At 71.9% G+C, this 51,067-nt stretch carries 62 protein-coding genes (1 of these 62 running past the window's edge); 54 read left to right on the top strand and 8 right to left on the bottom strand.

Going from position 1 to position 51,067, the window contains the following annotated elements; translation table 11 throughout:
• The 3 genes from LFA75_RS06965 to LFA75_RS06955 all read left to right on the top strand — a co-directional run.
• Positions 1-621: hypothetical protein (locus LFA75_RS06965; protein WP_225232931.1), on the top strand; the 621-nt coding region annotated here is incomplete at its 5' end.
• Positions 622-929: 308 nt separating this feature from the next.
• Entirely contained in the window at positions 930-4,424 is a 3,495-nt protein-coding gene (rpoB, locus tag LFA75_RS06960; RefSeq protein ID WP_225232930.1) for a DNA-directed RNA polymerase subunit beta, read from the top strand.
• Between the two features lie 91 nt (positions 4,425-4,515).
• Positions 4,516-8,424 carry a DNA-directed RNA polymerase subunit beta' gene (locus tag LFA75_RS06955; RefSeq protein ID WP_225232929.1) on the top strand — a complete coding sequence of 1,303 codons (3,909 nt, stop codon included), beginning with the start codon at positions 4,516-4,518 and terminating at the stop codon, positions 8,422-8,424.
• 63 nt (positions 8,425-8,487) lie between these two features.
• On the opposite strand, the gene LFA75_RS06950 is transcribed toward LFA75_RS06955, so the two are convergent.
• The 3 genes from LFA75_RS06950 to LFA75_RS06940 all read right to left on the bottom strand — a co-directional run bounded on the left by LFA75_RS06950 (position 8,488) and on the right by LFA75_RS06940 (position 10,857).
• The gene (locus tag LFA75_RS06950; RefSeq protein ID WP_225232928.1) at positions 8,488-9,528 is read right to left on the bottom strand and encodes an LLM class F420-dependent oxidoreductase; all 1,041 of its coding nucleotides are present in this window, start codon (positions 9,526-9,528) and stop codon (positions 8,488-8,490) included.
• Positions 9,529-9,605: 77 nt separating this feature from the next.
• Positions 9,606-9,830 carry a hypothetical protein gene (locus LFA75_RS06945; RefSeq protein ID WP_225232927.1) on the bottom strand — a complete coding sequence of 75 codons (225 nt, stop codon included), beginning with the start codon at positions 9,828-9,830 and terminating at the stop codon, positions 9,606-9,608.
• Between the two features lie 49 nt (positions 9,831-9,879).
• Positions 9,880-10,857: a S1 family peptidase gene (locus LFA75_RS06940; protein WP_225232926.1), complete on the bottom strand. Its 978-nt coding sequence runs from the start codon at positions 10,855-10,857 to the stop codon at positions 9,880-9,882.
• A 621-nt stretch (positions 10,858-11,478) separates the two neighbouring features.
• On the opposite strand from LFA75_RS06940, the gene rpsL reads away from it, so the two are divergent.
• From rpsL to truA, 36 genes are all read left to right on the top strand, one after another.
• Entirely contained in the window at positions 11,479-11,853 is a 375-nt protein-coding gene (gene rpsL, locus LFA75_RS06935; protein WP_055764615.1) for a 30S ribosomal protein S12, read from the top strand.
• Complete coding sequence (gene rpsG, locus LFA75_RS06930; protein WP_055764617.1) at positions 11,853-12,323, top strand: 30S ribosomal protein S7; 471 nt, start codon at positions 11,853-11,855, stop codon at positions 12,321-12,323. The genes rpsL and rpsG overlap by 1 nt, the downstream gene beginning before the upstream one ends.
• A gap of 106 nt (positions 12,324-12,429) precedes the next feature.
• Entirely contained in the window at positions 12,430-14,517 is a 2,088-nt protein-coding gene (fusA, locus tag LFA75_RS06925) for an elongation factor G (protein ID WP_225232925.1), read from the top strand.
• 106 nt (positions 14,518-14,623) lie between these two features.
• Positions 14,624-15,817 carry an elongation factor Tu gene (gene tuf / locus LFA75_RS06920; protein ID WP_225232924.1) on the top strand — a complete coding sequence of 398 codons (1,194 nt, stop codon included), beginning with the start codon at positions 14,624-14,626 and terminating at the stop codon, positions 15,815-15,817.
• Between the two features lie 129 nt (positions 15,818-15,946).
• Positions 15,947-16,252 carry a 30S ribosomal protein S10 gene (rpsJ, locus tag LFA75_RS06915; protein ID WP_014742859.1) on the top strand — a complete coding sequence of 102 codons (306 nt, stop codon included), beginning with the start codon at positions 15,947-15,949 and terminating at the stop codon, positions 16,250-16,252.
• A 13-nt stretch (positions 16,253-16,265) separates the two neighbouring features.
• Complete coding sequence (gene rplC, locus LFA75_RS06910) at positions 16,266-16,931, top strand: 50S ribosomal protein L3 (protein WP_225232923.1); 666 nt, start codon at positions 16,266-16,268, stop codon at positions 16,929-16,931.
• Positions 16,928-17,704 carry a 50S ribosomal protein L4 gene (rplD, locus tag LFA75_RS06905; protein ID WP_225232922.1) on the top strand — a complete coding sequence of 259 codons (777 nt, stop codon included), beginning with the start codon at positions 16,928-16,930 and terminating at the stop codon, positions 17,702-17,704. The genes rplC and rplD overlap by 4 nt, the downstream gene beginning before the upstream one ends.
• A complete protein-coding gene (gene rplW / locus LFA75_RS06900) occupies positions 17,701-18,003 on the top strand; it encodes a 50S ribosomal protein L23 (RefSeq protein WP_014742856.1) in 303 nt (100 codons plus the stop codon). Before rplD ends, rplW begins: the two co-directional genes overlap by 4 nt.
• A gap of 54 nt (positions 18,004-18,057) precedes the next feature.
• Positions 18,058-18,891 carry a 50S ribosomal protein L2 gene (gene rplB / locus LFA75_RS06895; protein ID WP_225232921.1) on the top strand — a complete coding sequence of 278 codons (834 nt, stop codon included), beginning with the start codon at positions 18,058-18,060 and terminating at the stop codon, positions 18,889-18,891.
• A gap of 17 nt (positions 18,892-18,908) precedes the next feature.
• Positions 18,909-19,190 (top strand): 30S ribosomal protein S19, encoded by a 282-nt coding sequence (gene rpsS / locus LFA75_RS06890; RefSeq protein ID WP_055764633.1) that lies wholly within the window; start codon positions 18,909-18,911, stop codon positions 19,188-19,190.
• A 20-nt stretch (positions 19,191-19,210) separates the two neighbouring features.
• Positions 19,211-19,675 (top strand): 50S ribosomal protein L22, encoded by a 465-nt coding sequence (rplV, locus tag LFA75_RS06885; RefSeq protein WP_455428456.1) that lies wholly within the window; start codon positions 19,211-19,213, stop codon positions 19,673-19,675.
• Positions 19,675-20,607, top strand: a complete 933-nt coding sequence (gene rpsC, locus LFA75_RS06880; RefSeq protein ID WP_225232920.1) for a 30S ribosomal protein S3 — start codon at positions 19,675-19,677, stop codon at positions 20,605-20,607. The genes rplV and rpsC overlap by 1 nt, the downstream gene beginning before the upstream one ends.
• Positions 20,608-20,610: 3 nt before the next feature.
• The gene (gene rplP / locus LFA75_RS06875; protein ID WP_056289191.1) at positions 20,611-21,027 is read left to right on the top strand and encodes a 50S ribosomal protein L16; all 417 of its coding nucleotides are present in this window, start codon (positions 20,611-20,613) and stop codon (positions 21,025-21,027) included.
• On the top strand, positions 21,027-21,260 hold the full coding sequence (gene rpmC, locus LFA75_RS06870) for a 50S ribosomal protein L29 (RefSeq protein ID WP_055765175.1): 234 nt from the start codon (positions 21,027-21,029) through the stop codon (positions 21,258-21,260). Before rplP ends, rpmC begins: the two co-directional genes overlap by 1 nt.
• Positions 21,257-21,565 carry a 30S ribosomal protein S17 gene (rpsQ, locus tag LFA75_RS06865; RefSeq protein WP_225232919.1) on the top strand — a complete coding sequence of 103 codons (309 nt, stop codon included), beginning with the start codon at positions 21,257-21,259 and terminating at the stop codon, positions 21,563-21,565. The genes rpmC and rpsQ overlap by 4 nt, the downstream gene beginning before the upstream one ends.
• Before the next feature lie 202 nt (positions 21,566-21,767).
• Positions 21,768-22,136 (top strand): 50S ribosomal protein L14, encoded by a 369-nt coding sequence (gene rplN, locus LFA75_RS06860; RefSeq protein ID WP_091061406.1) that lies wholly within the window; start codon positions 21,768-21,770, stop codon positions 22,134-22,136.
• 2 nt (positions 22,137-22,138) lie between these two features.
• Entirely contained in the window at positions 22,139-22,474 is a 336-nt protein-coding gene (gene rplX, locus LFA75_RS06855; protein WP_455428455.1) for a 50S ribosomal protein L24, read from the top strand.
• Positions 22,475-22,476: 2 nt separating this feature from the next.
• Positions 22,477-23,061 (top strand): 50S ribosomal protein L5, encoded by a 585-nt coding sequence (gene rplE, locus LFA75_RS06850; protein WP_091238799.1) that lies wholly within the window; start codon positions 22,477-22,479, stop codon positions 23,059-23,061.
• 19 nt (positions 23,062-23,080) lie between these two features.
• Positions 23,081-23,266, top strand: a complete 186-nt coding sequence (locus LFA75_RS06845) for a type Z 30S ribosomal protein S14 (protein WP_014742845.1) — start codon at positions 23,081-23,083, stop codon at positions 23,264-23,266.
• Positions 23,267-23,362: 96 nt separating this feature from the next.
• Positions 23,363-23,773 carry a 30S ribosomal protein S8 gene (rpsH, locus tag LFA75_RS06840; protein WP_056289182.1) on the top strand — a complete coding sequence of 137 codons (411 nt, stop codon included), beginning with the start codon at positions 23,363-23,365 and terminating at the stop codon, positions 23,771-23,773.
• Between the two features lie 13 nt (positions 23,774-23,786).
• Positions 23,787-24,326 (top strand): 50S ribosomal protein L6, encoded by a 540-nt coding sequence (gene rplF / locus LFA75_RS06835; RefSeq protein ID WP_225232918.1) that lies wholly within the window; start codon positions 23,787-23,789, stop codon positions 24,324-24,326.
• Positions 24,326-24,742 carry a 50S ribosomal protein L18 gene (gene rplR, locus LFA75_RS06830; RefSeq protein WP_225232917.1) on the top strand — a complete coding sequence of 139 codons (417 nt, stop codon included), beginning with the start codon at positions 24,326-24,328 and terminating at the stop codon, positions 24,740-24,742. The genes rplF and rplR overlap by 1 nt, the downstream gene beginning before the upstream one ends.
• A gap of 46 nt (positions 24,743-24,788) precedes the next feature.
• A complete protein-coding gene (gene rpsE, locus LFA75_RS06825) occupies positions 24,789-25,439 on the top strand; it encodes a 30S ribosomal protein S5 (protein WP_091238791.1) in 651 nt (216 codons plus the stop codon).
• Between the two features lie 2 nt (positions 25,440-25,441).
• Positions 25,442-25,624 (top strand): 50S ribosomal protein L30, encoded by a 183-nt coding sequence (rpmD, locus tag LFA75_RS06820; protein ID WP_225232916.1) that lies wholly within the window; start codon positions 25,442-25,444, stop codon positions 25,622-25,624.
• 13 nt (positions 25,625-25,637) lie between these two features.
• Positions 25,638-26,081 carry a 50S ribosomal protein L15 gene (gene rplO / locus LFA75_RS06815; protein WP_225232915.1) on the top strand — a complete coding sequence of 148 codons (444 nt, stop codon included), beginning with the start codon at positions 25,638-25,640 and terminating at the stop codon, positions 26,079-26,081.
• Between the two features lie 158 nt (positions 26,082-26,239).
• Positions 26,240-27,550: a preprotein translocase subunit SecY gene (gene secY, locus LFA75_RS06810; RefSeq protein WP_225232914.1), complete on the top strand. Its 1,311-nt coding sequence runs from the start codon at positions 26,240-26,242 to the stop codon at positions 27,548-27,550.
• Complete coding sequence (locus LFA75_RS06805; RefSeq protein ID WP_225232913.1) at positions 27,550-28,173, top strand: adenylate kinase; 624 nt, start codon at positions 27,550-27,552, stop codon at positions 28,171-28,173. Before secY ends, LFA75_RS06805 begins: the two co-directional genes overlap by 1 nt.
• Positions 28,174-28,186: 13 nt before the next feature.
• Positions 28,187-29,044, top strand: a complete 858-nt coding sequence (gene map / locus LFA75_RS06800) for a type I methionyl aminopeptidase (protein ID WP_225232912.1) — start codon at positions 28,187-28,189, stop codon at positions 29,042-29,044.
• A gap of 212 nt (positions 29,045-29,256) precedes the next feature.
• Positions 29,257-29,478, top strand: coding sequence for a translation initiation factor IF-1 (gene infA, locus LFA75_RS06795; protein WP_012950459.1), 222 nt, complete (start codon positions 29,257-29,259; stop codon positions 29,476-29,478).
• Positions 29,479-29,542: 64 nt separating this feature from the next.
• Positions 29,543-29,656: a 50S ribosomal protein L36 gene (gene rpmJ / locus LFA75_RS06790; RefSeq protein ID WP_012950458.1), complete on the top strand. Its 114-nt coding sequence runs from the start codon at positions 29,543-29,545 to the stop codon at positions 29,654-29,656.
• A gap of 13 nt (positions 29,657-29,669) precedes the next feature.
• On the top strand, positions 29,670-30,044 hold the full coding sequence (gene rpsM, locus LFA75_RS06785; RefSeq protein WP_091061434.1) for a 30S ribosomal protein S13: 375 nt from the start codon (positions 29,670-29,672) through the stop codon (positions 30,042-30,044).
• A gap of 110 nt (positions 30,045-30,154) precedes the next feature.
• Complete coding sequence (gene rpsK, locus LFA75_RS06780) at positions 30,155-30,559, top strand: 30S ribosomal protein S11 (protein ID WP_055764664.1); 405 nt, start codon at positions 30,155-30,157, stop codon at positions 30,557-30,559.
• Positions 30,560-30,604: 45 nt separating this feature from the next.
• Positions 30,605-31,231: a 30S ribosomal protein S4 gene (rpsD, locus tag LFA75_RS06775; protein WP_225232911.1), complete on the top strand. Its 627-nt coding sequence runs from the start codon at positions 30,605-30,607 to the stop codon at positions 31,229-31,231.
• A 95-nt stretch (positions 31,232-31,326) separates the two neighbouring features.
• Entirely contained in the window at positions 31,327-32,391 is a 1,065-nt protein-coding gene (locus LFA75_RS06770; RefSeq protein ID WP_225232910.1) for a DNA-directed RNA polymerase subunit alpha, read from the top strand.
• 141 nt (positions 32,392-32,532) lie between these two features.
• On the top strand, positions 32,533-33,258 hold the full coding sequence (gene rplQ / locus LFA75_RS24270; RefSeq protein ID WP_455428454.1) for a 50S ribosomal protein L17: 726 nt from the start codon (positions 32,533-32,535) through the stop codon (positions 33,256-33,258).
• Between the two features lie 7 nt (positions 33,259-33,265).
• Positions 33,266-34,120, top strand: a complete 855-nt coding sequence (gene truA, locus LFA75_RS06760) for a tRNA pseudouridine(38-40) synthase TruA (protein WP_225236018.1) — start codon at positions 33,266-33,268, stop codon at positions 34,118-34,120.
• A 1-nt stretch (position 34,121) separates the two neighbouring features.
• Here the strand turns inward: truA and LFA75_RS06755 are convergent, their stop codons facing one another.
• Both LFA75_RS06755 and mobA read right to left on the bottom strand, forming a co-directional pair.
• Entirely contained in the window at positions 34,122-34,787 is a 666-nt protein-coding gene (locus LFA75_RS06755) for an SDR family oxidoreductase (protein ID WP_225232909.1), read from the bottom strand.
• Positions 34,788-34,821: 34 nt separating this feature from the next.
• Entirely contained in the window at positions 34,822-35,409 is a 588-nt protein-coding gene (mobA, locus tag LFA75_RS06750) for a molybdenum cofactor guanylyltransferase (protein ID WP_225232908.1), read from the bottom strand.
• 41 nt (positions 35,410-35,450) lie between these two features.
• Between mobA and fdhD the strand changes: the two genes are divergently transcribed.
• The gene (gene fdhD, locus LFA75_RS06745; RefSeq protein ID WP_225232907.1) at positions 35,451-36,284 is read left to right on the top strand and encodes a formate dehydrogenase accessory sulfurtransferase FdhD; all 834 of its coding nucleotides are present in this window, start codon (positions 35,451-35,453) and stop codon (positions 36,282-36,284) included.
• Here the strand turns inward: fdhD and LFA75_RS06740 are convergent.
• From LFA75_RS06740 to moeA, 3 genes are read right to left on the bottom strand one after another with little or no spacing between them, the layout of a single operon-like run.
• Positions 36,278-36,766 (bottom strand): MogA/MoaB family molybdenum cofactor biosynthesis protein, encoded by a 489-nt coding sequence (locus LFA75_RS06740; protein ID WP_225232906.1) that lies wholly within the window; start codon positions 36,764-36,766, stop codon positions 36,278-36,280. The two genes, fdhD and LFA75_RS06740, sit on opposite strands and share 7 nt — an antisense overlap.
• On the bottom strand, positions 36,763-37,227 hold the full coding sequence (gene moaC / locus LFA75_RS06735) for a cyclic pyranopterin monophosphate synthase MoaC (RefSeq protein ID WP_165617438.1): 465 nt from the start codon (positions 37,225-37,227) through the stop codon (positions 36,763-36,765). The genes LFA75_RS06740 and moaC overlap by 4 nt, the downstream gene beginning before the upstream one ends.
• On the bottom strand, positions 37,224-38,456 hold the full coding sequence (gene moeA / locus LFA75_RS06730; protein WP_225232905.1) for a molybdopterin molybdotransferase MoeA: 1,233 nt from the start codon (positions 38,454-38,456) through the stop codon (positions 37,224-37,226). The genes moaC and moeA overlap by 4 nt, the downstream gene beginning before the upstream one ends.
• Before the next feature lie 120 nt (positions 38,457-38,576).
• Between moeA and LFA75_RS06725 the strand changes: the two genes are divergently transcribed.
• The 14 genes from LFA75_RS06725 to tsaD form a co-directional block, all read left to right on the top strand.
• The gene (locus tag LFA75_RS06725; protein ID WP_225232904.1) at positions 38,577-39,062 is read left to right on the top strand and encodes a beta-class carbonic anhydrase; all 486 of its coding nucleotides are present in this window, start codon (positions 38,577-38,579) and stop codon (positions 39,060-39,062) included.
• A 17-nt stretch (positions 39,063-39,079) separates the two neighbouring features.
• Positions 39,080-40,324: a DUF7373 family lipoprotein gene (locus LFA75_RS06720; protein WP_225232903.1), complete on the top strand. Its 1,245-nt coding sequence runs from the start codon at positions 39,080-39,082 to the stop codon at positions 40,322-40,324.
• A gap of 136 nt (positions 40,325-40,460) precedes the next feature.
• On the top strand, positions 40,461-40,904 hold the full coding sequence (gene rplM / locus LFA75_RS06715; RefSeq protein WP_225232902.1) for a 50S ribosomal protein L13: 444 nt from the start codon (positions 40,461-40,463) through the stop codon (positions 40,902-40,904).
• Positions 40,901-41,329, top strand: a complete 429-nt coding sequence (rpsI, locus tag LFA75_RS06710; RefSeq protein ID WP_455428453.1) for a 30S ribosomal protein S9 — start codon at positions 40,901-40,903, stop codon at positions 41,327-41,329. Before rplM ends, rpsI begins: the two co-directional genes overlap by 4 nt.
• Before the next feature lie 11 nt (positions 41,330-41,340).
• Positions 41,341-42,705, top strand: coding sequence for a phosphoglucosamine mutase (glmM, locus tag LFA75_RS06705; RefSeq protein ID WP_225232901.1), 1,365 nt, complete (start codon positions 41,341-41,343; stop codon positions 42,703-42,705).
• A 52-nt stretch (positions 42,706-42,757) separates the two neighbouring features.
• Positions 42,758-44,620 (top strand): glutamine--fructose-6-phosphate transaminase (isomerizing), encoded by a 1,863-nt coding sequence (glmS, locus tag LFA75_RS06700; RefSeq protein WP_225232900.1) that lies wholly within the window; start codon positions 42,758-42,760, stop codon positions 44,618-44,620.
• A gap of 2 nt (positions 44,621-44,622) precedes the next feature.
• Entirely contained in the window at positions 44,623-45,003 is a 381-nt protein-coding gene (locus tag LFA75_RS06695) for a holo-ACP synthase (protein ID WP_225232899.1), read from the top strand.
• Positions 45,000-46,430: an NAD(P)H-hydrate dehydratase gene (locus tag LFA75_RS06690; RefSeq protein ID WP_225232898.1), complete on the top strand. Its 1,431-nt coding sequence runs from the start codon at positions 45,000-45,002 to the stop codon at positions 46,428-46,430. Before LFA75_RS06695 ends, LFA75_RS06690 begins: the two co-directional genes overlap by 4 nt.
• 46 nt (positions 46,431-46,476) lie before the next feature.
• Positions 46,477-47,616: an alanine racemase gene (gene alr / locus LFA75_RS06685; protein ID WP_225232897.1), complete on the top strand. Its 1,140-nt coding sequence runs from the start codon at positions 46,477-46,479 to the stop codon at positions 47,614-47,616.
• The gene (locus tag LFA75_RS06680) at positions 47,613-48,800 is read left to right on the top strand and encodes an alpha/beta fold hydrolase (protein ID WP_225232896.1); all 1,188 of its coding nucleotides are present in this window, start codon (positions 47,613-47,615) and stop codon (positions 48,798-48,800) included. The genes alr and LFA75_RS06680 overlap by 4 nt, the downstream gene beginning before the upstream one ends.
• Positions 48,797-49,771: a tRNA (adenosine(37)-N6)-threonylcarbamoyltransferase complex ATPase subunit type 1 TsaE gene (tsaE, locus tag LFA75_RS06675; protein ID WP_225232895.1), complete on the top strand. Its 975-nt coding sequence runs from the start codon at positions 48,797-48,799 to the stop codon at positions 49,769-49,771. Before LFA75_RS06680 ends, tsaE begins: the two co-directional genes overlap by 4 nt.
• Positions 49,772-49,796: 25 nt before the next feature.
• Positions 49,797-50,399, top strand: coding sequence for a tRNA (adenosine(37)-N6)-threonylcarbamoyltransferase complex dimerization subunit type 1 TsaB (gene tsaB, locus LFA75_RS06670; RefSeq protein ID WP_225232894.1), 603 nt, complete (start codon positions 49,797-49,799; stop codon positions 50,397-50,399).
• Positions 50,396-50,833, top strand: coding sequence for a ribosomal protein S18-alanine N-acetyltransferase (gene rimI / locus LFA75_RS06665; protein ID WP_225232893.1), 438 nt, complete (start codon positions 50,396-50,398; stop codon positions 50,831-50,833). The genes tsaB and rimI overlap by 4 nt, the downstream gene beginning before the upstream one ends.
• On the top strand, positions 50,826-51,067 hold the beginning of the coding sequence (gene tsaD / locus LFA75_RS06660; protein ID WP_225232892.1) for a tRNA (adenosine(37)-N6)-threonylcarbamoyltransferase complex transferase subunit TsaD. The gene runs 805 nt beyond the window's last position; 242 of the gene's 1,047 nt are visible here — the first part of the coding sequence; the start codon lies at positions 50,826-50,828; its stop codon lies beyond the right edge, outside the window. Before rimI ends, tsaD begins: the two co-directional genes overlap by 8 nt.

Raw genomic sequence — 51,067 nt, 5'->3', positions numbered from 1 at the left:
ATCCTCTGTGGGCTCGGGGGCTGGAAGATGTATAGAAGGGACAGGGCCAGGACCGAGGACTCTCGGAAGCCCGGCCGCGCCGCCCCCCGCCGCGGTCGCACCCTCGCCCTGGTCCTCGCCCTGCTGTGCGTGCTCACCGCCGCGGGTGGGGGCTGGCTGCTGTACCAGCGCCAGCACCCGACGTCGGTGGACCCGGCGATCTTCGCCGCGGCCCGCAGCGGGGTCGAGGACGTCTACGCCTACGACTACCAGGACTCCGACGGCAGCGTGCAGCGCAAGCTCGACGCCCTCACCGGCGACCTGCGCGACCAGTACGAGTCCGACCTGTCCTCGGGCGGGATCATCGACACCTACGAGCAGGTGTCGGCGACCACGAGCTACGACGTCCTCGAGGTCGGCCTGCAGCAGGTGAACGAGTCCCAGGACCAGGCGACCCTGGTGGTCTTCGGCCAGTACGTCGTGCAGTCGGTGAACTCCGGCACCCAGGCCGCGCCGGCCGGGTCGGAGTGCACGGTCACCGACGACGGCGCCCAGTCCTGCACGCAGACCGTCCGGGTGACGATGCTGCAGGTCGACGGCGACTGGAAGATCAGCGAGCTCACCCTGCTGACCTCGAGCTGAAGCGCGCGCCGGGTCGTCGTCGGCGTGGCCGGTTCCGCCGGGCGCGCGCCGCTGGCATCATCCCCGGGGACCACCCACCCCCGGGGATGACATCGGCCCGGATGAGGGGTAGGGTCTCCTGTTGCGCTGCCCTCTGACTGCCAACCCGCCGAGCCGGGTCACCAGAGGTGCTCCGGAACACGACGGGGACACCTCGCGCTGACCAGGTCGAACGGGTGCTCCGTGGCCGTCGGGTGCCAGCGCCGACACCGCCGACGACGACCCGCACCGACCGCCCGCACGTCGTGAGGTCCTTGGAAGGACGCATCTTGGCAGGCTCCAGCCCCACCAGCACGGACACCACCAGCACCGATCAGATCATCCCGGACGACCCCCAGAACAGCGCGCACACCGCCGGCACCGCCGCGCAGAAGATCCCGGGCGCGCCGCTGCGCGTCTCCTTCGCGAAGATCCACGAGCCCCTCGAGGTCCCCGACCTCCTGGCGCTGCAGACGGCCTCCTTCGACTGGCTGGTCGGCAGCCCGGAGTGGAAGGCGACGCTTACCCCCGAGGAGCAGGAGACCGCCGTCGGCGGTCTGGCCGACATCCTCGAGGAGATCTCCCCGATCGAGGACTTCAGCGGTTCGATGTCGCTGTCCTTCTCCAACCCGCGCTTCGAGGACGTCAAGGCGTCCCTCGAGGAGTGCAAGGACAAGGACATGACGTACGCGGCCCCGCTGTTCGTCACCGCGGAGTTCATGAACAACACCACCGGCGAGATCAAGAGCCAGACGGTGTTCATGGGCGACTTCCCGATCATGACGAACAAGGGCACCTTCGTCATCAACGGGACCGAGCGCGTCGTGGTCTCCCAGCTGGTCCGCTCCCCGGGCGTCTACTTCGACAAGACCCTGGACAAGACCAGCGACAAGGACGTCTTCTCCGCCAAGGTCATCCCCAGCCGGGGTGCGTGGCTGGAGTTCGACGTCGACAAGCGCGACACCGTCGGCGTCCGCATCGACCGCAAGCGCCGCCAGCCGGTCTCCGTGCTGCTCAAGGCGCTGGGCTGGACCGAGGACCGCATCCGCGAGCACTTCCAGTGGTCGCCCACGATGCTGGCCACCCTCGAGAAGGACCACATCGCCGGCCAGGACGAGGCGCTGCTGGACATCTACCGCAAGCTGCGTCCGGGCGAGCCGCCGACGCGCGAGTCGGCCCAGGCGCTGCTGGAGAACCTGTTCTTCAACCCCAAGCGCTACGACCTGGCCCGCGTCGGTCGGTACAAGGTCAACAAGAAGCTCGGCGTGGGCGTGCCCCAGCCGACGCAGACGCTGACCGAGGACGACATCGTCGCCACCATCGAGTACGTGGTGAAGCTGCACGCCGGCGAGCCCGACCACGGCGTCGACGACATCGACCACTTCGGCAACCGGCGCCTGCGCACGGTGGGTGAGCTGATCCAGAACCAGATCCGGGTCGGCCTGTCCCGCATGGAGCGCGTGGTCCGCGAGCGGATGACGACCCAGGACGTCGAGGCGATCACGCCGCAGACCCTGATCAACATCCGGCCGGTCGTCGCCTCCATCAAGGAGTTCTTCGGCACCAGCCAGCTGTCGCAGTTCATGGACCAGACCAACCCGCTCGCGGGCCTGACCCACAAGCGCCGCCTGTCGGCGCTGGGCCCGGGTGGTCTGTCCCGTGAGCGCGCCGGCATGGAGGTGCGCGACGTGCACCCCAGCCACTACGGCCGCATGTGCCCGATCGAGACCCCGGAGGGCCCGAACATCGGCCTGATCGGGTCGCTGTCCTCCTTCGGGCGGGTCAACGCGTTCGGCTTCATCGAGACCCCGTACCGCAAGGTCGAGGGCGGTCTGGTCACCACCAAGATCGACTACCTCACCGCGGACGAGGAGGACCGGTTCGTCGTCGCCCAGGCCAACTCGCTGCTCGACGGCGACCGGCTCACCGAGGAGCGCGTCCTGGTGCGCACCAAGGGCGGCGAGGTCGACTACGTCGCCCCCGAGAACGTCGACTACATGGACGTGTCGCCGCGGCAGATGACCTCGGTCGCCACCGCGATGATCCCGTTCCTGGAGCACGACGACGCCAACCGCGCGCTCATGGGCGCCAACATGCAGCGCCAGGCCGTCCCGCTGCTGCGCAGCGAGGCGCCGCTGGTCGGCACCGGCATGGAGCTGCGTGCCGCCGTCGACGCCGGTGACGTCGTCACCGCGGAGAAGGCCGGTGTGGTCGAGGACTCCACCGCCGACTACGTGACCGTCATGGCCGACGACGGGACCCGGCAGACCTACCGGCTGCTGAAGTTCCGCCGCTCGAACCAGGGGACGTCGATCAACCAGTCCCCGGTCGTCGAGGAGGGCCAGCGGGTCGAGGTCGGCCAGGTCATCGCCGACGGTCCGTGCACCGACCAGGGCGAGATGGCGCTGGGCAAGAACCTGCTCGTCGCCTTCATGCCGTGGGAGGGCCACAACTACGAGGACGCGATCATCCTGTCGCAGCGCCTCGTGCAGGACGACGTCCTGTCCTCGATCCACATCGAGGAGTTCGAGGTCGACGCCCGCGACACCAAGCTGGGCGCCGAGGAGATCACCCGGGACATCCCCAACGTCTCCGAGGAGGTCCTCGCCGACCTCGACGAGCGCGGGATCATCCGGATCGGTGCCGAGGTCGTCCCCGGCGACATCCTCGTCGGCAAGGTCACGCCCAAGGGCGAGACCGAGCTGACCCCCGAGGAGCGCCTGCTGCGGGCCATCTTCGGCGAGAAGGCCCGCGAGGTGCGCGACACCAGCCTCAAGGTCAAGCACGGTGAGTCCGGGAAGGTCATCGGCGTCCGCGTGTTCTCCCGCGAGGACGGCGACGAGCTCCCCGCCGGCGTGAACGAGCTCATCCGGGTCTACGTCGCCCAGATGCGCAAGATCTCCGACGGCGACAAGCTCGCCGGCCGGCACGGGAACAAGGGCGTCATCTCCAAGATCCTCCCGCAGGAGGACATGCCCTTCCTCGAGGACGGCACCCCGGTCGACATCGTGCTCAACCCGCTGGGCGTGCCCGGCCGGATGAACGTCGGCCAGGTCCTGGAGACCCACCTCGGGTGGGTCGCCAAGACGGGCTGGCAGGTCGAGGGCGACCCGGAGTGGGCCAAGAAGCTCCCCGCCGGCGCCCGCGGTGCCGCTCCCGGCACCCGGACCGCGACCCCGGTGTTCGACGGCGCCCGCGAGGAGGAGATCGTCGGCCTGCTGGGCTCGACGACGCTCACCCGCGACGGCGAGCGCCTGGTCAAGGAGACCGGCAAGGCCCGGCTGTTCGACGGTCGTTCCGGGGAGCCCTTCCCCGAGCCGATCTCGGTGGGCTACGTCTACATCCTGAAGCTGCTGCACCTGGTCGACGACAAGATCCACGCCCGCTCGACCGGTCCGTACTCGATGATCACCCAGCAGCCGCTGGGTGGTAAGGCGCAGTTCGGTGGTCAGCGGTTCGGCGAGATGGAGTGCTGGGCCATGCAGGCCTACGGCGCTGCCTACGCGCTGCAGGAGCTGCTGACGATCAAGTCCGACGACATCCTCGGCCGCGTGAAGGTCTACGAGGCCATCGTCAAGGGCGAGAACATCCCCGAGCCGGGCATCCCCGAGTCGTTCAAGGTGCTGCTCAAGGAGCTGCAGTCGCTGTGCCTCAACGTCGAGGTGCTCTCCGGCGACGGGCAGGCCATCGAGCTGCGCGACACCGACGACGAGGTCTTCCGGGCCGCGGAGGAGCTGGGCATCGACCTCAGCCGCCGCGAGCCGTCGTCCGTCGAGGACGTCTGATCGACCGCCGGCCGGCCCGTGACCAGCGGGCCGGCCGGCCACCCCTCGTGACTCAAGAAACGAAGAACTAGCCCCGGAAAGGGGTAATCAGTTGCTCGACGTCAACTTCTTCGACGAACTGCGCATCGGCCTCGCCAGCGGTGACGACATCCGCCAGTGGTCCCACGGCGAGGTGAAGAAGCCCGAGACCATCAACTACCGGACCCTGCGTCCGGAGAAGGATGGCCTCTTCTGCGAGAAGATCTTCGGTCCCACCCGGGACTGGGAGTGCTACTGCGGCAAGTACAAGCGGGTCCGGTTCAAGGGCATCATCTGCGAGCGCTGCGGCGTCGAGGTGACCCGGGCCAAGGTCCGTCGTGAGCGCATGGGGCACATCGAGCTCGCCGCCCCGGTGACCCACATCTGGTTCTTCAAGGGTGTGCCGTCCCGGCTGGGCTACCTGCTCGACCTGGCGCCCAAGGACCTCGAGAAGATCATCTACTTCGCGGCCTACCTGATCACCAACGTCGACGACGAGGCGCGCCACCGCGATCTCCCGACGATCGAGGCCGAGATCAGCGCCGAGAAGCACAACCTGGAGAGCCGCCGGGACGCCGACGTGGAGGGTCGCCAGCAGAAGCTGGAGGCCGACCTCGCCGAGCTCGAGGCCGAGGGCGCCAAGTCCGACGTGCGCCGCAAGGTGCGCGAGGGCGGCGAGCGCGAGATGCGCCAGATGCGCGACCGCTCGCAGCGGGAGATCGACCGTCTCGACGAGGTCATGGACACCTTCCGCAAGCTCGACGTCAAGCAGCTCATCGCCGACGAGGGCCTCTACCGCGAGCTGCGCGACCGCTTCGGGGAGTACTTCGAGGGCGGCATGGGTGCCGCGGCGCTGCAGAAGCTGCTCGCCGAGTTCGACCTCGACGCCGAGTCCGTCTCGCTGCGCGACACCATCCGCAACGGCAAGGGCCAGCGCAAGCTGCGCGCGCTCAAGCGGCTCAAGGTCGTCGCGGCGTTCCAGCAGACCCGCAACTCGCCCATGGGCATGGTCCTGGACGCCGTCCCGGTGATCCCGCCGGACCTGCGCCCGATGGTCCAGCTCGACGGTGGCCGGTTCGCCACGTCGGACATGAACGACCTGTACCGCCGCGTGATCAACCGGAACAACCGGCTCAAGCGCCTGCTCGACCTGGGCGCCCCGGAGATCATCGTCAACAACGAGAAGCGGATGCTCCAGGAGTCCGTGGACGCGCTGTTCGACAACGGTCGCCGTGGCCGTCCGGTCACCGGCCCGGGCAACCGGCCCCTGAAGTCCCTGAGCGACCTGCTCAAGGGCAAGCAGGGCCGGTTCCGCCAGAACCTGCTGGGCAAGCGCGTCGACTACTCCGGCCGTTCGGTCATCGTCGTCGGCCCGCAGCTCAAGCTGCACCAGTGCGGTCTGCCCAAGCAGATGGCCCTGGAGCTGTTCAAGCCCTTCGTGATGAAGCGGCTCGTGGACCTCAACCACGCCCAGAACATCAAGTCCGCCAAGCGGATGGTCGAGCGTGCGCGCCCGGTCGTGTGGGACGTGCTGGAGGAGGTCATCACCGAGCACCCGGTGCTGCTCAACCGGGCACCCACGCTGCACCGCCTGGGCATCCAGGCCTTCGAGCCCCAGCTGGTCGAGGGCAAGGCCATCCAGATCCACCCGCTCGTGTGCACCGCGTTCAACGCGGACTTCGACGGTGACCAGATGGCGGTGCACCTGCCGCTGTCGGCCGAGGCGCAGGCCGAGGCCCGGATCCTGATGCTGAGCTCGAACAACATCCTGAGCCCGGCCGACGGTCGTCCGATCACCGCGCCGACCCAGGACATGGTGCTGGGCATCTACCACCTCACGACGCTCAAGGCCGCGGCCGACGAGCGCGGTGCCGACGAGCTGCCCAAGGCTTACGGGTCCGCCTCGGAGGCCGTCATGGCCTACGACCGGGGTGCCATCGGCATCCAGGAGCGCGTGCTCATCCGCCTCGACGAGGTCTTCGGCGTCGACAACGGCCCGAAGAACGACGCGTGGGAGGCCCCCGAGGGCTGGGAGCCGGGCGGGCCGGCGATCGTCAGCACGTCGCTGGGTCGGGTCCTGTTCAACGAGGCCCTGCCCGAGGACTACCGCTTCGTCAACTACCAGGTGCCGAAGAAGGAGCTCGGGGCGATCGTCAACGACCTCGCCGAGCGCTACGCCAAGGTGCAGGTGGCCGCGACCCTGGACGCCCTGAAGGCGGCCGGGTTCCACTGGGCCACCCGCGCGGGCATCACGATCGCCATCGACGACGTCGTGACCCCGCCGGCCAAGGCCGCGATCCTGGAGCGCCACGAGGACGAGGCCCGCAAGATCGAGAAGCAGTACGAGCGCGGCGTCATCACCGACTCCGAGCGTCGTGCCGAGCTCATCGAGATCTGGACCCGCGCGCGGGCCGAGGTCAGCCAGGCGATGGTGGACAACTTCCCCACCACGAACCCGGTGTGGGTCATGGTCAACTCGGGCGCCCGAGGCAACATGATGCAGATCAGCCAGATCGCCGGCATGCGTGGTCTGGTCGCCAACCCCAAGGGCGAGATCATCCCGCGGCCGATCAAGGCGAACTTCCGCGAGGGTCTGTCCGTGCTGGAGTACTTCATCTCCACGCACGGCGCCCGCAAGGGCCTGGCCGACACCGCGCTGCGCACCGCCGACTCCGGGTACCTCACCCGTCGTCTGGTGGACGTGTCGCAGGACGTCATCATCCGCGAGGAGGACTGCGGCACCGAGCGCGGTGTCCTGATGCCGATCGGCACCGTCCTCGACGGCAAGGTCACCCGCGACGCGCACGTCGAGACCGGCGTGTACGCCCGGGCCCTGGCCGCCGACGTCGAGGCCTCGGACGGGACGGTGCTGGCCACGGCCGGTGCCGACCTGGGCGACGTCCTCATCGCCGAGCTGGTCGACGCCGGCATCAGCGAGGTCAAGGTGCGCTGCGTGCTCACCTGCGAGTCCCTGCTGGGCACCTGCGCCACCTGCTACGGCCGGTCGCTGGCGACCGGCAAGCTCGTGGACGTCGGCGAGGCGGTCGGCATCATCGCCGCCCAGTCGATCGGCGAGCCCGGCACGCAGCTGACGATGCGCACCTTCCACACCGGTGGTGTGGCCGGTGACGACATCACCCACGGCCTGCCGCGCATCGTGGAGCTCTTCGAGGCGCGCGTCCCCAAGGGCAAGGCCCCCATCGCCGAGGTGGCGGGCACCGTGTCGATCGACGACGGCGAGCAGTTCCGCAAGCTCACCATCGCCCCCGACGACGGGTCCGAGGACGTCGTGTACGAGAAGCTGTCGCGCCGGTCGCGGCTGCGCGTCGAGGACGGCGGCCACGTCGACGTCGGCGAGCAGCTCACCGAGGGTGCTGTCGACCCGCACGAGGTGCTGCGGATCATGGGCCCGCGCGAGGTGCAGCTGCACCTCGTCCGCGAGGTCCAGGAGGTCTACCGCAGCCAGGGCGTGTCGATCCACGACAAGCACATCGAGGTGATCATCCGCCAGATGCTGAAGCGGGTGACCATCATCGACTCGGGCGCGACCGACTTCCTGCCCGGTGCGCTGATCGAGCGGACCATCTTCGAGACGGAGAACCGTCGGGTGGTGTCCGAGGGCGGCGAGCCGGCCTCGGCCCGTCCGGTCCTCATGGGGATCACGAAGGCGTCCCTGGCGACGGAGTCGTGGCTGTCCGCGGCCTCGTTCCAGGAGACGACCAAGGTGCTCACCGACGCCGCGATCCAGGGCAAGAGCGACAGCCTGCGCGGTCTGAAGGAGAACGTGATCATCGGCAAGCTGATCCCGGCCGGCACCGGGATCAGCCGCTACCGCAACATCACGGTCGAGCCCACCGAGGAGGCCCGCGCCGCGGTCTACACGATGGCCGGCTACGACGACGGGCAGTACTACAGCCCCGACGTGTTCGGTTCGGGCAGCGGCGAGGCCGTCCGCCTGGAGGAGTACGACTGGCGGAGCTGATCCGCCGACGCAGAGGCCCCGCAGACCTGATGGTCTGCGGGGCCTCTCGCGTTCGCGGGGTGCCTAGCGGGCGATGCGGGCCAACGTCTCGATGGTGCGACGTCGGCCGGCCGGGGTGTCGTCGAGCGGCTGGGCGGTGAGCACGGTGACCCCGGCCTCCGCGAAGGCGGCCACCCGCTCGGCCACCCACGACTCCGGCCCGATCAGCGACGTCTGCCGGACGAGCTCGTCGGGCACCGCGGCGGCCGCCTCCTCCTTGCGGCCGGCGAGGTAGAGGTCCTGGATGGTGGCGGCCTCCTCGGCGAAGCCGTACCGGACGGCGAGGTCGTTGTAGAAGTTCTTCCCCTTCGCGCCCATCCCGCCCACGTACAGGGCGACGCCGTGCTTGACGAACTCCAGCAGTCCCTCGACGTCGTCGCCGATGGCGACCGGGACACCGGCCACGACGCCGAGCTCGCCGAGGGCGGGGTCGCGCTGCGCCTTGCCGGCGTCCAGCGAGGCGCCCCACACGTCATGTGCCTTCTCCGGGTGGAAGAAGATGGGTTCCCAGTACTCGGCCACCTCCGCGGCCAGCTGGACGTTCTTGGGGCCGATGGCGGCCAGCAGCACCGGGATGCGCTCCCGGACCGGGGTGTTGATGAGCTTGAGCGGCTTGCCCAGACCGGTGCCCTGGTCGGCGGGCAGCGGGATCGTGTACTTCGGCCCGGCGTGCTCGAGCCGCTCCCGGCGCCACACCGACCGGCAGATCTCCACCACCTCGCGGGTGCGGGCCAGCGGGGCGTCGTAGGGCACGCCGTGCCAGCCCTCCACGACCTGGGGACCGGACGCGCCCAGGCCGAGGGTGAACCGCCCGTCGGAGACCAAGTCCAGGCCGGCGGCCGTCATGGCGGTGAGCGCCGGGGTGCGGCTGTAGATCGGCAGGATGCCGCTCATCAGCTCGACCCGGTCGGTGACCGCGGCGAGGTAGCCGAGCTGGCTCACCGCGTCGAACGTGTAGACCTCCGCGACCATCGCCACGTCGAGGCCGACCTGCTCGAGGTCGACGATCTCCTGGGCGGTCTGCCGGAAGTCACCGGAGTAGCTGGTCTGGATGCCGATGCGCACGCGGGTCCTCCTCGTCGGCGGGGCGTCCTCGTCGACGCCGTCCGTACCGGCAGCGTGGCACGGAGGTGCCGCTCGGGTCAGGTGGCCGGCAGCGCGCGGACCGTGCCTATCACCCGGGTGACCACGGCGACGCCGTCGACGGTGCCGGGCACCCGGGCACCGGCGGCCGCCTCGGCCAGGTCGACCCGCAGCACGTAGTCGGCGTCCTGCCTGGCCAGCCCGACCCCGGCGATCCCGGGTGCACCGGCGAGCCGGGCGGTCAGCACCGCCTTGGCGGCGCGGGCGGTGGGTCGGTCGGTCATCCACCCATGGTGGACCCGCTCCCGTCCCCGGTCCAGGCCCACCGACCCGTCAGGCCCCGGACACCCAGGTCAACCCGAGCACCCGCAGCACCGTGGCGAGCGGGTTGGCGAACGTGACGCCGCCCCCGTTGCTGCCGCCCTGGGTGGACCCGGCGAACAGCAGGCCCAGCGGCGCACGGTCGCTGCTGCGCCAGATCACCGAGCCCGAGTCGCCCCCGTCGCTGAAGGACCCGTCGACGCCCTCGATCTCGAGCTGGTCGTCGAAGGTGTGCACCACGTCGGCGTCGTACTGCACGCCGACGCCGTCCACCTCGACGGCGGTGATCCGGCCCCGGGTGTGGCCGGTGGTGCGCCCGACCTTCTCCACCGCCTCGTCCGGGTCGACGTCCTCGGCGGCGAGCACGTCGGCCAGGAGGGCCCCGCCCGGGTAGCCGGCCGGGTCGGCGTCCACGCCCTCGTCGAGGGCGGCCACCGCGGCGTCGACCAGGTTGCCGGTGGCCACGAAGCGCTCGAAGGCGGTCAGCGTGCCGACCCGGTCGGCGTCGGTGCCGCCGTCCGCGGGGCCGGGCTGCAGCACCGGGTCGCCCTCGGCGGCCGCGTCGCTCGCGGCCAGCACGTGGTTGTTGGACAGCACCAGCAGCCCGGCGGTGCCCGACCGCCGGACGAAACCGCCCAGCGTCCCGGCGGTGACGGTCGGGTGGGCGACCGACAGGCCGGGCACCAGCGGGCGGGTGCGCCGCTGGAGCTCCTCGGGGGTGGGGGAGCGCTGCGGGCGGACCGGCCCGATGACCCGGACGTCGACCTCGGCGCGGGCGGCGTCGTCCAGGCCGTCGAGGACCAGCCGGACGTCGGCCTCGGCGAGCAGCCGGACCGCCAGGTGCACCTGGTCCGGGCCGACCGGTGCGAGGCCCAGGGCGACCCCGCTCCAGGACCCCGGTGCGTCGCTGGCCACCACCGTCCCGGGCGGCGCCTCCGACAGCCGGCGGGACAGCGCGGCCTTGAGCTCGCGGGCGGTGTCGACGCGCACGGTGGCCTCCGGGGTGGGTGATCTGCCTGTGACGGTTCGGCTCCCGACCGTAGGCGCGGGGTCCGACAACGAGGAAGCTCCGGGTGTCGGCGGCTGACAGGACGGCGGCCGGCGGGTAGCGTCGCCTGCGGTTCGATCCCGGCCGGCCGGAGCCCGGGGGTGCACACCCCCTCGCGACGGCCGGGCCCGCACGCCTCGTCCACCCCGGCCCCGGTCGGCGGACCCGGCAGCGGCGCCCGCACTGGCGTGACGGACCCGGCTTTGACCGGGTTCCACCGCCCGGGTATCGTGGTCAGCCGTGCCCAGGTTCACCTGGGCCTGCTCCCGCTCGCGGCGCACCTGGGTGCCCGGTCGATCCTCGGATCGCCTGGATGCCAGGGGGTCCCGCCCCGGCTCCGGTCGGGGCCAGGGGATCGTGCACCAGGCGCGAGGGGCGAAGGAGTCCGACTCACCAGCAGCCCGGATCCCGGCAAAGGCGACACGCCCGAGCGCGGGGGCCGGACGACGGGTGCGGGTAGGGCCAGGAGCAGGACCGGAGCACCGCTCCGGACCACCCCAGCACGACGAGCAACGCACTCATCCAGAGCACGACCCAGCGCAGGCAGGAGTTCAAGGCCACCCATGCCCACGATCCAGCAGCTGGTCCGCAAGGGCCGCGAGGACAAGGTCGAGAAGACCAAGACCCCGGCGTTGAAGGGTTCCCCCCAGCGTCGCGGCGTGTGCACGCGCGTCTACACGACGACGCCGAAGAAGCCGAACTCGGCGCTGCGCAAGGTCGCTCGCGTCCGGCTCACCAGCGGCGTCGAGGTGACCGCGTACATCCCCGGTGTCGGCCACAACCTGCAGGAGCACTCGATGGTGCTCGTGCGCGGTGGCCGCGTGAAGGACCTCCCGGGCGTCCGTTACAAGATCATCCGTGGCTCCCTGGACACCCAGGCGGTCCGCGGTCGCAAGCAGGCTCGCAGCCGCTACGGCGCGAAGAAGGAGAAGAGCTAATGCCGCGCAAGGGCCCCGCGCCGAAGCGTCCGCTCGTCGTCGACCCGGTGTACCAGTCGCAGCTGGTCACCCAGCTCGTCAACAAGGTGCTCGTCGACGGCAAGCGCTCCATCGCCGAGGCGATCGTCTACGGCGCCCTCGAGGGCGTCCGGGCCAAGAACGACACCGACCCCGTCGTGACCCTCAAGCGCGCGCTGGACAACGTCAAGCCCGCCCTCGAGGTCCGCAGCCGGCGCGTAGGTGGCGCCACCTACCAGGTCCCGATCGAGGTGCGCGCCTCGCGCAGCACCACCCTCGGCCTGCGCTGGCTCATCCAGTACTCCCGGTCGCGTCGCGAGAAGACGATGACCGAGCGCCTGATGAACGAGCTCCTCGACGCCAGCAACGGCCTCGGTGCCGCGGTCAAGCGCCGCGAGGACACGCACAAGATGGCCGAGTCGAACAAGGCCTTCGCGCACTACCGCTGGTGATCACCGGCGGCTGGTGAGACCCACCAGCGCCACCAGCCGCCACCCCGCGGCGAACCCCGGGTGACCCCCGGGCCCCGCGACCAGGACAGAGCAGGAAGGGCAGGCAATGGCCAACCTCACCAAGACCCGGAACATCGGGATCATGGCGCACATCGACGCCGGCAAGACCACCACCACCGAGCGGATCCTCTTCTACACGGGGATCAACTACAAGATCGGTGAGGTCCACGACGGCGCGGCCACCATGGACTGGATGGAGCAGGAGCAGGAGCGCGGCATCACCATCACGTCGGCCGCGACGAAGTGCACCTGGAACGGGTTCGACATCAACATCATCGACACCCCCGGGCACGTCGACTTCACGGTCGAGGTGGAGCGCTCGCTGCGCGTCCTCGACGGTGCCGTCGCGGTCTACGACGGTGTCGCCGGCGTGGAGCCGCAGACCGAGCAGGTCTGGCGGCAGGCCGAGAAGTACGGCGTCCCGCGCATGTGCTTCGTCAACAAGCTCGACCGCACCGGTGCGAACTTCTTCCGCTGCGTCGACATGATGATCGAGCGCCTGGCGGCCAACCCGCTGGTGCTGCAGATCCCGATCGGCGCTGAGGCCGACTTCGTCGGCGTCGTGGACCTGGTCCAGATGAAGGCGCTGACCTGGCGCGGCGAGACCAAGCTGGGCGAGGACTACGCGATCGAGGAGATCCCCGCCGACCTGGCCGAGCAGGCCGCGGAGTACCGCGAGAAGCTGCTCGAGAACATCGCGGACTTCGACGACTCGCTCATGGAGGACTACCTCGGCGGCGAGGAGATCGCCGTGGACCGGCTCAAGGCCGCGATCCGCAAGGCGACCATCGCCGGCGAGGTCAACCCGGTCGTCACCGGTTCGGCGTTCAAGAACAAGGGCGTCCAGCCCATGCTCGACGCCGTCACCGACTACCTGCCCAGCCCGCTGGACGTCGAGGCGATCGTCGGCACGGCACTGGACGGCGAGACCGAGGTCCTGCGGCACGCCGACGAGAACGAGCCGTTCTCCGCGCTGGCGTTCAAGATCCAGACCGACCAGCACCTGGGCAAGCTGACCTACATCCGCGTCTACTCCGGCCGGCTCGACGCCGGGTCCCCGGTGCTCAACAGCACCAAGGACCGCAAGGAGCGGGTCGGCAAGATCTACCAGATGCACGCGAACAAGCGTGAGGAGCGTGCCGGTGTCGGCGCCGGCGAGATCGTCGCCGTCAACGGCATGAAGGGCACCACGACCGGGGACACCCTCTGCGACCCGCAGAAGCCGGTGATCCTGGAGTCGATGACCTTCCCCGCTCCGGTCATCTCGGTGGCCATCGAGCCGAAGACCAAGAGCGACCAGGAGAAGCTGGGCACCGCGATCCAGAAGCTCGCCGAGGAGGACCCGACGTTCCAGGTCCGCCTGGACGAGGAGACCGGCCAGACCGTCATCTCGGGCATGGGCGAGCTCCACCTGGAGATCCTGGTCGACCGGATGCGGCGTGAGTTCAACGTCGAGGCCAACGTCGGCAAGCCGCAGGTGGCCTACCGCGAGACGATCCGCGCGACCGTCGAGCGCTACGACTACACCCACAAGAAGCAGACCGGTGGTTCGGGCCAGTTCGCGAAGGTGCAGATCGCCCTCGCGCCGCTGGTGATGACCGCGGACTCGGCGACCTACGAGTTCGAGAACAAGGTCAGCGGTGGGCGCATCCCCCGGGAGTACATCCCCTCGGTGGACGCGGGCATGCAGGACGCCATGCAGTACGGCATCCTCGCCGGCTACCCCATGGTCGGGGTCAAGGCCACCCTGCTCGACGGCGCGTACCACGAGGTCGACTCCTCGGAGATGGCCTTCAAGATCGCCGGCTCGATCGCCTTCAAGGAGGCCGCCCGCAAGGCCAGCCCGGCCCTGCTGGAGCCCCTGATGGCCGTCGAGGTCGTCACCCCCGAGGACAACATGGGTGACGTGATCGGTGACCTGAACTCCCGTCGTGGCACCATCCAGGCGATGGACGAGCGCTCCGGTGCTCGCGTCGTCAAGGCACTGGTGCCGCTGTCGGAGATGTTCGGCTACGTGGGTGACCTGCGCAGCCGCACCCAGGGACGGGCGAGCTACACCATGGTGTTCGACACCTACGCCGAGGTCCCGTCGAACGTCGCCAAGGAGATCATCGCCAAGGCGACTGGAGAGTGACCGGGCCGGGCCGCTGATCCTCGGCGGCCCGATCCGGCGGGCGCCCGCCCGCACCCCACAGACTCAGCAGCAGCACTGCGACAGACACTTACGGAGAGGAACCCCAGTGGCCAAGGCCAAGTTCGAGCGGACCAAGCCGCACGTCAACATCGGCACCATCGGGCACATCGACCACGGGAAGACGACGCTCACCGCGGCGATCACCAAGGTCCTGCACGACAAGTACCCGAACCTCAACGAGGCGTCCGCGTTCGACCAGATCGACAAGGCGCCCGAGGAGAAGGCGCGTGGGATCACGATCTCCATCGCCCACGTCGAGTACCAGACCGAGAAGCGCCACTACGCGCACGTCGACTGCCCCGGGCACGCCGACTACATCAAGAACATGATCACCGGTGCCGCGCAGATGGACGGTGCGATCCTGGTCGTGGCCGCCACCGACGGCCCGATGCCGCAGACAAAGGAGCACGTGCTCCTGGCCCGCCAGGTCGGCGTCCCCTACATCGTCGTGGCCCTGAACAAGTCCGACATGGTGGACGACGAGGAGATCCTGGAGCTCGTCGAGCTCGAGGTCCGCGAGCTGCTCTCGGAGTACGAGTTCCCGGGTGACGACCTGCCGGTCGTCCGCGTCTCGGCGCTGAAGGCGCTCGAGGGCGACGCCGAGTGGGCCGACAAGCTCATGGAGCTCATGGACGCCGTCGACACCGCGATCCCCGAGCCCGAGCGCGAGATCGACAAGCCGTTCCTCATGCCCGTCGAGGACGTCTTCACGATCACCGGCCGCGGCACCGTGGTGACCGGGCGCGTCGAGCGCGGCATCGTCAAGGTGTCGGAGACCATCGAGATCGTCGGCATCCGCCCGACCTCGACCCAGACGACCGTCACCGGCGTCGAGATGTTCCGCAAGCTGCTCGACCAGGGCCAGGCCGGCGACAACGTGGGCCTGCTGCTGCGCGGCATCAAGCGCGAGGACGTCGAGCGCGGCCAGGTCGTGGTCAAGCCCGGCTCGATCACCCCGCACACCAACTTCGAGGGCTCGGTCTACATCCTCTCGAAGGACGAGGGCGGCCGTCACACGCCGTTCTTCAACAACTACCGTCCCCAGTTCTACTTCCGGACGACGGACGTCACCGGCGTGGTCACGCTGCCCTCGGGCACCGAGATGGTCATGCCCGGCGACAACACCGAGATGTCGGTCGAGCTGATCCAGCCGATCGCCATGGAGGAGGGCCTGCGCTTCGCCATCCGCGAGGGCGGTCGCACCGTCGGCGCCGGCCGGGTCGTCAAGATCAACAAGTAGTCCCCCGGTGGGTGGCGGCCGTGACCGGCCGCCACCCACCACCCGGGTAGTCCCGGGCGCACGATCCCGGGTCACCCGACCCAGCTACGACTTCCAGCAACACCCGATCGGCAGGAGCGAGACAAGGCGATGGCGGGACAGAAGATCCGCATCCGGCTGAAGGCCTACGACCACGAGGCCATCGATGCCTCGGCGCGGCGCATCGTGGACACGGTGACGAAGACCGGAGCGCGCGTCGTCGGCCCGGTGCCGCTGCCGACCGAGAAGAACGTGTACTGCGTCATCCGCTCCCCGCACAAGTACAAGGACTCGCGGGAGCACTTCGAGATGCGTACGCACAAGCGACTCATCGACATCCTCGACCCGACGCCGAAGACGGTCGACGCGCTGATGCGCATCGACCTCCCGGCCTCGGTCGACGTCAACATCCAGTAGGGGCACCGAGACAATGGCGAGCACATTCCGTGGTCTCCTCGGCGAGAAGCTGGGGATGACCCAGGTCTTCGACGAGAACAACCGCATCGTGCCGATCACCGTGGTCAAGGCCGGCCCGTGCGTGGTCACCCAGGTGCGCACCCCCGAGGTGGACGGCTACTCGGCCGTCCAGATCGGGTTCGGCGCGATCGACCCCCGCAAGGTGAACAAGCCCGAGGGCGGGCACTTCGCCAAGGCGGGCGTCACGCCGCGACGGCACCTGGTCGAGCTGCGCACGAAGGACGCCGGCGACTACACGATCGGCCAGGAGCTGACCGCTGACGTGCTCGCCGACGTGGCGACCGTCGACGTGATCGGCAAGAGCAAGGGCAAGGGCACCGCCGGTGTCATGAAGCGCCACGGGTTCAAGGGCCTGGGCGCGGGACACGGCGTGCAGCGCAAGCACCGCTCGCCCGGCTCGATCGGTGGCTGCGCCACCCCGGGTCGCGTGTTCAAGGGCATGCGCATGGCCGGCCGGATGGGCGCGGTCACCACGACCACGCTGTCCCTGAAGATCCACAAGGTCGACACGGAGAAGGGCCTGGTGCTCATCAAGGGCGCCATCCCGGGTCCGAAGGGTGGGTTGGTCCTCGTCCGCTCCGCGGTCAAGGGCGGCCCCGTGGGGAGTGACACCAAGTGACCAGCTCGCAGACGACCGAGCGCGCCGACCGCAGCGTCGACGTGGTCGACGCCACCGGCAAGAAGACGGGCACCGCCACCCTCCCGGGTGCGCTGTTCGACGCCAACGCCAACGTGTCGCTCATGCACCAGGTGGTGGTGGCCCAGCTGGCCGCCGCCCGCCAGGGCACGCACGCCACGAAGACGCGGGCCCAGGTCAGCGGCACCGGCGCCAAGCCGTACCGCCAGAAGGGCACCGGTCGCGCCCGTCAGGGCTCGCTGCGCGCGCCGCAGTTCGAGGGCGGTGGCATCTCGCACGGCCCGCAGCCGCGCAGCTACGACCAGCGGACCCCCAAGAAGATGAAGGCCGCCGCCCTGCGCGGTGCCCTCTCCGACCGGGCCCGCGAGGACCGCGTGCACGTGGTCAGCGCCTTCGTCGCCGGCGATGCGCCCTCGACCAAGTCCGCGCTCGCCGCGCTGGACGCGATCAGCACCGCCAAGCGCGTGCTGGTCGTGCTCGACCGCGACGACGTCCTCAACTGGGTGAGCCTGCGCAACGTGCCGCGGGTGCACCTGATCGAGGCCGGCCAGCTCAACACCTACGACGTGCTGTGTGCCGACGAGGTGGTCTTCACCGAGGCCGCGCTCGCCGAGTACGTGGCCGGTCCGGCGAAGGGTGGACGGGGCAGCGCGAGCAGCTCCGAGCTCCCCGACCTGGAGACCCACGAGATCGACAGCGAGGTGCCGTCGGTCGCCCCGGCCACGGCTCCCGCAGACACCGAGGAGAAGGCATGAGCGTCCGCGACCCCCGGGACGTCCTGCTGTCCCCGGTGATCTCCGAGAAGAGCTACGGGCTCCTGGACGAGAACAAGTACACGTTCATCGTCCGCCCGGACGCGAACAAGACCCAGATCAAGATCGCTGTTCAGCAGGTCTTCAACGTGAAGGTCCTCGCCGTCAACACGATCAACCGTCAGGGCAAGCGGAAGCGCTCCAAGGGCGCCGTGATGGGCAAGCGCAAGGACACCAAGCGCGCCATCGTCTCCGTTGCCCCTGGCGACCGCATCGAGCTGTTCGGCGGCCCCGGCGCCTGAGGGCGCCGAGGACCAGCGACTGCCACGAGACCAGACAGGGATTGAGTAGGAACCATGGCCATCCGTAAGTACAAGCCGACGACGCCGGGCCGCCGCGGCTCGTCCGTCGCCGACTTCGCCGAGGTCACCCGCGACCACCCCGAGAAGTCGCTGGTCCGCCCGCTGCACGGCCGGGGCGGTCGCAACGTCCACGGTCGCGTCACCGCGCGCCACCAGGGTGGTGGGCACAAGCGTGCCTACCGCCTCATCGACTTCCGCCGGGCCGACAAGGACGGTGTGCCGGCCAAGGTCGCGCACATCGAGTACGACCCCAACCGCACCTCGCGCATCGCGCTGCTGCACTTCGCGGACGGCGAGAAGCGCTACATCATCGCCCCGGCGAAGCTCAAGCAGGGCGACACGGTCGAGTGCGGCCCCAACGCCGACATCAAGCCCGGCAACAACCTGCCGCTGCGCAACATCCCGGTCGGCACCGTGGTCCACGCCATCGAGCTGCGGCCCGGTGGCGGGGCCAAGATCGCCCGCTCGGCCGGCACGAGCGTCCAGCTCGTGGCCCGCGAGGGCCGGTTCGCCCAGCTGCGGATGCCCTCGGGCGAGATCCGCAACGTCGACGTGCGCTGCCGCGCGTCGATCGGCGAGGTCGGCAACGCCGAGCAGTCGAACATCAACTGGGGCAAGGCCGGCCGCATGCGGTGGAAGGGCAAGCGCCCGACCGTCCGCGGTGTCGCGATGAACCCGGTCGACCACCCGCACGGTGGTGGTGAGGGGAAGACCTCCGGTGGTCGCCACCCGGTCAACCCGAAGGGCAAGCCGGAGGGCCGCACGCGCAAGCGCAAGGCCTCCGACGCCATGATCGTGCGCCGTCGTCGCACCAACAAGAAGCGCTGAGCGGGTAGGGGAAGACAATGCCAAGGAGCCTGAAGAAGGGCCCGTTCGTCGACGACCACCTGCTGGCCAAGGTGGACGCCCAGAACGAGAAGGGCACGAAGAACGTCATCCGCACCTGGTCGCGGCGTTCGACGATCATCCCGGACATGCTCGGCCACACCATGGCCGTGCACGACGGTCGCAAGCACGTCCCGGTCTTCGTGACCGAGGCCATGGTCGGGCACAAGCTCGGCGAGTTCGCGCCCACGCGCACCTTCCGTGGGCACGTCAAGGACGACCGTCGGTCGCGGCGCGGCTGAGCGGACGAGGAGATTCTGAGATGACTTCCCAGCTGGGGACCGACGCACCGGTCGCCCGGGCCACGGCCCGGTTCGTCCGCGTCACCCCGATGAAGGCACGGCGGGTGGTGGACATGGTCCGCTACCTGCCCACCGACGAGGCGTTGGCGCTGCTGCGCTTCGCCCCGCAGACGGCCAGCGAGCCGGTGGCCAAGGTCCTGGCCTCCGCGGTGGCCAACGCCGAGCACAACCTGCAGCTCGACCCGGCTGCGCTGGTCGTCAGCGCCGCCTACGTCGACGAGGGCCCGACGCTCAAGCGGATCCGTCCGCGCGCCCAGGGGCGTGCGTTCCGGATCAACAAGCGCACGGCGCACATCACCGTCGAGGTCAGCGAGGTCGCCTCGAGCGCCGAGCTCGCCGCACGGTCCCGCAAGGCACGCCGCGACACGGGCCAGCACGGTCCTGCCGCGCAGCAGAAGACCAACTCGAAGGGAGGGACCCGCTAGTGGGTCAGAAGGTCAACCCGCACGGGTTCCGCCTGGGGATCACCACCGACTACAAGTCCCGGTGGTACGCCGACAAGCTGTACGCGGCCTACGTCAAGGAAGACGTGGCGATCCGCAAGCTGATGGGCAAGGGCATGGAGCGCGCCGGCATCTCGAAGGTGGAGATCGAGCGCACCCGTGACCGTGTCCGCGTCGACATCCACACCGCGCGCCCCGGCATCGTCATCGGTCGCCGCGGCGCCGAGGCCGACCGCATCCGCGGCGAGCTGGAGAAGCTCACCGGCAAGCAGGTGCAGCTGAACATCCTCGAGGTCAAGAACCCCGAGTCCGATGCGCAGCTGGTCGCCCAGGGCGTCGCCGAGCAGCTCTCCAGCCGGGTCAGCTTCCGTCGTGCGATGCGCAAGGCCATGCAGTCGGCCCAGCGCAGCCCGCAGGTCAAGGGCATCCGGGTGCAGTGCTCCGGTCGCCTGGGCGGTACCGAGATGAGCCGGTCGGAGTTCTACCGCGAGGGTCGTGTGCCCCTGCACACCCTCCGGGCGAACATCGACTACGGCATCTACGAGGCCCGCACCACCTTCGGCCGCATCGGCGTGAAGGTCTGGATCTACAAGGGCGACGCGAGCGGCTCCCGGGCCGAGCGCGAGGCCCTCCAGGCCCTCGCCCAGCGCCAGGAGCGTCGTGAGCGCGCCCAGCGCCCGCGTCGGTCCGGCTCCACCGGCACCACCGCCGGCGGCACCGAGGCCGGTCGCGCTGCGGCCGAGCCGCAGGACGCCACCGGCGCCGAGGCCCCGGCCGAGGACACCACCGCCACCACGGTCGAGCCCACCGTCGAGGCTGCTCCGGCGCAGAGCGTCGGCGAGGCCGCCGGCGCCGAGGGCACCGCGACCGCCGAGGCTGCGGGTGCCGAGGCAACCGCTACCCAGGAGGGCTGACAGATGCTGATCCCGCGTCGCGTCAAGCACCGCAAGCAGCACCGTCCCGACCGCACCGGTCGGGCCAAGGGCGGCACCGCGATCAACTTCGGCGAGTACGCGATCCAGGCCCTCGAGCCCGCGTACGTGACGAACCGTCAGATCGAGTCCGCCCGTATCGCCATGACCCGCCACATCAAGCGCGGCGGCAAGGTGTGGATCTCGATCTACCCGGACCGCCCGCTGACGAAGAAGCCGGCCGAGACCCGCATGGGTTCCGGCAAGGGCTCGCCCGAGTGGTGGGTCGCCAACGTGAAGCCCGGCCGCATCATGTTCGAGCTGTCCGGCGTCGACGAGCCCATCGCCCGCGAGGCGATGCGTCGTGCCATCCACAAGCTCCCCATGAAGTGCCGCTTCATCACCCGTGAAGGAGAGGTGTGATGGCTGCCGGCCTCACCGCCCCGGAGCTCCGTGAGCTCTCGGTGGACGAGCTCGCCACGCGTCTGCGTGAGTCGAGGGAAGAACTGTTCAACCTGCGGTTCCAGGTGGCCACCGGCCAGCTGGACAACAACCGGCGTCTGCAGACCGTCCGCCGCGACATCGCCCGGATCTACACGATCATGCGCGAGCGCGAGCTGGGTCTGTCGGTCGCCCCGAGCGAGGGTGTGGCATGAGCGAGACCACCGACGAGACCAACGAGGCGATCGCCTCCGGTCCCGGCCTGGCCGGTCGCGGCTTCCGCAAGGTCCGTGAGGGCCTCGTCGTCTCCGACAAGATGGAGAAGACCATCGTCGTCGAGGTCGAGGACCGCGTGAAGCACGGCCTGTACGGCAAGATCCTGCGCCGCACGCGCAAGCTGAAGGCGCACGACGAGGACGGGACCGCCGGCATCGGCGACCGCGTCCAGATCATGGAGACCCGGCCCACCTCGGCCACCAAGCGCTGGCGCCTGGTGACCGTGATCGAGAAGGCCAAGTAGGCCCGAGTCCGCTGCGACGACGCCCCCGCTGGTGGCGGGGGAGTCGTTGCGCGTACGCTGGTCAACTGGCACGCCCACGGGCGTGCCGACATCCGGGACCCGACGGCCGGCGGCGAGAGCCGCCGGCTGTCGCACGTGCGTCCCGACCGCCGCTTCACCGTTCCGGCCCGGCGGTCACCCCAGACACCACAGGAGCTATGCAGTGATCCAGCAGGAGTCGCGACTCCGCGTCGCCGACAACACGGGTGCCAAGGAGATCTTGTGCATCCGCGTTCTCGGCGGCTCCGGTCGTCGCTACGCGGGCATCGGCGACGTCATCGTCGGCACCGTCAAGGACGCCATCCCCGGTGCGGGCGTCAAGAAGGGCGATGTGGTCAAGGCCGTCATCGTCCGGACCGTCAAGGAGCGTCGTCGTCCCGACGGCTCCTACATCCGCTTCGACGAGAACGCCGCGGTCATCATCCGCGACAGCGGTGACCCGCGCGGCACCCGCATCTTCGGGCCCGTCGGCCGCGAGCTGCGCGACAAGCGCTTCATGCGGATCATCTCGCTCGCCCCGGAGGTGTTGTGATCATGGCTGAGAAGACCCCCTCGCTGAAGGTGAAGAAGGGCGACCAGGTCCTGGTCCTGTCCGGCAAGGACAAGGGCGCCAAGGGCCGCGTCATCGCCGCTTTCCCGAAGACCGGCAAGGTGCTCGTCGAGGGCATCGGCCGCGTCAAGAAGCACACCCGCGTGAGCACCAGCCAGCGCGGCTCCCAGTCGGGCGGGATCGTGACCCAGGAGGCCGCCATCCACGTGAGCAACGTGATGGTCGTCGACTCCGAGGGCAACCCGACCCGCATCGGCTACCGCAAGGACGAGGACGGACGCAACATCCGGGTCTCGAAGCGAACCGGCAAGGACCTCTGATCATGAGCGCACCCACCCGAGAGCTGCCCCGGCTGCTCGCCCACTACCGCTCGGACATCGCGCCGGCCCTGATGAGCGAGTTCGGCTACGCCAACGTCATGCAGATCCCCGGTCTGACCAAGATCGTGGTGAACATGGGTGTCGGCGAGGCGACCCGCGACGCCAAGCTGATGGACGGCGCGGTCCGCGACCTCACCGCCATCACCGGCCAGAAGCCCGCCGTCGTCCGCGCCCGCAAGTCCATCGCGCAGTTCAAGCTGCGCGAGGGCATGCCGATCGGCGCCAAGGTCACCCTGCGCGGTGACCGCATGTGGGAGTTCCTGGACCGGCTGCTCAGTCTGGCCCTGCCCCGCATCCGTGACTTCCGCGGTCTGAACTCCAAGCAGTTCGACGGGCACGGCAACTACACGTTCGGCCTCAACGAGCAGTCCATGTTCCGCGAGATCGACGTCGACAAGATCGACCGCCCGCGTGGCATGGACATCACGCTGGTCACCACCGCCACCAACGACGAGGAGGGTCGCGAGCTGCTGAGCCTGCTCGGCTTCCCCTTCGCCGGCCAGACCGTCGTCCAGACGACTCGCTGAGCCGGGAACAGGAGACACCATGGCCAAGAAGGCGCTCGTCAACAAGGCGGCTCGCACGCCGAAGTTCAAGGTCCGCGGCTACACGCGCTGCCAGCGCTGCGGCCGTCCGCACGCGGTCTTCCGCAAGTTCGGGCTGTGCCGCATCTGCGTCCGGGAGATGGCCCACGCGGGCGAGCTCCCCGGCGTGACCAAGTCCTCCTGGTGACCTCCTCCCTGTAGGTCACCACCCACGCACCACCGATCGCCGAGAGGCCCCCGCACCGTGCGGCGGGAACCGCGGCGAGAGAGGCACGACCGACACATGACGATGACCGACCCGATCGCGGACATGCTCACGCGCATCCGCAACGCGAACTCGGCGTACCACGACGCAGCGGCCATGCCCTCGTCGAAGCTCAAGACCAAGGTCGCGGAGATCCTCCAGCAGGAGGGCTACATCGCCGGCTGGAAGGTCAACGACGTCGAGAAGGACGGCCAGACCCGCAAGGAGCTGGTCGTCGACCTCAAGTACGGCCCCAACCGCGAGCGGAGCATCGCCGGCGTCCGGCGCGTGTCCAAGCCCGGCCTGCGGGTCTACGCCAAGTCCACGGCGCTGCCGAAGGTCCTGGGCGGTCTCGGGGTGGCGATCATCTCCACCTCGACCGGTCTGCTGACCGACAAGCAGGCGAACAAGAAGGGCGTGGGTGGGGAAGTCCTCGCCTACGTCTGGTAAGGGAGCGCACCCCATGTCTCGAATCGGACGACTCCCGGTCACCGTCCCCGGCGGTGTCGACGTCGCGATCGACGGTCGCACCGTCAACGTGAAGGGCCCCAAGGGCTCCCTCGCGCACACCGTCGCCTCCCCGATCTTCGTGGAGAAGGACGACTCCGGCGCGCTGCTCGTGCAGCGACCGGACGACGAGCGCGAGAGCCGTGCGCTGCACGGCCTCTCCCGCACCCTGATCGCCAACATGATCACCGGCGTGACCGAGGGCTACGTGAAGACCCTCGAGATCGTCGGCGTCGGCTACCGCGTGCAGGCCCGTGGCTCCGACCTCGAGTTCGCGCTCGGGTTCAGCCACCCGGTGCTGATCAAGGCCCCCGAGGGGATCACCTTCACCGTCGAGGCCCCGACCCGTTTCAAGGTCGCCGGCATCGACAAGCAGCAGGTCGGCGAGGTCGCCGCCAAGATCCGCAAGTTGCGCAAGCCCGACCCGTACAAGGGCAAGGGTGTGCGTTACCAGGGCGAGGTCATCAAGCGCAAGGTCGGGAAGACGGGCAAGTGATGGCACAGACCAAGACCAACGACAAGGTGTCCCGGGCGCACAAGCCCGTGGGCACCGACGCCAGCACCGCGCGGCGCATCTCGCGTGCGCGGCGCCACAACCGGCTCCGCAAGCGGGTCGCCGGCACCCCCGAGCGCCCCCGCATGGTCGTCAAGCGCAGTTCGCGCCACGTCCACGTGCAGGTCGTCGACGACACCCAGGGCATCACCCTGGTCAGCGCCTCCACGATGGACGCCGCCCTGCGCGGCACCGCCGGGGACAAGTCGGCGCTGGCTCGCCAGGTCGGCGCGCTGGTGGCCGACCGGGCCAAGGCGGCCGGCATCTCCGCGGTCGTCTTCGACCGCGGCGGCAACCGCTACCACGGGCGGCTGGCGGCTCTCGCCGACGGCGCCCGCGAGGGCGGGCTGAACTTCTGATGAGCACCCAGCTGCTCGACAACGTGATGATCGAGGGGAACGTCTGATGCCAGGACCACAGCGACGCGGCGGTGGCGCCGGCGGTGCCGGTGGCACCGGCGGTGGCCAGGGCGGTCAGGGCGGCAACGACCGCCGCGACCGTCGGGACGGCGGGGGCCGCGGCCCCGGCGGTCCGGCCGAGAAGAGCCAGTTCCTCGAGCGGGTCGTGGCCATCAACCGCGTGTCCAAGGTCGTCAAGGGTGGTCGGCGCTTCAGCTTCACCGCCCTGGTGATCGTGGGCGACGGTGACGGCACCGTGGGTGTCGGCTACGGCAAGGCCAAGGAGGTGCCCGCGGCGATCGCCAAGGGCGTCGAGGAGGCCAAGAAGCACTTCTACCGGGTGCCCCGCATCGCCAGCACCATCCCGCACCCCGTGCAGGGTGAGGCGGCTGCCGGTGTCGTGCTGCTCAAGCCGGCCAGCCCGGGTACCGGCGTCATCGCCGGTGGTCCGGTGCGCGCCGTCCTCGAGTGCGCCGGCATCCACGACGTGCTGTCCAAGAGCCTGGGGTCCTCGAACCCGATCAACATCGTGCACGCCACGATGCAGGCCCTCAAGGACCTCGTCCGTCCCGAGGAGATCGCGGCCCGCCGCGGTCTGCCCCTCGAGGACGTCGCCCCCGCGGCCATGCTGCGGGCCCGTGCAGGCCAGGGGGTCTGACAGTGAGCCAGTTCAAGGTCACCCAGGTGAAGTCCGCGATCGGCGCCAAGCCGAACCAGCGCCAGACGCTGCGTTCGCTGGGCCTCAAGCGGATCAACCACACGGTCGTGAAGGAGGACCGTCCCGAGATCCGCGGGATGGTCGCCACGGTGCCGCACCTGGTCACCGTCGAAGAGATCAGCTGAGCAGGGGAATTCGATGACTCTCAAGGTCCACCACCTGCGTCCGGCCCCGGGCGCCCACACCAAGAAGACCCGCGTGGGTCGTGGTGAGGGCTCCAAGGGCAAGACCGCCGGTCGCGGGACGAAGGGCTCGGGCGCACGCGTCCAGGTCTCGGCCCGCTTCGAGGGTGGTCAGACGCCGCTGTTCATGCGTCTGCCCAAGCTCTCCGGCTTCACCCCGCGCAACAAGGTCGTCTTCCAGGTCGTGAACCTGGACAAGATCGCCTCGTTGTTCCCGGACGGCGGGTCCATCAACCCGGACTCGCTGGCCGACGCCGGCGCTGTGCGCCGCGGCCAGCCCGTCAAGGTGCTGGGCACCGGCGAGCTCGGCGGCGTCCAGGTCCAGGTCCACGCGCACGCGTTCTCGTCCTCCGCGGCCGAGAAGATCGCCGCGGCCGGGGGCAGCACCACCCAGATCTGAGGTCGATCCCCCCTGCGTGCACCGCCCGGTGAGTCCGGGCGGTGCGGGCAGGGGGGTCTTCTGCTGTCCCGGCCGCTCTGCAGGGCCCCGCCGCGAGCCCGCGAGCGGTGGGGGGCAGAGTGGTCCCTACACTCGCACGACCGACTCGGGGAGGGCACGTGCTGCAGGCGTTCGCCGCGGCGTTCCGGACGCCAGACCTCCGGCGCAAGCTGTTGTTCTCCCTGGCGATCATCGCCGTGTACCGGCTGGGCGCCAGCGTCCCCGGTCCGGGGGTGTCCATCGAGGCCATCAACAGCTGTCTCGACCAGGCCCAGGCCTCCGACCAGCGGGACGTCTACTCGCTGGTCAACCTGTTCTCCGGCGGTGCACTGCTGCGCCTGTCGATCTTCGCGCTCGGGATCATGCCGTACATCACGGCGAGCATCATCGTGCAGCTGCTGGTCGTGGTCATCCCGCGGTTCGAGCAGCTGAAGAAGGAAGGGCAGTCGGGTCAGGCCAAGCTGACCCAGTACACCCGCTACCTGACGATCGCCCTCGCCGTCCTGCAGAGCACCGGGATCATCGCGCTGGCCCGCAGCGGCCAGCTGTTCCCGAACTGCCAGCAGGAGCTCATCCCCTCGGACTCGATCTGGACCACCGTCGTCCTGGTCGTCGCGCTGACCGCCGGCACGGCCATGATCATGTGGCTAGGCGAGCTGCTGACCGAGAAGGGCATCGGCAACGGCATGTCCGTGCTGATCTTCACCTCGATCGCCGCGCGCATCCCCGCCGAGGGCGGCTCGATCCTGCAGTCCCGCGGCGGCCTGGTCTTCGCCCTGGTCTGCGTGCTGGCCCTGGTGGTCATCGCCTCGGTGGTCTACGTCGAGCAGGCCCAACGCCGGATCCCCGTGCAGTACGCCAAGCGGATGGTCGGCCGGCGGATGTCCGGCGGCACGTCGCCCTCCCTGCCGCTGAAGGTGAACCAGGCCGGTGTCATCCCGGTCATCTTCGCCTCGTCGCTGCTGTCCCTGCCGCAGCTGATCAGCCAGCTGCAGGGTGACTCGGCCGGGTCGGTGCGTCAGTTCTTCGAGACGTACGTGATCAACCAGTCCAGCCCGGTGCACATCGCCATCTACTTCGGCCTGATCGTCTTCTTCACGTACTTCTACGTGTCGATCACGTTCAACCCCGAGGAGCGCGCCGACGACATGAAGCGCTACGGCGGCTTCATCCCCGGCATCCGCCCGGGCCGGCCGACGGCGGAGTACCTGCAGTACGTGCTGTCCCGGATCACCCTGCCGGGCTCGATCTACCTGGGGCTGGTGGCAGTGCTGCCCAACCTGTTCCTCTCCATCACGCAGGAGGGGCAGAACCAGAACTTCCCGTTCGGCGGGACCGCAGTGCTGATCATGGTGGGAGTGGGCTTGGAGACGGTGAAGCAGATCGAGACGCAGCTCAACCAGCGCAACTACGAAGGGTTCCTGAAGTAGTGCGCGTCGTCCTCCTGGGGCCGCCCGGCGCGGGCAAGGGCACCCAGGCGCAGATCATCGCCGGCCGGCTGAACGTCCCGGCCATCTCCACCGGCGACATCTTCCGGGCCAACGTCACCGGCCAGACCGAGCTGGGCCAGCAGGCCAAGGCCTACATGGACGCCGGCGACCTGGTCCCCGACGAGCTCACCGTGGCCATGGTCAGCGAGCGGCTGGCCGAGCCCGACGCGAAGGCCGGGTTCCTGCTCGACGGCTTCCCGCGCACGATCGCGCAGGCCGAGCAGCTGCGGGACTCCCTCACCGACCTCGGCCACCGGCTGGACTGCGTGCTGGAGCTCGTGGTCGACGAGGACGAGCTCGTCCGCCGGCTCAGCGGCCGGGTCGTCGTGGTCGACGGCAAGCCGGTGCAGCGCGACGACGACAAGCCCGAGACGGTGCGCCACCGCCTCGAGGTCTACCGCCGGCAGACCGCTCCGCTGTCGGGGTGGTATGCCCAGGAGGGCCTGCTGGCGACCATCGACGCCATCGGCGAGATCGACGAGGTGACCGGTCGTGCCCTGGGCGCGCTGGGTGCCGCGGACGCCGACGACGACGGGACGGCCGGGCAGCCCGCAGCGCGATGAGCGGGTGCCCGGGGTGACCGCGAACCTGCTGTCGCGGGTGCCGCTGCTGGCCAAGTGGAGTGGACGCATGATCCAGATCAAGACGATGCACGAGGTCGAGCTCATGCGGGCCGCGGGGCTGGTGGTCGCCGGCGCACTGGCCGCAGTCCGCGCGGAGGTGCGCGCCGGGGTGACCACCGGGGAGCTCGACGCGGTGGCCGAGGACCACATCCGGTCCGCCGGGGCCATCCCGTCGTTCCTGGGCTACCACGGCTTCACCGGCAGCATCTGCGCGTCGGTCAACCAGGAGGTCGTGCACGGGATCCCGGTCGCCGGTCGCACGCTGGCCGAGGGCGACAACATCTCGATCGACTGCGGGGCGATCCTGCAGGGCTGGCACGGCGACAGCGCGATCACCCTGACGGTGGGGGAGCCCTCGGCGCAGGACGCCGCGCTGATCGCGGCCACCGAGCGGTCGATGTGGGCGGGGCTGGCCAAGGCGCTCGTCGGTGGCCGGCTCACCGACATCAGCAGTGCCGTCGAGGACTCGATCCTGGCCGAGCCGCACCGCTACGGCATCGTCGACCACTACGGCGGGCACGGGATCGGCACGGAGATGCACCAGGACCCGCACGTGCTGAACTACGGCCGCGCCGGCCGCGGGCCCAAGCTGGTGCCGGGCCTGGCCCTGGCGATCGAGCCGATGGTCACCGTCGGTGACCCGGACACCCTCGAGCTCGAGGACGGCTGGACGGTGGTGACGAAGGACGGCTCGCGGGCCGCCCACTTCGAGCACACCGTGGCGATCACCCCGGAGGGCCCGTGGGTCCTCACCGCGGAGGACGGCGGCGTCGCCGGGCTGGCGCCGTTCGGGGTGACCGCGCGCACCTGACCCGGGGTTGGAGCCCGTGGGGCTGCCGGGGTACAGTGGCCGCTGGCGTTCGCGCCGTCCGTCGTTGTGCTGTGGCCGCATGCCGCCGGGCGCCCTCTGCGAGACCGCCCGCACCAGACACCCAGCACCAGACCATCCGCGCCGAGACCGGCGTGGGTGGACGCGAGTCGGCATGCGTGCCGGAGACACCAGACCGGGAGGTCGTGCAGGGAATGGCGAAGAAGGACGGGGCCATCGAGGTCGAGGGTCGAGTCGTCGAGCCGCTCCCCAATGCGATGTTTCGGGTGGAACTCCAGAACGGGCACCGCGTGCTCGCGCACATCAGCGGCAAGATGCGCCAGCACTACATCCGCATCCTGCCCGAGGACCGCGTGGTCGTGGAGCTCTCGCCCTACGACCTCACGCGCGGTCGCATCGTCTACCGCTACAAGTGACCTCCGCGGTCCGCCCCACCGGCGGACCCGCGACCCACGAACTACCAGAAATGAGGGCGGCCCGGTGAAGGTCCAGCCGTCGGTCAAGAAGATCTGCGACAAGTGCAAGGTGATCCGCCGGCACGGCCGGGTCATGGTCATCTGCGACAACGCCCGGCACAAGCAGCGCCAGGGCTGAGGGAGTACAGAACATGGCACGACTGGCCGGCGTCGATCTGCCCCGCGAGAAGCGGATGGAGATCGCGCTCACCTACATCTACGGGATCGGCCCGACCTCGGCGAAGGCCACCTTGGCCGCGACCGGTGTCAGCCCGGACCTCCGCGCCAAGGACCTCTCCGACGAGGACCTGCTGAAGCTGCGCGACTACATCGACGAGCACTTCCGCGTCGAGGGTGACCTCCGTCGCGAGGTCGCCGCCGACATCCGCCGCAAGGTGGAGATCGGCTGCTACCAGGGTCTGCGGCACCGCCGCGGCCTGCCCGTCCGCGGACAGCGCACCAAGACCAACGCGCGCTCCAGCAAGGGCCCGCGCAAGACGATCGCCGGCAAGAAGAAGGCCCGCTGACCCAGCGGTAGCCCTCACCGGCTCACCTACCCGGCCGTCGTGCCCCCGCAGAGGGGGCGGCCGGGTGCACCACCTCCGCTCCACCCAGGCCACGAACAGAGAAGAGAGTCATGCCTCCCAGGGCACGCGCGGCAGGCGCCAAGAAGGTGCGCCGCAAGGAGAAGAAGAACGTCGCCCACGGCGCGGCGCACATCAAGAGCACCTTCAACAACACGATCGTGTCGATCACGGACCCCACGGGGAACGTCATCAGCTGGGCCTCGGCCGGCCACGTCGGGTTCAAGGGCTCGCGCAAGTCGACGCCGTTCGCGGCGCAGATGGCTGCCGAGAACGCCGCGCGCAAGGCGCAGGAGCACGGCATGCGGAAGGTCGACGTCTTCGTGAAGGGTCCCGGCTCCGGCCGCGAGACCGCCATCCGCTCCCTCCAGGCCACGGGCCTCGAGGTCGGGCAGATCTCCGACGTCACCCCCCAGCCGCACAACGGCTGCCGCCCCAAGAAGCGCCGCCGGGTCTGACCCGCGCCTTCGCCTGACTCTTCAGAAAACCCAGGGAGACCCACCGTGGCCCGTTACACCGGAGCCGACTGCCGCCTGTGCCGGCGCGAGAAGATGAAGCTGTTCCTCAAGGGCAGCAAGTGCGAGTCCGCCAAGTGCCCGATCGAGATCCGTCCCTACCCCCCGGGTGAGCACGGTCGCGGTCGCACCAAGGACAGCGAGTACCTCCTGCAGCTGCGCGAGAAGCAGAAGGCCCGTCGCATCTACGGCGTGCTGGAGAAGCAGTTCCGCGGCTACTACCAGGAAGCCAACAAGAAGTCCGGCAAGACCGGTGAGGTCCTGCTGCAGATCCTCGAGTCCCGCCTGGACAACGTGGTCTACCGCGCCGGCTTCGCCAAGTCGCGCGACATGGCCCGCCAGCTGGTCCGCCACGGCCACATCAAGGTGAACGGCCGCAAGGTCGACATCCCCTCGTACCGCGTGGTGGCCAACGACATCGTCGAGGTGGCCACCAAGTCCACCGAGATGGTGCCCTTCCAGGTCGCCCAGGCCGAGGCCGGCTCGCGTCCGGTGCCGGCGTGGCTCGAGGTCATCAGCAGCCAGCTGAAGGTCCTCGTGCACTCCATCCCGGCCCGGCAGGTCATCGACACCCCGGTCCAGGAACAGCTGATCGTCGAGCTGTACTCGAAGTAAGGCACGACGGTGGGGCGGGCGGACAGATGCCCGCCCCACCTGCACGACCACCCACCGGCGTCATATAGCGGTCGCCGGAGGCACTGAGGAGAACCATGCTCATCGCACAGCGCCCCACCCTGACCGAGGAGACCATCGACGCCTCCCGCTCGCGGTTCGTCATCGAGCCGCTGGAGCCGGGCTTCGGCTACACCCTCGGCAACTCCCTGCGCCGCACCCTGCTGTCCTCGATCCCCGGCGCTGCCGTCACCAGCATCCGCATCGAGGGCACCCTGCACGAGTTCACCACCGTGCCGGGCGTCAAGGAGGACGTCACCGAGCTGATCCTGAACCTCAAGGGTCTGGTCGTCAGCTCCGACTCCGACGAGCCGGTCACCATGTACCTGCGCAAGCAGGGCCCCGGTGAGGTCACCGCCGCCGACATCGCGCCCCCGGCCGGTGTCGAGGTGCACAACCCGGACCTGCACATCGCCACCCTGAACGCCAAGGGCCGGCTGGAGATCGAGCTGGTCGTCGAGCGCGGCCGCGGCTACGTGCCGGCCACCCAGAACAAGCAGCCGGGCCAGGAGATCGGGCGGATCCCCGTCGACTCGATCTACTCCCCGGTGCGCAAGGTGACCTACGCCGTCGAGGCCACCCGTGTCGAGCAGCGCACCGACTTCGACCGCCTGGTGGTCGACGTCGAGACCAAGCCCTCCATCGAGCCCCGCGACGCCATCGCGTCGGCCGGCTCGACCCTGGTGGAGCTGTTCGGCCTGCTGCGCGAGCTGAACGTCGACGCCGAGGGCATCGAGGTCGGGCCCAGCCCGGCCGAGGCCGCCGACATCGCGAACTTCTCGATGCCGATCGAGGACATGGACCTCACGGTCCGTTCCTACAACTGCCTCAAGCGCGAGGGCGTGCACACCGTCGGTGAGCTCGTCACCCGCTCCGAGGCCGACCTGCTGGACATCCGCAACTTCGGTGCGAAGTCCATCGACGAGGTCAAGCTGAAGCTGGCCGCCATGGGCCTCGCGCTCAAGGACAGCCCGCCCGGGTTCGTCCCCACCTCGGTGGAGAGCTACGACGAGACCTACGACGACAGCTACCCGGGCGAGGCGCAGTACGCCGACGGCCAGGAGTACACCGAGGGCGATTTCCGGGAGACCGAGCAGCTCTGATCGACGGACCCCGGAGGGGGCGGCCATCCGTGGTCGTCCCCTCCGGGTTCCCGCCGGGACCGGACCACCGGGACCGGAGCACCACCCATCAGAAGACGCGCGGCCGGCAGTGTTCTCCGGCGGCCTGAGAAGGGAACGTTCATGCCCACCCCCACCAAGGGCCCCCGCCTCGGCGGATCCCCGTCGCACGAGCGGCTCATGCTGGCCAACCTGGCCACCTCGCTGTTCGAGCACGGCCGGATCACCACCACGGAGACCAAGGCCAAGCGGCTGCGCCCGCTCGCCGAGAAGCTCATCACGATGGCCAAGCGCGGCGACCTGCACGCCCGTCGCCAGGTGATGACCACCATCCGCGACAAGAACGTGGTCCACCACCTCTTCGCCGAGATCGGGCCGCGCTTCGCGGAGCGTCCCGGTGGCTACACCCGGATCACCAAGGTCGGTCCCCGCAAGGGCGACAACGCCCCGATGGCCGTCATCGAGCTCGTCGAGGCCCTGACCGTCGGCCAGCAGGCCGTCGGCGAGGCCGAGCGCGCCCGCGGCACCCGGTTCGCCTCCGGTGCCGGCTCCGCCGCGGCCGCCGGCGAGGTCTCCGCGTCCTCGCAGGAGATCGCCGACGAGGCCAGCGACCAGGCCGACGCCGAGGCCACCACCACCGACGTCTTCAGCCCGGACGACGAGGCGCAGGACGAGACCACCACGGACCCGGAGCCGACGGCCGAGAACGGTGTCGTCGTCGCCGACGACGACCTCTCGCCCGAGGTCGCCGACGCCGCGGCCGCCGAGCTGAACGCCGCGGAGACCGCCGACGGCGCGACCGCCGGCGACGCGGCCCCCGGCGGGGAGTCCGAGCCCGACCCGAAGTGATGCACCGCTGAACGACAGCACGGCCGACGAGCCCGCCACCGACCCCGGTGGCGGGCTCGTCCGCATCCGGCTGGACGTCTCCTACGACGGGACGTCGCTGCACGGCTGGGCGCGGCAGCCCGACCAGCGCACCGTGCAGGGCGAGCTGGAGCTGGCCCTGGCCATGGTGCTCCGGCACGACGTCGGGCTGACCGTCGCCGGCCGGACCGACGCCGGGGTGCACGCCACCGGCCAGGTCGCGCACACCGACCTGCCGGCGGGGCTGTGGGCCCAGCACGAGCCGAAGCTGCTGCGCCGCCTGCGCGGCGTTCTGGCCGGGGACATCGCGGTGACCGGGGTCCAGGTGGTCCCGGCGGAGTTCGACGCCCGGTTCGCCGCGCTGGGGCGGCACTACCGCTACCGGCTGACCGATGCGGTGGCCGGGCCGCCGCCCCTGCGCCGGGCCGACACCGTCGGCTGGCCGCGCTCGCTGGACGTGCCGGCCATGCGGGTGGCGGCTGCGATGCTGCTGGGCCAGCACGACTTCGCCGCGTTCTGCCGCCGCCGGGAGGGCGCGACCACGATCCGGGTGCTCACCGCGCTGGACGTCACGCGGGACGGCGACCTGGTCACCGTGGCGGCCTCGGCCGACGCCTTCTGCCACTCGATGGTGCGCAGCCTCGTCGGTGGCCTGCTGGCCGTGGGGGAGGGGAGGCGCGGACCGGACTGGCCGGCGTCCCTGCTGTCGCGGACCACCCGCGCCGACGACGTCCCGGTGGCGCCGCCCGGCGGCCTCACCCTGGTGCAGGTGGACTACCCGCCCGCCGACCAGCTCGCCGCGCGGACCCGGGTGACCCGGGCCCGCCGCGACGAGGAGGGCTGACTCAGAGGACGGCGGCGACGGCCTCGGTCACCGGGGTGTCCCCGCCGCGCAGCTCCACGACCGCGCCGGTCTTGGGCTCGTCGAGCAAGGCGACCAGGACGGCGGCGACGTCGTCCCGGGTGACCTCGCCGCGCTGCACGGTGCGGGCCAGCTCGACCCGGCCGGTGCCGGGGTCGTCGGTGAGGGTGACCGGCCGGACGACGGTGACGTCCAGGCCCGGGCGGGGGAGGACGGCCTCCTCGGCGGCGAGCTTGGCCCGCAGGTAGGCCACGAAGGTCTCGTCCACGCCCTCGGGGGTGGCCCCGTCGGCGACGGACTCCACGCCGACGGAGGAGACCAGCAGGTAGGGCCGGACACCGGCGGCCTCGGCGGCGTCGGCCAGCAGCACCGCGGCGCCCCGGTCGACGGAGTCCTTGCGGGCGATGCCGCTGCTGGGGCCACCACCGGCGGCGAACACGACGCCGTCGGCGCCCCGGACCACCGCCGCCACGTCGTCCACCCCGGCGTGCTCGAGGTCCAGGACGACGGGCTCGGCGCCGTCGGCGGTCAGGTCGGCGGTGTGGTCGGGGTTGCGGACGATGCCGACGACGGTGTCCCCGCGCCCGGCGAGCAGGCGGGTGAGGCGGCGGGCGATCTGGCCGTGGGCTCCGGCGATGACGATGCGCATGCTCCCCGGCCTACCCACCGTGGGGTCCGTGCAGTCAGGAGGAGGGCGGGGTCACCCGGCGGGCCCGGTCGAGCTCGGCCGGGGTGTCGCAGTCCGTCCACGGCGCGGGTTCACCGGGGACGGGCTCGGGCCGGTGGCGGCGCACCGCCAGCGGCGCCAGCACCGCCCGCACCGACGTCGGGCCGGCGACGTCGGCCACCGCCGCGCGGAGCACCGCCGTCCGCCAGACACCCAGGAGCAGCTGGTCCCGGCCGGCGGGGTCGACCACGAGCACGCCGTCGCCGGTCAGCCGCTCGCGCAGGCCCCGCACCACGGCCGGGGTCAGGAACGGCAGGTCGGCGGCGAGGACCGCGACGACGTCGGTGGTCACCGCGGCCAGCCCGGCCCGCATCGCCGGGACCGGGCCACCGCCGGGCGGCTGCTCCCGGACCACGACGACCCCGTCGGGCACCGGCTGCGGCGGGCCCACGACCACCCGCTCGGCGGCGTCGGCGACCGCGGCGAGCACCGCGGCGAGCATGGTGCGCCCGCCGACCTCGAGCTGCGGCTTGGGTCTGCCGCCGAGGCGGGCGGCCCGCCCCCCGGCCAGGACGACGGCGGCGTAGGGCGGCAGCGCGGTCACGCCCCGGACGCTAGGCGCCGGCGGTGGGTACCGTCGGGCAGGTGGGACGAGTCACCAGCCGGACGCCGGTGCTGCGCATCCGCGGCGCGCAGCACACCACCCGTCCCGACACGGTCGCCAGCGAGGAGCCGCTGGAGATCCGGCTGGACGGCACACCGCTGGCGGTGACCATGCGGACGCCGGGGGACGACTTCGACCTGGTGCACGGCTTCCTGGCCACCGAGGGCGTCATCCGCTCCCTGGACGACGTCTCCTCGCTGCGCTACTGCGACTCCGTCGACGACAGCGGCCGCAACACCTACAACGTGGTCGACGTCGACCTCGCGCCAGGCGTCGAGGCCCCGGACACCGCGCTGGACCGGAACTTCTACACGACCAGCTCGTGCGGCGTCTGCGGCAAGGCCAGCATCGACGCCATCCGCACCAAGACGGTCTTCGACGTCCCTGCCGACGAGACCCGGCTGCCCCTGGAGACCCTGCTGGCGCTGCCGGACCGGCTGCGCGCGGCCCAGGCCGTCTTCGACCGGCCCGGTGGCCTGCACGCGGCGGGGCTGTTCACCGCCGAGGGCGAGCTGGTGGCGCTGCGCGAGGACGTCGGCCGGCACAACGCGGTGGACAAGGTGGTGGGCGACGCGGTGCGGGCCGGCCGGCTGCCGCTGGCCGGGCACGTGCTGATGGTCAGCGGCCGCTCCAGCTTCGAGCTGACCCAGAAGGCCGCGATGGCCGGGGTGCCGGTGCTGGCCGCGGTGTCGGCACCGAGCTCCCTGGCGGTGGAGCTGGCGGAGTCCACCGGCATCACCCTGATCGGGTTCCTGCGCGGCGACGGGTGCAACGTCTACAGCCACACCCGCCGGCTGGTGCTGCCGGCTCAGTGATCGCCGCCGCGCAGCTGGCTCACCACGTGCGGCAGCAGCGGCCCGAGCACGGCCAGCCCGTCCCGGACCCCGCCGGTGGACCCGGGCAGGTTGACCACCAGCGTGCGGCCTGCGGTCCCGGCCAGCCCGCGGGACAGCACCGCGGTCGGGACGGCGGGCTGGCCGTACCGGCGCACGGCGTCGGCGATGCCCGGTGCGTCGCGCTCGAGCACCAGCCGGGTGGCCTCCGGGGTGACGTCGGTGGGGGTCAGCCCGGTGCCGCCGGTGGTGAGGACGACGTCCGCACCCGAGGCCACGGCCTCCCGCAGCACGGCGGCGAGGGCCTCGACGTCGTCCGGGCGGACGTGCGGGCCCTCGACCTCGAACCCCAGCTCGCGGAGCCCGGCGGCCAGCGCCTGGCCGGAGCGGTCCTCGTAGACCCCGGCGGACGCCCGGTTGGAGGCGGTGACGACGACGGCGCGGGCGCCGGCGGGGAGCGTCATCGGGTCCAGTCGCCCTTCTTGCCGCCGGACTTGGCCAGCAGCCGGACGTCGGTGATGACCGCGCGCGGGTCGACGGCCTTGACCATGTCGATGACCGTCAGCCCGGTGACGGCGACCGAGGTGAGCGCCTCCATCTCGATCCCGGTGCGGTCGGCGGTCCGGGCCGTCACGGTGATCTCCACGGCCTCGTCGGTGACCTCCAGGTCGACGGTCACCCCGTGCAGCGCGACCGGGTGGCACAGCGGGATGAGGTCGGGCGTCCGCTTGGCCCCGGCGATGCCGGCGATCCGGGCGACGGCGATCGCGTCGCCCTTGGGCACGCCCTCGCCGCGCAGCAGGGCCACGACCTCCGGGCTGACCAGGACCCGGCCGGCGGCGGTGGCCACCCGGGCGGTGACGGCCTTGGCGGTGACGTCGACCATCCGGGCTGCGCCGGACTCGTCGAGGTGGGTGAAGCTCACCGGAGTGCTCCTTCGACCAGCAGGATCTGGACCTCGCTGCCGGCCGGCAGCGAGGTGACGTCCTCGGGGACGACGACGAGGCAGTCGGCCCGCGCCAGGTGGGCGACCAGGTGCGAACCGGGCCCGCCGACCAGGGACACCTGCGCGCCGTCGAAGGACCCGCGCAGGTACTGCCGCCGGCCGGCCGGGGAGGTCAGCGGCCCGGCGAGCGGGGCGGTGGTGCTCAGCCGCTCCGGCTGCCGGATGCCCAGCGCCCGGCGCAGCGCGGGGCGGACGAACACCTCGAAGGACACCGAGGAGCTCACCGGGTTCCCGGGCAGGGTCACCACCGGCACGCCGTCGACGGTGCCGCTGCCCTGCGGGCCGCCGGGCTGCACGGCGACCTTCACGAAGTCCACGGTGCCGAGCGCACCCAGGGCGTCCTTGACCACCTCGTAGGCGCCCATGCTCACCCCACCGCTGGTGAGCAGCAGGTCGGCGTCGGCCAGCTCGGCCCGGACGGTGGCGAGGAACTGGTCGACGTCGTCGGGGACGAAGTGCAGCGTGCGGGCCTCGCCGCCGGCGGCGTCCCCGGCGGCGGCCAGCAGCAGCGAGTTCGACTCGTAGATCTGCCCGGGGGCCAGCGGGGTGCCGGGGGCGACCAGCTCGCTGCCGGTCGACAGCACCAGGACCCGGGGCCGGCGCGCGACGAGGACCGAGGCGCGCCCGACCGACGCCGCCAGCCCCAGCTGGGACGGGCCCAGCACCGTGCCGGCGGGCAGCGCGACCACCCCGGCGGCGAGGTCCTCCCCGGCGTGCCGCAGGTAGGCCCCGGCCGCGGGGGAGGAGGTGATGACCACCGTGCCGGTGCCGCCGTCGGTCTCCTCGACCGGGACGACGACGTCGGCCCCCTCGGGCACGGGCGCCCCGGTCATGATCCGGTGGACGGTGCCCGGGGCCAGCGGCGGGACGTCGGTCCGCCCGGCCGGGGGGTCCTCGGCCACCGGGAGCCGGACCGGCGCGGACGCCGAGGCGGCGCCCACGTCGGCCCACCGGGCGGCGTAGCCGTCCATCGCGGAGTTGGGGAACACCGGGAGGGGGACCGCCGCGGCGAGGTCCTCGGCCAGCACCCGCCCGGCGGCCGCGGTCAGCGGCACCTCCTCGGTCCCGGGGGAGGCCGACGCCAGCAGGCGGGCGACCACGGCCCGGTGCTCGTCGACCGTGCGGCGGTGGTCGGTGGGGGTGCTCACCGCCCCATCCTGGCCGATGCCCGGTGACCGGGAGCACGCGCGGACCGTCCCGACCGGGGATAGGTTGCTGCTCGCCCGGTGCCGCACCCGCGCGGCCCGCCCGGAGGACTGGGGGTCCAGGTGACCGAGATCGACCGCATGCTCACCGCCAACGCCGAGTGGGCCCAGCGGTTCCCGGGCTCCCGCCCGGTGGCCCCGGCCCGCCAGGTCGCCGTCGTGGCCTGCATGGACTCGCGCATGCCGCTGTTCCCGCTGCTGGGTCTGGACGTCGGGGACGCGCACGTCATCCGCAACGCCGGCGGGGTGGTCACCGAGGACACGCTGCGGTCGCTGACCATCTCCCAGCACCTGCTGGGCACCCGCGAGGTCGTGCTGGTCCACCACACGGACTGCGGCATGCAGAAGACCGACGACCAGGGCCTGGCCGACCTCGTGGAGCGGACCACCGGGCACCGCCCGCCGTGGACCGGTCGCACCTTCACCGACGTGGACTCCGACGTCCGGGAGTCCATGGAGATCCTGCGCGGCACGCCCTACCTGCTCTCGCACGTGGTGCGCGGCACGGTCTACGACGTGGAGACCGGTCGGCTGCGCGAGGTGGTCTGACCCCTAGGCTCACCGACGTGCCGACCGCCCGCCGCCACCGCCGTCCGGCTGCGACGGCCCTGCTCGCCGCGTTGCTGCTCGCCGGCTGCACCAGCACCGTGGAGGGCACCGCCAGCCCGGCCGCGACCAGCGGCAGCAGCGCACCGACGAGCACGTCGGCCTCGTCCAGCGCGCCTGCGCCCACCGGCCAGGTGACCCCGGCGCCGGAGGTGGGTCCGGGTACGGGCGCCGAGGCCCGCCGGATCGCCGCGGTCACCTCGCTGCCGGTGACCGTGTCCCCCGAGCGCACCGACAGCTGCTTCCCGAGCGGGCCGTTCGGCACCGGGAACAGCATTGACGGCATCTACTTCGGCGACGGGCGGGCCGGGCAGGAGCTCGACCGGTGGGGCCTGGTCGCCGGCTGGGGCAACTGCTCGCAGGACACCGCCGACAACGCGACGCTGGTGCTGCTGACCGAGGTGTCCGACCCCGAGTCGGCCGTCGCGGCGGCCGACGCCCTCAACGAGATCTCGCTGGACTTCGGCGGTGCCGAGTACGAGTCCGTCGACCTGCCCGAGCTCGGGGTCAGCGGCGCCATCGCCACCGGCGGGTCGGACTCCGCCGGCGCGCCCACCGACACCGTCCAGGCCTGGGTCGCGACCGGCCGGATGCTCGCCTACAGCTACCTGGACGGCCCGGCCGGGTCCGCGCGGGACCTGCTGGTCCGCCAGCTGCAGGACCAGATCTCCCTGGTGGCCGGGTTCCAGCCCACCCCGCAGGACCAGGTGCCCGACCTGCCGGTCGACCCGCTGGGGCTGGCCGGGTTCGCCCTGACCACCCCGGGCGACCAGACCAGGTTCACCGGCTCCTACGACCTCGAGGGCTACCTGCGGCTGGCCATCGACCCGACCGTGGAGCGCCAGCTGCTGTCGGCCAACGGCTTCGCCGGCGCTTACTACCGCACCAGCTACGACGAGGCGGCGTCGCTGGACTACGCCGTGTCGTTGTACACCTTCCCGACCTCGGCCCAGACCAACGCCGTGTACACCGGGTTCGCCCAGCTCGAGGCGACCGCGTTCGGCGGCACGCCGTTCGCGCTGCCGGCCATCCCCGAGGCGCCGTGCTTCTCGTTCCAGAGCAGCTCCGAGAGCTTCTACCAGCGCTGCTACGTCGGCTACGGCAGCTACCTGGCCAGCATCGACGTCCAGGGCCTGGCCGCGGCCGACGACTACACGCAGATGAACGCCCTGCTGCCGCAGCAGCGGGACCTCATCGACGGCTGACCGGACCACCCGTCCCGGCTGGTATCGTCCATCGCTGGCGCGCACTGCCGGCTGGTGCTCGCGCGCCGTCGATCCGTCTCCCGTGCTCGGTGAGGCGAACCCACCAGCCAACCCGACGACGAGGAAGTGGGCCCCCGTGCGCACGTACACCCCCAAGCCCGGTGACATCACCCGGGCCTGGCACGTCATCGACGCCACCGACGTGGTGCTCGGTCGACTGGCCAGCCAGACCGCGCAGCTCCTGCGCGGCAAGCACAAGCCGCAGTTCGCCCCGCACGTGGACGCCGGCGACTTCGTCGTCGTCATCAACGCGGGCAAGGTGGCCCTGACCGGCTCCAAGCGCGACGCCAAGGTCGCCTACCGCCACTCCGGCTACCCGGGCGGTCTGCGCGCGATCAACGTCGGCGACGAGATCAAGACCCGTCCCGACCGCGTGGTCGAGCGCGCCGTCAAGGGGATGCTGCCGCACAACTCGCTGGGCCGGCAGATGCTCTCCAAGCTCAAGGTGTACGCCGGGCCCGAGCACCCGCACGCCGCCCAGCTTCCCCAGACCTACGAGATCAAGCAGGTGTCCCAGTGAGCACCCCCCTGACGGCGCAGAACGTCACCGACGCCGACGGCCGCCCGATCCAGACCGTGGGCCGCCGCAAGGAGGCCATCGTCCGGGTGCGCCTGCTCCCCGGCACCGGCCAGTTCAAGCTCAACGGCCGCACCATGGAGGAGTACTTCCCCAACAAGGTGCACCAGCAGCTCATCCGTGAGCCCCTGGTCATCCTGGAGAAGGGCGAGACCTACGACGTCGTCGCGCTGCTCAAGGGCGGTGGCGTCTCCGGCCAGGCCGGCGCGCTGCGCCTGGCGATCGCGCGTGCGCTGATCGAGGTCGAGATCGAGGACCGCCCGGCCCTGAAGAAGGCCGGCTTCCTGACCCGTGACCCGCGCGCCACCGAGCGCAAGAAGTACGGCCTGAAGAAGGCCCGCAAGGCGCCCCAGTACTCCAAGCGCTGACCGGGTCGGCCGTGGGTCGCCTCTTCGGCACGGACGGTGTGCGGGGTCTGGCCAACGCCGACCTCACGCCCGAGCTGGCCTTGGCGGTGGCCCGAGCGGCTGCCAGCGTGCTCGCCGACCGCGACGGGACCTCGCGTCCCGTCGCGGTCGTCGGCCGCGACCCCCGCGCGAGCGGGGAGATGCTCGAGGCGGCGGTCGTCGCCGGCCTGACGAGCGCCGGAGCCGAGGTGCTCCGGGTCGGGGTGCTCCCCACCCCGGCCGTCGCCCACCTCACCGCAGCCCTGGACGCCGACCTCGGCGTCATGCTGTCGGCCAGCCACAACCCGATGCCCGACAACGGCATCAAGCTCTTCTCCCGCGGGGGCCACAAGCTGCCCGACGCGGTCGAGGCCGCCGTCGAGCGCGGTGTCACCCTCGGGCCCGGCCAGGACCGCCGCCGCGGGGACGCCGGGCACCGGCCGACCGGTGCCGACATCGGCCGGGTGCGCGACGTCCCCGATGCCGCGAGCCGGTACGCCGAGCACCTGCTCGCCGCCGTCCCGGGCTCGCTGGCCGGCCTGACGGTGGTCGTGGACTGCGCGCACGGCGCGGCCAGCCAGCTGGCCCCGGAGGTCTACCGGCGGGCCGGCGCGACCGTGCACGTCATCGGTGCCGACCCCGACGGCTGGAACATCAACGACGGCGTCGGCTCCACCCACCTGGACCCGGTGCGCGCCGCGGTGCGCGAGTTCGGCGCCGACCTGGGCCTGGCCCACGACGGCGACGCCGACCGCTGCCTGGCGGTCACCGCGGACGGCGAGCTGGTCGACGGCGACGGCATCCTGGCCGTCTGCGCGCTGGGCCTGCACGAGGCCGGCATGCTGACCGGCAACACCGTGGTCGCCACCGTGATGAGCAACCTCGGGTTCCACCACACCATGCGCGACGCGGGCATCGCGGTGGCCACCACCGCCGTCGGGGACCGGTACGTGCTCGAGGCGCTGCGCTCGCGCGGGTTGTCCCTGGGCGGCGAGCAGAGCGGCCACCTGGTGTTCCTCGACCACGCGACCACCGGCGACGGCCTGCTCACCGGGTTGTCGCTCATGGCCCGGATGAAGGGCACCGGCGCCTCGCTGGCCGAGCTGGCCGGCGTCGTCCAGAAGTTGCCGCAGGTGCTGGTCAACGTGCCCGTCGCCGACCGCATCGCGGTGAGCGAGAGCGACGACGTCGCCCGCGCGGTCAACGCGGTGGAGGAGGAGCTCGGCGAGTCCGGGCGGGTGCTGCTGCGCCCCTCGGGCACCGAGCAGCTGGTGCGGGTGATGGTCGAGGCACCGACCCAGGAGCAGGCCGACCGGGTCGCCCACCAGCTCGCCGCGGTCGTCGCCGCCGTCGGCTGACCCGGTCCGACACCGACCGCGGGCCGGTCGGGGCCCGGTACTGTCGGTCACCATGTGCGGCATCGTGGGGTACGTCGGTCCTCAGAACGCGTTGGACGTGGTCCTGGAGGGCCTGCGGCGGCTGGAGTACCGCGGCTACGACTCGGCCGGGGTGGCGCTGCTCGCCGACGGCGCGCTGGCCACCGCGAAGAAGGCCGGCAAGGTCGCCAACCTGGAGAAGGAGCTCGCCGAGAAGGCGCTCCCGGCCTCCACCATCGGCATCGGCCACACCCGGTGGGCCACCCACGGCGGGCCGACCGACCGCAACGCGCACCCGCACGTGTCGGCCGACGGCTCGGTGGCCGTCATCCACAACGGGATCATCGAGAACTTCGCCTCGCTGCGGGCCGAGGTGGAGGCCACCGGCGTCGAGTTCAGCTCCGAGACCGACACCGAGGTCGTCGCGCACCTGCTCGCCGCGGTCTACCCGACGGTCCCCGAGGGCCCGGGCCGGCTGGCCGAGGCGATGCGCGTGGTGTCCCGCCGGCTGGAGGGCGCCTTCACCCTGGTCGCCACGCACGTCGCCGAGCCCGACGCGCTGGTCGCCTCCCGCCGCAACTCCCCGCTGGTCGTGGGGGTCGGCGACGGCGAGTACTTCCTCGGCTCGGACGTCGCGGCCTTCATCGGGCACACCCGCAACGCCCTGGAGCTCGGCCAGGACCAGGTGGTGGAGATCGAGCGCACCCGCGGGGTCACCGTCACCGACTTCGCCGGCAACCGGGTCGAGCCGCTGGCCTACACCGTCGACTGGGCCGCCGAGGCCGCCGGCAAGGCCGGCTACGACTGGTTCATGCTCAAGGAGATCGACGAGCAGCCGCAGGCCGTCGCCGACACCCTGCTCGGCCGCCTCGGCGAGCGCGGGGAGATCGTGCTCGACGAGGTCCGGATCTCCGACGAGGACCTGCGCGGCATCACCAAGATCTTCGTGATCGCCTGCGGGACGGCCTACCACGCCGGGCTGATCGCGAAGTACGCCATCGAGCACTGGACGCGCATCCCGGTCGAGGTGGAGCTGGCCAGCGAGTTCCGCTACCGCGACCCGGTCCTGGACCGCTCCACGCTGGTCGTCGTCATCTCCCAGTCCGGCGAGACGATGGACACCCTGATGGCGCTGCGGCACGCCAAGGAGCAGCAGGCCCGCGTGCTGGCCATCTGCAACGCCAACGGGTCGACCATCCCGCGCGAGTCCGACGCCGTCCTCTACACCCGGGCCGGGCCCGAGGTCGCCGTGGCCTCGACCAAGGGGTTCCTGACCCAGGTCGTGGCCTGCTACCTGGTGGGCCTGTTCCTGGCCCAGGTGCGCGGCCTGAAGTACGAGGACGAGGTCGCCGCGGTGGTCACCGAGCTGCGCAAGCTGCCCGACCAGGTGCGCGAGGTGCTCGCCGGCATGGACGACGTCCGCGCGCTGGGCCGCTCCCTGGCCGACGAGCCGACGATCCTGTTCCTGGGCCGGCACGTGGGCTACCCGGTCGCGCTGGAGGGTGCGCTCAAGCTCAAGGAGCTGGCCTACATCCACGCCGAGGGCTTCGCCGCCGGCGAGCTCAAGCACGGGTCGATCGCCCTCGTCGGGCAGGGCACCCCGGTGATCGTGGTCGCCCCGTCCCCGCTGGGCCGGGAGTCGCTGCACGGCAAGGTCGTGTCCAACATCCAGGAGGTGCGCGCCCGCGGGGCCCGCACCATCGTCATCGCCGAGGAGGGCGACGACGAGGTGGTGCCCTACGCCGACCACGTCATCCGGGTGCCGCGGACCCCGACGCTGCTGGCGCCGGTGGTCACCACCGTGCCGCTGCAGATCCTGGCCTGCGAGATCGCCGACACCCGGGGTCTGGACGTGGACATGCCCCGCAACCTGGCCAAGTCCGTCACCGTCGAGTGATCGTGGGCGTCGGCATCGACGTCTGCCCGGTGGAGCGGTTCGCCGAGTCGTTGGTGCGCACCCCCGGGCTGCGGAACCGGCTGTTCACCGCGGCCGAGCAGGTCACGCCCTCGGGGGCACCGCGCACGGGGGAGTCCCTCGCCGCGCGGTTCGCCGCCAAGGAGGCGCTGGCCAAGGCCCTCGGTGCCCCCGGCGACCTGCACTGGCACGACGCCGAGGTCGTCGTCGGTGACCACGGTCGCCCGCTGCTGACCGTCCGCGGCACCGTCGCCGCGCGGGCCGCGCAGCTGGGCGTCACCGGGTGGCACGTGTCGCTCAGCCACGACGGGGGCATGGCCTCGGCCGTGGTGATCGCGGAGTCCCTGCCCGAGATGCCGTCGTGACCGCCCTGCACACCGCCGACCAGGTGCGGGCCGCCGAGGCCGCCGTCCTGGCCCGCACGCCCGAGGGCGCGCTCATGCAGCGGGCGGCCACCGGCCTGGCGACCGTCTGCCTGCGGCTGGCCGGTCGCGGGGCCGGGCTGCGGGTGGTCCTGCTGGTCGGCGCGGGCGGCAACGGCGGCGACGCGCTGTGGGCGGGGTCGTTCCTGGCCCGCCGCGGGGCCGCCGTCACCGCGCTGCTGCTGGACCCCGACCGCGCGCACCCGGCCGGTCTGGCCGGGCTGCGCCGGGCCGGCGGACGGGTGGTGCGCGACGTCGCGGCGGCCGGCCTGGACCGCGCCGACCTCGTGCTCGACGGCATCACCGGGATCAGCGGACGGGGCGGGCTGCGCCCGGCCGCGGCCGACGCGGTGTCCCGGGCGGTCGCCGGTCCGGGCCTGCTGGTGGCCGTCGACGTGCCCAGCGGGGTGGACGCCGACACCGGCGCGGTGGCCGGCGAGGCCTTCCCGGCGCAGCACACGGTGACCTTCGGCGCGGTCAAGCCCGGCCTGGTGGTCGGCCAGGGACGCGGGTACGCCGGCCGGGTCCACCTGGTCGACCTCGGCCTGGACCTGCCCGCGCCGTCGGCACGTCAGCTCACCGACGCCGAGGTCGCCGACCTGCTGCCCGACCCCGGCTCGGGCGACGACAAGTACTCCCAGGGCGTGGTCGGCGTCCACGCGGGGTCGGCCACCTACCCCGGGGCCGCCGTGCTGTGCACCGGGGCCGCGCTGCGCACCCGGCCGGGCCTGGTCCGCTACGCCGGCAGCGCCGTGGACGGAGTGCGCGCTGCCTGGCCCGAGGCGATCGTCACCGACGGCCGGCCCGCCGACGCCGGCCGCGTGCAGGCCTGGGTGGTCGGTCCCGGGGCGGGGACGGACGACGACGCCCAGGCCGCGCTCGCCGAGGTGCTGGCCACCGACCTCCCGGTCCTGGTGGACGCCGACGCCCTGACCCTGCTTGCCCGGTCACCCGAGCTGGTCCGCGGCCGGTCCGCGGCCACCGTGCTCACCCCGCACGACCGGGAGTTCACCCGCTTCGGCTGGGACCTGGGCGCCGACCGGATCGGCGCGACCCGGGCCGCGGCCGCCGACCTCGGGGTGACCGTCCTGCTCAAGGGCGACGCCACGGTGGTCGCGGACGCCGACGGGACGACGTTCGTCAACGGCACCGGCACGCCCTGGCTGGCCACCGCCGGCACCGGCGACGTGCTCAGCGGCGTCGTCGGTGCGCTGCTGGCCACCGGGCTGCCCGCGGTGGAGGCCGCCGCGGCCGGGGCGCACCTGCACGGCCGGGCCGGCCAGCTCGCCGCCGCGGCCGGGCCGCTGATCGCCTCCGACGTCGTCGCCCACCTCCCGGCCGCCGTCCACCTGCTCCGCACCGGCGCCTGAGCCGCACCCCGCCCCCGGCGGGGGGCGGGCTGGGAGGATGGGCGGCGTGACCGAGAACGAGCGGGCCGAGATCGTGGTCGACCTCGACGCGATCGCGGCCAACACCGCCGTCCTGCGCGCCCACGTCGGCCGACCGCTGATGGCGGTGGTGAAGGCCGACGGCTACGGCCACGGCCTGGTGCCGGCTGCCCGGGCCGCGCTGGCCGGGGGAGCCGACGCGCTCGGGGTCACCGTGCTGGAGGAGGCGCTCGCGCTGCGGGCCGCCGGGGTCACCGCGCCGGTGCTGTCCTGGCAGCACGTGCCGGGGGCGGACTACGCCGCCGCGCTGCGCGCCGACGTCGAGCTGTCGGTGAACGCGGAGTGGGCGCTGGCCGAGGTGGTCGCCGCGGCGCGGGCCACCGGCACCACAGCCCGGGTGCACCTGTTCGTCGACACCGGCCTGTCCCGCGAGGGCGCCACCCCGGCGGACTGGCCCGGGCTGGTCGAGGCCGCGGCCCGGGCGCAGGACGACGGCGCCGTCGAGGTCACCGGGCTGTGGAGCCACCTGGCCTACGCCGACGCGCCGACGCACCCCACGATCGCCGCCCAGGTCGCGGTGTTCGAGGAGGCCACCGCGCTGGCCCGCGCCGCCGGGCTGACCGCCGCCCGCCGGCACCTGGCGAACTCCGCGGCCACCCTGGCGCTGCCCGACACCTGGTACGACCTGGTCCGGCCCGGCGTGGCCGTCTACGGCCTGGACCCCCTCGGCGGCGACCCCGCCGACCACGGCCTGCGCCCGGCCATGACGGTGCGCGCCCGGGTCGCGCTGACCAAGCGCGTGCCGGCCGGCACCGGGGTCTCCTACGGGCACACCCACCACACGACGGCCGAGACGAACCTGGCGCTGGTCCCGGTGGGCTACGCCGACGGCGTGCCCCGCGCCGGCGGCAACCGCGCCCCCGTGCTGGCCGCCGGCGCCCGGCGCACGATCGCCGGCCGGGTCTGCATGGACCAGTTCGTGCTCGACCTCGGCGACGACGTCGCCGCCCCCGGCGACGAGGTGGTGCTGTGGGGTCCCGGGGACGCCGGCGAGCCCACGGCGCAGGACTGGGCCGACGCCGTCGACACCATCCACTACGAGCTGGTCACCCGGGTCGGTGGTCGGTTCGCCCGCCGCTACACCGGCACGGCCGGGGTGCCGTCGTGAAGGCCCCGCACCCGACGCCGCGGACCGTCGGCATCCTCGGCGGCGTGCTGGGCGTGGCCGCGGCCGGCACCGCCGTCGGGGTGGCGGTGACCCGCGCGGCGTCGTCCCGGGTCCGCGCCCAGCGGGTCGGCACCGTCCCCGGTGACCTGCCGCTGCCCGCGCTCGAGGCACCGGAGCCCACCGACCGGCCGGCCGCGGTGCAGCGCGCCGACGACCCGCTGGGCACCGGCAGCCGCGCCGCCGACCGCACCGAGCTCGTGCACGCCACCGACGGGGTGCTGCTGCACGTGGAAGAGGTCGGCCCCGAGGACGCCCCGCTGACCGTCGTCCTCGTGCACGGCTACTCCCTGTCCATGGCGTCGTGGACGTTCCAGCGCCGCGACCTGGGCCGCTCGCTGGCCACCGGCAACGGGCACGCCCCGCAGGCCCGCCTGGTGCTCTACGACCAGCGCGGCCACGGCGCCTCCGCGCGCGGGGACGCCGACCGCTCGACGATCGACCAGCTCGCCGACGACCTGGTGTCGGTGCTGGACGCCCGGGTGCCGCGCGGTCCGGTCGTGCTGGTCGGCCACTCGATGGGCGGCATGACGCTGCTGCAGCTGGCCGCCCGCCGCCCCGAGCTCTTCGGCACCCGGGTGGTCGGCGTCGCGCTGGTGTCCACCTCGGCCGGCGGCCTGGACGACCTGGACCTGGGCCTGCCCGGGGTGGTCACCCGGCTGCGCGCCGCGGTCTTCCCGGTCGCCGGGTACGTGATGCGGCACCGCCCCGGCTGGGCGGAGTTCGTCCGGCGCGCGGCCGCCGACGTCGTCAGCTGGGCGACCAAGGCGCTGTCGTTCGCCGGGGACGACGTCGACCCGCGGCTGGTGGACTACGTCGACGCGATGATCGGCGGCACCCCGGTCGAGGTCATCGCGGAGTTCTACCCGGCCCTCGTCGGGCTGGACGCCTCGGCGGCGCTGGAGCCGCTGGCGGCCATCCCGGTGCTGGTGCTCACCGGCGACGCCGACAAGCTCATCCCGCAGGGGCACAGCGACCGGATCGTCGCGGCGCTGACCGCGGCCGGGGCGCGCGACGTCCGCTACCGGGTCGTCCCGGACTCCGGCCACCTGGTGCTGCTCGAGCACCCCGACGAGGTGACCGCGGCGATCACCGACCTGGTGCGCCGGGTGGCTGCGGCCCGATGACCCCGGTGACCCGCCGGCTGGCCACGGTCGAGGAGACCCGGGCGTTCGGCGTCGAGCTGGCCGGGCTGCTGCGCGCCGGGGACCTGGTCGTGCTGGCCGGTCCGCTGGGCGCCGGCAAGACCGCGCTCACCCAGGGCATCGGCGCGGGTCTCGAGGTGCCCGGGCCGGTCACCTCGCCGACCTTCGTGCTGGCCCGGGTGCACCGCGGCGGGCGGCTGCCGCTGGTGCACGTGGACGCCTACCGGCTGGGCTCGCTGGCCGACGTCGACGACCTGGACCTCGACGCGACCGTCGAGGAGTCGGTCACCGTCGTGGAGTGGGGGCACGGCATGGTCGAGCAGCTGGCCGACGAGCACCTGGTGGTGGAGCTCGACCGGGGGCGGGACGGGGCGCAGGACGGAGCCGACGTCCGGACCGCGACCCTGGTGCCGCACGGCCCGTCCTGGACCTCCCGGCTGGCCGACCTGCGCCCGGTCCGGCAGCGGGCCACGGTGCGGGTGCTGCTGCTCGACGACGCCGACCGGGTGCTGCTGTTCCACGACAGCGACGCCGGCCTGGACCCGGTGGTCACCTGGTGGATGACCCCGGGCGGGGGCATCGACCCCGGCGAGGACGACGTCACGGCCGCGGTGCGGGAGCTGGCCGAGGAGACCGGCCTGCAGGTCGACCGCGCCGCGGTGCTCGGTCCGCTGGCCCGGCGCCGGGCGCGGCACGGCTTCAGCGACGTGGTGGTCGACCAGCACGACACGTTCTACGTCGTCCGGGTGCCGGCCTTCGCGGTCTCCACCGCCGGGCACACCGAGGACGAGCAGCGCACGCTGGTGGGCCACCGGTGGTGGACCCGGGAGGAGCTGGCCACCACCGGCGAGACGGTCTACCCGGGCGGTCTGCTGGAGCTGCTGGACCTGGCGGAGGACCCGGCGTCCTGGCCGCGCGAGCTGCCCGACGTCGACGAGTCCACGCTGCCCTGAGCCGGCCCGGCTAACCTGGCTCGTCGTGCTCACCCTGGCGATCGACACCGCGACGCCGACCCTCGTGGTCGGGGTGGCCGACGGCGACCGGGTGGTGGCCGAGGCGGGGGTGGCCTCGGGCACCCGGCACGCCGAGCTGCTGACGCCGACCGTGTCCGAGGTGCTGGCCCGGGCCGGGGTCGCGCTGCGCGACGTGGGCCGGCTGGTTGTCGGCCTGGGCCCCGGTCCCTACACCGGGCTGCGGGTGGGCATCGTGACCGCCGCCGCCCTGGGCGACGTGGTCGGCGTGCCCGTGCACGGCGTCTGCTCCCTGGACGCGGTCGGCGAGGGCCCCCGGGTCGTGGTGACCGACGCCCGTCGCAAGGAGGTCTACTGGCGCGCCTACGGCGACGTCCCCCTCGGGGACCCCGCGGTGGACCGGCCCGAGGAGCTGGAGCTGCCCGACCTGCCGGTGGTGGGCGACGAGCGCTTCGCCGAGCGCCTGGGCCGCGCGGTGACCGCCACCGAGGTCTCCACCGCCGGGCTGCTGCGCGCGGTCCCCGCCGGCCCGCCCGCGCCGCTGACCCCGCTCTACCTGCGCCGGCCCGACGCCGTCCCCAACATCAACCGCAAGGCGGTGTCGCAGTGATCGAGCTGCGGCCGATGACCCGGGACGACCTGACCGCGGTGATGGTGCTGGAGGAGGAGCTCTTCGCTCCCGACACCTGGACCCGGTCGATGTACCTGGAGGAGCTGTCGATGACCGACACCCGCAGCTACACCGTGGCCGTGGACGGCGACGAGGTGGTCGGGTACGCCGGGCTGATCGCCTACCCCGACGAGGCGCACGTGGCCACGATCGGGGTCACCGGGAGCCGGCAGGGGGAGGGCATCGGCGGCCGCCTGCTGGACGCGCTGCTGGCCGAGGCCGACCGGCGCAGCCCCGTCGTCCTGCTCGAGGTGCGGGCCACCGACGAGGCCACCCAGGGCCTGTACGCCCGCCGCGGCTTCGTGCCGATCGGGGTGCGGCCGCACTACTACCCGCTCAGCGGGGAGGACGCACTGGTGATGAAGCGTGGCTGAGGCGGGGACCCAGGCGCTGGTGCTCGGCTTCGAGACCAGCTGCGACGAGACCGGGATCGGGCTGGTGCGGGGGCGGACCCTGCTCTCGGACGCCCTCGCCACCTCCATGGCCGAGCACGAGCGGTTCGGCGGCGTCGTCCCCGAGATCGCCTCCCGGGCGCACCTGGAGGCCATGGTGCCGACCGTGCACCGGGCGCTGGCCGACGCCGGGGTCGGGCTGGGCGACGTGGACGC

It is taken from the genome of Klenkia terrae (assembly GCF_900491935.1).
In the GTDB taxonomy this organism is placed as follows: domain Bacteria; phylum Actinomycetota; class Actinomycetes; order Mycobacteriales; family Geodermatophilaceae; genus Klenkia; species Klenkia terrae.
Note: the sequence above shows the minus strand (reverse complement) of the source record. Positions and strands in the feature narration are given on the sequence as shown.

Coding starts and splice junctions, on each gene's coding strand:
- rplB (WP_225232921.1), top strand. CDS start 18,058: ATGGCCATCCGTAAGTACAAGCCGACGACGCCGGGCCGCCGCGGCTCG.
- rplR (WP_225232917.1), top strand. CDS start 24,326: ATGGCACAGACCAAGACCAACGACAAGGTGTCCCGGGCGCACAAGCCC.
- rpsM (WP_091061434.1), top strand. CDS start 29,670: ATGGCACGACTGGCCGGCGTCGATCTGCCCCGCGAGAAGCGGATGGAG.
- fusA (WP_225232925.1), top strand. CDS start 12,430: ATGGCCAACCTCACCAAGACCCGGAACATCGGGATCATGGCGCACATC.
- rpsH (WP_056289182.1), top strand. CDS start 23,363: ATGACGATGACCGACCCGATCGCGGACATGCTCACGCGCATCCGCAAC.
- rpsQ (WP_225232919.1), top strand. CDS start 21,257: ATGAGCGAGACCACCGACGAGACCAACGAGGCGATCGCCTCCGGTCCC.
- rpsE (WP_091238791.1), top strand. CDS start 24,789: ATGCCAGGACCACAGCGACGCGGCGGTGGCGCCGGCGGTGCCGGTGGC.
- rpsK (WP_055764664.1), top strand. CDS start 30,155: ATGCCTCCCAGGGCACGCGCGGCAGGCGCCAAGAAGGTGCGCCGCAAG.
- rpsG (WP_055764617.1), top strand. CDS start 11,853: ATGCCGCGCAAGGGCCCCGCGCCGAAGCGTCCGCTCGTCGTCGACCCG.
- rplF (WP_225232918.1), top strand. CDS start 23,787: ATGTCTCGAATCGGACGACTCCCGGTCACCGTCCCCGGCGGTGTCGAC.
- rplV (WP_455428456.1), top strand. CDS start 19,211: ATGACTTCCCAGCTGGGGACCGACGCACCGGTCGCCCGGGCCACGGCC.
- LFA75_RS06770 (WP_225232910.1), top strand. CDS start 31,327: ATGCTCATCGCACAGCGCCCCACCCTGACCGAGGAGACCATCGACGCC.
- rplX (WP_455428455.1), top strand. CDS start 22,139: ATGGCTGAGAAGACCCCCTCGCTGAAGGTGAAGAAGGGCGACCAGGTC.
- LFA75_RS06945 (WP_225232927.1), bottom strand. CDS start 9,830: ATGACCGACCGACCCACCGCCCGCGCCGCCAAGGCGGTGCTGACCGCC.
- rplW (WP_014742856.1), top strand. CDS start 17,701: ATGAGCGTCCGCGACCCCCGGGACGTCCTGCTGTCCCCGGTGATCTCC.
- rplQ (WP_455428454.1), top strand. CDS start 32,533: ATGCCCACCCCCACCAAGGGCCCCCGCCTCGGCGGATCCCCGTCGCAC.
- rpsL (WP_055764615.1), top strand. CDS start 11,479: ATGCCCACGATCCAGCAGCTGGTCCGCAAGGGCCGCGAGGACAAGGTC.
- rplC (WP_225232923.1), top strand. CDS start 16,266: ATGGCGAGCACATTCCGTGGTCTCCTCGGCGAGAAGCTGGGGATGACC.
- tsaE (WP_225232895.1), top strand. CDS start 48,797: ATGACCCCGGTGACCCGCCGGCTGGCCACGGTCGAGGAGACCCGGGCG.
- rpsJ (WP_014742859.1), top strand. CDS start 15,947: ATGGCGGGACAGAAGATCCGCATCCGGCTGAAGGCCTACGACCACGAG.
- LFA75_RS06755 (WP_225232909.1), bottom strand. CDS start 34,787: ATGCGCATCGTCATCGCCGGAGCCCACGGCCAGATCGCCCGCCGCCTC.
- rplE (WP_091238799.1), top strand. CDS start 22,477: ATGAGCGCACCCACCCGAGAGCTGCCCCGGCTGCTCGCCCACTACCGC.
- LFA75_RS06740 (WP_225232906.1), bottom strand. CDS start 36,766: ATGACGCTCCCCGCCGGCGCCCGCGCCGTCGTCGTCACCGCCTCCAAC.
- rplP (WP_056289191.1), top strand. CDS start 20,611: ATGCTGATCCCGCGTCGCGTCAAGCACCGCAAGCAGCACCGTCCCGAC.
- LFA75_RS06845 (WP_014742845.1), top strand. CDS start 23,081: ATGGCCAAGAAGGCGCTCGTCAACAAGGCGGCTCGCACGCCGAAGTTC.
- rpsS (WP_055764633.1), top strand. CDS start 18,909: ATGCCAAGGAGCCTGAAGAAGGGCCCGTTCGTCGACGACCACCTGCTG.
- rplO (WP_225232915.1), top strand. CDS start 25,638: ATGACTCTCAAGGTCCACCACCTGCGTCCGGCCCCGGGCGCCCACACC.
- glmS (WP_225232900.1), top strand. CDS start 42,758: ATGTGCGGCATCGTGGGGTACGTCGGTCCTCAGAACGCGTTGGACGTG.
- rpmC (WP_055765175.1), top strand. CDS start 21,027: ATGGCTGCCGGCCTCACCGCCCCGGAGCTCCGTGAGCTCTCGGTGGAC.
- infA (WP_012950459.1), top strand. CDS start 29,257: ATGGCGAAGAAGGACGGGGCCATCGAGGTCGAGGGTCGAGTCGTCGAG.